At 61.2% G+C, this 51,282-nt stretch carries 56 protein-coding genes; 30 read left to right on the forward strand and 26 right to left on the reverse strand.

Annotation, left to right across the window (positions count from 1 at the left end; genetic code table 11):
- Positions 1-56: 56 nt before the first annotated feature.
- A complete protein-coding gene (locus RDU24_RS11045) occupies positions 57-2,108 on the forward strand; it encodes a methyl-accepting chemotaxis protein (RefSeq protein WP_308735815.1) in 2,052 nt (683 codons plus the stop codon).
- Here the strand turns inward: RDU24_RS11045 and RDU24_RS11050 are convergent.
- Positions 2,105-3,187, reverse strand: coding sequence for an HD domain-containing phosphohydrolase (locus RDU24_RS11050; RefSeq protein ID WP_308735816.1), 1,083 nt, complete (start codon positions 3,185-3,187; stop codon positions 2,105-2,107). The genes RDU24_RS11045 and RDU24_RS11050 overlap by 4 nt on opposite strands.
- A 303-nt stretch (positions 3,188-3,490) precedes the next feature.
- Between RDU24_RS11050 and RDU24_RS11055 the strand changes: the two genes are divergently transcribed.
- Together RDU24_RS11055 and RDU24_RS11060 are read left to right on the forward strand one after the other, a co-directional pair.
- Complete coding sequence (locus tag RDU24_RS11055; protein WP_308735817.1) at positions 3,491-6,106, forward strand: bacteriohemerythrin; 2,616 nt, start codon at positions 3,491-3,493, stop codon at positions 6,104-6,106.
- Positions 6,107-6,479: 373 nt separating this feature from the next.
- Entirely contained in the window at positions 6,480-8,660 is a 2,181-nt protein-coding gene (locus RDU24_RS11060) for a glutamine synthetase III family protein (RefSeq protein WP_308735818.1), read from the forward strand.
- 80 nt (positions 8,661-8,740) lie between these two features.
- On the opposite strand, the gene RDU24_RS11065 is transcribed toward RDU24_RS11060, so the two are convergent.
- The 12 genes from RDU24_RS11065 to RDU24_RS11120 form a co-directional block, all read right to left on the reverse strand.
- Positions 8,741-9,400 carry a M15 family metallopeptidase gene (locus RDU24_RS11065; protein WP_308735819.1) on the reverse strand — a complete coding sequence of 220 codons (660 nt, stop codon included), beginning with the start codon at positions 9,398-9,400 and terminating at the stop codon, positions 8,741-8,743.
- A gap of 84 nt (positions 9,401-9,484) precedes the next feature.
- Positions 9,485-9,880 carry a MucR family transcriptional regulator gene (locus tag RDU24_RS11070; RefSeq protein WP_308735820.1) on the reverse strand — a complete coding sequence of 132 codons (396 nt, stop codon included), beginning with the start codon at positions 9,878-9,880 and terminating at the stop codon, positions 9,485-9,487.
- Positions 9,881-10,122: 242 nt separating this feature from the next.
- A complete protein-coding gene (ilvC, locus tag RDU24_RS11075) occupies positions 10,123-11,112 on the reverse strand; it encodes a ketol-acid reductoisomerase (protein WP_308735821.1) in 990 nt (329 codons plus the stop codon).
- A 48-nt stretch (positions 11,113-11,160) separates the two neighbouring features.
- Complete coding sequence (gene ilvN / locus RDU24_RS11080) at positions 11,161-11,643, reverse strand: acetolactate synthase small subunit (protein WP_308735822.1); 483 nt, start codon at positions 11,641-11,643, stop codon at positions 11,161-11,163.
- Positions 11,644-11,653: 10 nt separating this feature from the next.
- Positions 11,654-13,345 (reverse strand): biosynthetic-type acetolactate synthase large subunit, encoded by a 1,692-nt coding sequence (gene ilvB, locus RDU24_RS11085; protein ID WP_308735823.1) that lies wholly within the window; start codon positions 13,343-13,345, stop codon positions 11,654-11,656.
- Positions 13,346-13,349: 4 nt separating this feature from the next.
- Positions 13,350-13,580 (reverse strand): DUF465 domain-containing protein, encoded by a 231-nt coding sequence (locus RDU24_RS11090; RefSeq protein WP_308735824.1) that lies wholly within the window; start codon positions 13,578-13,580, stop codon positions 13,350-13,352.
- A 41-nt stretch (positions 13,581-13,621) separates the two neighbouring features.
- The gene (locus RDU24_RS11095; protein ID WP_308735825.1) at positions 13,622-13,924 is read right to left on the reverse strand and encodes a DUF167 domain-containing protein; all 303 of its coding nucleotides are present in this window, start codon (positions 13,922-13,924) and stop codon (positions 13,622-13,624) included.
- Between the two features lie 3 nt (positions 13,925-13,927).
- A complete protein-coding gene (locus tag RDU24_RS11100) occupies positions 13,928-14,431 on the reverse strand; it encodes a DivIVA domain-containing protein (protein WP_308735826.1) in 504 nt (167 codons plus the stop codon).
- Positions 14,432-14,474: 43 nt separating this feature from the next.
- Complete coding sequence (locus RDU24_RS11105) at positions 14,475-14,789, reverse strand: YggT family protein (RefSeq protein ID WP_308735827.1); 315 nt, start codon at positions 14,787-14,789, stop codon at positions 14,475-14,477.
- A gap of 96 nt (positions 14,790-14,885) precedes the next feature.
- Positions 14,886-15,560, reverse strand: coding sequence for an HAD family hydrolase (locus RDU24_RS11110; protein ID WP_308735828.1), 675 nt, complete (start codon positions 15,558-15,560; stop codon positions 14,886-14,888).
- Positions 15,561-15,563: 3 nt separating this feature from the next.
- Positions 15,564-16,403 (reverse strand): hypothetical protein, encoded by an 840-nt coding sequence (locus tag RDU24_RS11115; RefSeq protein ID WP_308735829.1) that lies wholly within the window; start codon positions 16,401-16,403, stop codon positions 15,564-15,566.
- 19 nt (positions 16,404-16,422) lie between these two features.
- The gene (locus tag RDU24_RS11120; RefSeq protein ID WP_308735830.1) at positions 16,423-16,809 is read right to left on the reverse strand and encodes a hypothetical protein; all 387 of its coding nucleotides are present in this window, start codon (positions 16,807-16,809) and stop codon (positions 16,423-16,425) included.
- Between the two features lie 126 nt (positions 16,810-16,935).
- Between RDU24_RS11120 and RDU24_RS11125 the strand changes: the two genes are divergently transcribed.
- Positions 16,936-17,133: a twin-arginine translocase TatA/TatE family subunit gene (locus RDU24_RS11125; RefSeq protein ID WP_308735831.1), complete on the forward strand. Its 198-nt coding sequence runs from the start codon at positions 16,936-16,938 to the stop codon at positions 17,131-17,133.
- A 10-nt stretch (positions 17,134-17,143) separates the two neighbouring features.
- On the opposite strand, the gene RDU24_RS11130 is transcribed toward RDU24_RS11125, so the two are convergent.
- Together RDU24_RS11130 and RDU24_RS11135 are read right to left on the reverse strand one after the other, a co-directional pair.
- Positions 17,144-17,728: a CDP-alcohol phosphatidyltransferase family protein gene (locus tag RDU24_RS11130; protein WP_308735832.1), complete on the reverse strand. Its 585-nt coding sequence runs from the start codon at positions 17,726-17,728 to the stop codon at positions 17,144-17,146.
- Between the two features lie 20 nt (positions 17,729-17,748).
- A complete protein-coding gene (locus RDU24_RS11135; RefSeq protein WP_308735833.1) occupies positions 17,749-18,693 on the reverse strand; it encodes a hypothetical protein in 945 nt (314 codons plus the stop codon).
- 256 nt (positions 18,694-18,949) lie between these two features.
- Here RDU24_RS11135 and RDU24_RS11140 point away from each other — a divergent pair, with 256 nt between their 5' ends.
- A complete protein-coding gene (locus tag RDU24_RS11140; RefSeq protein ID WP_308735834.1) occupies positions 18,950-19,441 on the forward strand; it encodes a hypothetical protein in 492 nt (163 codons plus the stop codon).
- A gap of 11 nt (positions 19,442-19,452) precedes the next feature.
- On the opposite strand, the gene RDU24_RS11145 is transcribed toward RDU24_RS11140, so the two are convergent.
- On the reverse strand, positions 19,453-20,676 hold the full coding sequence (locus RDU24_RS11145; protein WP_308735835.1) for a M24 family metallopeptidase: 1,224 nt from the start codon (positions 20,674-20,676) through the stop codon (positions 19,453-19,455).
- A 148-nt stretch (positions 20,677-20,824) separates the two neighbouring features.
- On the opposite strand from RDU24_RS11145, the gene RDU24_RS11150 reads away from it, so the two are divergent.
- The 10 genes from RDU24_RS11150 to bioA all read left to right on the forward strand — a co-directional run bounded on the left by RDU24_RS11150 (position 20,825) and on the right by bioA (position 28,687).
- A complete protein-coding gene (locus RDU24_RS11150; RefSeq protein ID WP_308735836.1) occupies positions 20,825-21,256 on the forward strand; it encodes a CoA-binding protein in 432 nt (143 codons plus the stop codon).
- Positions 21,249-21,716 (forward strand): YkgJ family cysteine cluster protein, encoded by a 468-nt coding sequence (locus tag RDU24_RS11155; protein WP_308735837.1) that lies wholly within the window; start codon positions 21,249-21,251, stop codon positions 21,714-21,716. Before RDU24_RS11150 ends, RDU24_RS11155 begins: the two co-directional genes overlap by 8 nt.
- On the forward strand, positions 21,713-22,582 hold the full coding sequence (locus tag RDU24_RS11160; RefSeq protein ID WP_308735838.1) for a J domain-containing protein: 870 nt from the start codon (positions 21,713-21,715) through the stop codon (positions 22,580-22,582). The genes RDU24_RS11155 and RDU24_RS11160 overlap by 4 nt, the downstream gene beginning before the upstream one ends.
- Before the next feature lie 86 nt (positions 22,583-22,668).
- On the forward strand, positions 22,669-23,310 hold the full coding sequence (hisH, locus tag RDU24_RS11165; protein WP_308735839.1) for an imidazole glycerol phosphate synthase subunit HisH: 642 nt from the start codon (positions 22,669-22,671) through the stop codon (positions 23,308-23,310).
- Positions 23,300-24,079 (forward strand): imidazole glycerol phosphate synthase subunit HisF, encoded by a 780-nt coding sequence (gene hisF / locus RDU24_RS11170; protein ID WP_308735840.1) that lies wholly within the window; start codon positions 23,300-23,302, stop codon positions 24,077-24,079. The genes hisH and hisF overlap by 11 nt, the downstream gene beginning before the upstream one ends.
- 71 nt (positions 24,080-24,150) lie before the next feature.
- A complete protein-coding gene (locus tag RDU24_RS11175) occupies positions 24,151-25,296 on the forward strand; it encodes an aminotransferase class I/II-fold pyridoxal phosphate-dependent enzyme (protein ID WP_308735841.1) in 1,146 nt (381 codons plus the stop codon).
- Positions 25,293-25,943 (forward strand): alpha/beta fold hydrolase, encoded by a 651-nt coding sequence (locus tag RDU24_RS11180; protein ID WP_308735842.1) that lies wholly within the window; start codon positions 25,293-25,295, stop codon positions 25,941-25,943. The genes RDU24_RS11175 and RDU24_RS11180 overlap by 4 nt, the downstream gene beginning before the upstream one ends.
- Positions 25,930-26,718, forward strand: coding sequence for a methyltransferase domain-containing protein (locus RDU24_RS11185; RefSeq protein WP_308735843.1), 789 nt, complete (start codon positions 25,930-25,932; stop codon positions 26,716-26,718). The genes RDU24_RS11180 and RDU24_RS11185 overlap by 14 nt, the downstream gene beginning before the upstream one ends.
- A complete protein-coding gene (gene bioD / locus RDU24_RS11190) occupies positions 26,715-27,335 on the forward strand; it encodes a dethiobiotin synthase (protein ID WP_308735844.1) in 621 nt (206 codons plus the stop codon). The genes RDU24_RS11185 and bioD overlap by 4 nt, the downstream gene beginning before the upstream one ends.
- Positions 27,332-28,687, forward strand: coding sequence for an adenosylmethionine--8-amino-7-oxononanoate transaminase (gene bioA, locus RDU24_RS11195; protein ID WP_308735845.1), 1,356 nt, complete (start codon positions 27,332-27,334; stop codon positions 28,685-28,687). The genes bioD and bioA overlap by 4 nt, the downstream gene beginning before the upstream one ends.
- A gap of 97 nt (positions 28,688-28,784) precedes the next feature.
- On the opposite strand, the gene moaC is transcribed toward bioA, so the two are convergent.
- The 4 genes from moaC to RDU24_RS11215 are packed head-to-tail and all read right to left on the reverse strand — an operon-like array spanning position 28,785 to position 31,990.
- Positions 28,785-29,264 carry a cyclic pyranopterin monophosphate synthase MoaC gene (moaC, locus tag RDU24_RS11200; protein ID WP_308735846.1) on the reverse strand — a complete coding sequence of 160 codons (480 nt, stop codon included), beginning with the start codon at positions 29,262-29,264 and terminating at the stop codon, positions 28,785-28,787.
- 9 nt (positions 29,265-29,273) lie between these two features.
- Positions 29,274-30,389 carry a molecular chaperone DnaJ gene (gene dnaJ, locus RDU24_RS11205; protein WP_308735847.1) on the reverse strand — a complete coding sequence of 372 codons (1,116 nt, stop codon included), beginning with the start codon at positions 30,387-30,389 and terminating at the stop codon, positions 29,274-29,276.
- Positions 30,390-30,397: 8 nt separating this feature from the next.
- Positions 30,398-30,622 carry a DNA-directed RNA polymerase subunit omega gene (gene rpoZ, locus RDU24_RS11210; RefSeq protein WP_308735848.1) on the reverse strand — a complete coding sequence of 75 codons (225 nt, stop codon included), beginning with the start codon at positions 30,620-30,622 and terminating at the stop codon, positions 30,398-30,400.
- Between the two features lie 51 nt (positions 30,623-30,673).
- Positions 30,674-31,990 carry a DUF4340 domain-containing protein gene (locus tag RDU24_RS11215; protein ID WP_308735849.1) on the reverse strand — a complete coding sequence of 439 codons (1,317 nt, stop codon included), beginning with the start codon at positions 31,988-31,990 and terminating at the stop codon, positions 30,674-30,676.
- Positions 31,991-32,237: 247 nt separating this feature from the next.
- Between RDU24_RS11215 and RDU24_RS11220 the strand changes: the two genes are divergently transcribed.
- The 14 genes from RDU24_RS11220 (at position 32,238) to RDU24_RS11285 (ending at position 44,734) form a co-directional block, all read left to right on the forward strand.
- The gene (locus tag RDU24_RS11220) at positions 32,238-32,996 is read left to right on the forward strand and encodes a tRNA lysidine(34) synthetase (protein WP_308735850.1); all 759 of its coding nucleotides are present in this window, start codon (positions 32,238-32,240) and stop codon (positions 32,994-32,996) included.
- A 70-nt stretch (positions 32,997-33,066) separates the two neighbouring features.
- Positions 33,067-33,969: a M23 family metallopeptidase gene (locus RDU24_RS11225; protein ID WP_308735851.1), complete on the forward strand. Its 903-nt coding sequence runs from the start codon at positions 33,067-33,069 to the stop codon at positions 33,967-33,969.
- A gap of 134 nt (positions 33,970-34,103) precedes the next feature.
- Entirely contained in the window at positions 34,104-34,889 is a 786-nt protein-coding gene (gene fliR, locus RDU24_RS11230; RefSeq protein WP_308735852.1) for a flagellar biosynthetic protein FliR, read from the forward strand.
- A 23-nt stretch (positions 34,890-34,912) separates the two neighbouring features.
- The gene (gene flhB / locus RDU24_RS11235; protein ID WP_308735853.1) at positions 34,913-35,977 is read left to right on the forward strand and encodes a flagellar type III secretion system protein FlhB; all 1,065 of its coding nucleotides are present in this window, start codon (positions 34,913-34,915) and stop codon (positions 35,975-35,977) included.
- Between the two features lie 57 nt (positions 35,978-36,034).
- Positions 36,035-38,149: a flagellar biosynthesis protein FlhA gene (gene flhA, locus RDU24_RS11240; protein ID WP_308735854.1), complete on the forward strand. Its 2,115-nt coding sequence runs from the start codon at positions 36,035-36,037 to the stop codon at positions 38,147-38,149.
- A 4-nt stretch (positions 38,150-38,153) separates the two neighbouring features.
- A complete protein-coding gene (locus RDU24_RS11245) occupies positions 38,154-39,275 on the forward strand; it encodes a flagellar biosynthesis protein FlhF (protein WP_308735855.1) in 1,122 nt (373 codons plus the stop codon).
- A 15-nt stretch (positions 39,276-39,290) separates the two neighbouring features.
- Complete coding sequence (locus RDU24_RS11250) at positions 39,291-40,118, forward strand: MinD/ParA family protein (protein ID WP_308735856.1); 828 nt, start codon at positions 39,291-39,293, stop codon at positions 40,116-40,118.
- Entirely contained in the window at positions 40,060-40,851 is a 792-nt protein-coding gene (locus RDU24_RS11255; RefSeq protein WP_308735857.1) for a FliA/WhiG family RNA polymerase sigma factor, read from the forward strand. Before RDU24_RS11250 ends, RDU24_RS11255 begins: the two co-directional genes overlap by 59 nt.
- Positions 40,852-40,868: 17 nt before the next feature.
- Positions 40,869-41,252 carry a chemotaxis response regulator CheY gene (locus tag RDU24_RS11260; protein ID WP_308735858.1) on the forward strand — a complete coding sequence of 128 codons (384 nt, stop codon included), beginning with the start codon at positions 40,869-40,871 and terminating at the stop codon, positions 41,250-41,252.
- A 28-nt stretch (positions 41,253-41,280) separates the two neighbouring features.
- On the forward strand, positions 41,281-41,988 hold the full coding sequence (locus RDU24_RS11265; protein WP_308735859.1) for a flagellar basal body-associated FliL family protein: 708 nt from the start codon (positions 41,281-41,283) through the stop codon (positions 41,986-41,988).
- 1 nt (position 41,989) lies between these two features.
- Positions 41,990-42,322, forward strand: a complete 333-nt coding sequence (locus RDU24_RS11270) for a hypothetical protein (RefSeq protein ID WP_308735860.1) — start codon at positions 41,990-41,992, stop codon at positions 42,320-42,322.
- A gap of 397 nt (positions 42,323-42,719) precedes the next feature.
- Positions 42,720-43,280 carry a hypothetical protein gene (locus RDU24_RS11275; RefSeq protein ID WP_308735861.1) on the forward strand — a complete coding sequence of 187 codons (561 nt, stop codon included), beginning with the start codon at positions 42,720-42,722 and terminating at the stop codon, positions 43,278-43,280.
- Positions 43,281-43,432: 152 nt separating this feature from the next.
- A complete protein-coding gene (locus RDU24_RS11280; protein WP_308735862.1) occupies positions 43,433-43,849 on the forward strand; it encodes a hypothetical protein in 417 nt (138 codons plus the stop codon).
- 12 nt (positions 43,850-43,861) lie between these two features.
- Positions 43,862-44,734, forward strand: coding sequence for a hypothetical protein (locus RDU24_RS11285; protein WP_308735863.1), 873 nt, complete (start codon positions 43,862-43,864; stop codon positions 44,732-44,734).
- Between the two features lie 72 nt (positions 44,735-44,806).
- On the opposite strand, the gene lpxC is transcribed toward RDU24_RS11285, so the two are convergent.
- The 5 genes from lpxC to rpmE form a co-directional block, all read right to left on the reverse strand.
- Positions 44,807-45,742, reverse strand: coding sequence for a UDP-3-O-acyl-N-acetylglucosamine deacetylase (lpxC, locus tag RDU24_RS11290; RefSeq protein WP_308735864.1), 936 nt, complete (start codon positions 45,740-45,742; stop codon positions 44,807-44,809).
- Positions 45,743-45,905: 163 nt separating this feature from the next.
- The gene (gene prmC / locus RDU24_RS11295) at positions 45,906-46,787 is read right to left on the reverse strand and encodes a peptide chain release factor N(5)-glutamine methyltransferase (RefSeq protein ID WP_308735865.1); all 882 of its coding nucleotides are present in this window, start codon (positions 46,785-46,787) and stop codon (positions 45,906-45,908) included.
- A 4-nt stretch (positions 46,788-46,791) separates the two neighbouring features.
- A complete protein-coding gene (prfA, locus tag RDU24_RS11300; protein ID WP_308735866.1) occupies positions 46,792-47,865 on the reverse strand; it encodes a peptide chain release factor 1 in 1,074 nt (357 codons plus the stop codon).
- The gene (locus RDU24_RS11305) at positions 47,865-48,743 is read right to left on the reverse strand and encodes a DUF1385 domain-containing protein (protein ID WP_308735870.1); all 879 of its coding nucleotides are present in this window, start codon (positions 48,741-48,743) and stop codon (positions 47,865-47,867) included. The genes prfA and RDU24_RS11305 overlap by 1 nt, the downstream gene beginning before the upstream one ends.
- A 250-nt stretch (positions 48,744-48,993) precedes the next feature.
- Positions 48,994-49,212: a 50S ribosomal protein L31 gene (rpmE, locus tag RDU24_RS11310; protein WP_308735867.1), complete on the reverse strand. Its 219-nt coding sequence runs from the start codon at positions 49,210-49,212 to the stop codon at positions 48,994-48,996.
- A gap of 358 nt (positions 49,213-49,570) precedes the next feature.
- Between rpmE and thiC the strand changes: the two genes are divergently transcribed.
- Positions 49,571-50,848, forward strand: a complete 1,278-nt coding sequence (thiC, locus tag RDU24_RS11315) for a phosphomethylpyrimidine synthase ThiC (RefSeq protein WP_308735868.1) — start codon at positions 49,571-49,573, stop codon at positions 50,846-50,848.
- 77 nt (positions 50,849-50,925) lie between these two features.
- On the opposite strand, the gene RDU24_RS11320 is transcribed toward thiC, so the two are convergent.
- Positions 50,926-51,135 (reverse strand): TusE/DsrC/DsvC family sulfur relay protein, encoded by a 210-nt coding sequence (locus tag RDU24_RS11320; protein ID WP_308735869.1) that lies wholly within the window; start codon positions 51,133-51,135, stop codon positions 50,926-50,928.
- Positions 51,136-51,282 lie beyond the last annotated feature (147 nt).

Consider the following 51,282-nt stretch of genomic DNA (forward strand, 5'->3'; position numbering starts at 1 on the left):
AATAAGGTAATCAACTCACTTGAGCTCAATACCCGGATGCCTGGAGGAATACGCAGATGAAATCTGTTGGAATTAAGACAAAATTCCTTGTTCCCGCTGTGGCGTTGGTGATCATCGGCTTTGCGGTAGTCATCTGGCTGAACGCATCTCTGACACGCACAAGCATGCAGTCGATGTCGAAAGAAAGCATGACGCTCTTGTCAGAGGCAATTGCGAAAGATCTTGGTGGAGATATCGACATCTCCTACCAGATGCTCAGCTACTGGAGCAAGGAAAGCTTTGTCCGAGAGGTGTTCGCTAATGGCAATGCAAACCAGGCTGGCGCGCATTTCTCTGAAATTCTGAAAGAGATGGAAGGATCAACACTTGAGTACATCAATATATTTGACCTGAAAGGTGATTTACTAGCGTCCACGGCGAATACAGCCCCAGGGAAAAAGGTCAACGTCGCTGACCGAGACTATTTCAAGGGAATTGTCGAAGCCGGCAACACCCGTTCCATCGGCAAGCCTATCCAAAGCCGCACCACAGGCAAGAAGGTTGTCATCCTCGCCCAGAAGATCACTGATGTCGAAGGTGCCATTGTTGGCGTCCTTAGCGCCGCGATCAACCTTGACGCGCTGACGGCTCAGGTCAACGCGATGAAGATCGGCAGCACAGGCTATGTCGCCATTCTTGGCCCTTCCGGCATGACGGTGGCACATCCCAACAAGGATCTGTTATTGAAGGAAGACCTTGGCAAGACAGAATGGGGCAAGCGCGCTCTTGCAGTTGAATCCACTGATTTTCTAGAATTTAATGACAACGGTAGCAAGGCTGTTTCCGTTCGCAAGGACAAGACAACCGGGTGGACAATTCTCGTCTTCGCCCCTCTTGAAGACATCGAACAGGCCGCGGCCGCGGCGGCAAAGAAAGGAATGCTGCTGGGCGGCGGCATCGCCCTTGCTCTGGCGATGTTCATCATCTGGCTCGTCAACACAACCGTGGCCAAGCCGGTCTCGCTCTGCATGGCCTTTTCGTCTGCCGTTGCCGAGGGTGACCTGGACCGCAAGCTTGAGTTCACGAGCGGCGATGAGCTTGGTGTGTTGGCCAATGGTCTGCGGCACATGGTCATGAAGCTCAAAGAAGGAATGCAAAACGTTTGCGCCAAGGAAGGCGAAGCCCTCAAGATGGCTGAAAAGGCCGAGGAGGCGCTCAAGGAAGCGCGCATCGCCCAGGAACAGGCAAGCCTGGCGCGCACCCAGGGTCTGAAGGAAGCTGGAACCAAAATGCACGATGTGGCGCAAGGGGTTGAGGCCGTCTCGGGCGCGCTGGTGCAACAGGTCACGAACATCGAGGGTGGAGCGGACATCCAGAAGGCCCGCACAACGGAAACGGCCACAGCAATGGACGAGATGAACGCAACGATTCTTGAGATTTCGCGCAACGCCTCCACAGCCTCACTCGACGCGGATCGTGTGCGCGAAACGGCGCTGAAGGGCAAGGAAGTTGTGAATCATGCAGTGGAGGCCATCGGCGCGGTGCACAAACTCTCCACAAGCATGAGTGAACAGATGAATGAGCTTGGAGAGAGCGTCAAGGGCATCGACAACATCCTCAACGTCATCAACGACATTGCCGACCAGACCAACCTGCTGGCCTTGAACGCAGCCATTGAGGCGGCTCGCGCCGGTGATGCGGGTCGCGGCTTTGCCGTCGTCGCCGACGAGGTGCGCAAGCTGGCGGAAAAGACCATGGTCGCCACCAAGGAGGTCGGCCAGGCCATCACCTCCGTTCAGAACGGCTCCAGGCAAAGCATTCAGAATGTAGAGCGGTCAAACCTTGCGATTGAAGAAGCGAACCGGCTTGCCGGGGACTCCATCGCCTCGCTTGAGCAGGTCTTAAGTCTGGCCTCGTCCACCTCGGACCAGATTCGGGCCATTGCCACCGCTGCCGAAGAACAGTCCGGCGCCAGCGGCGAGATCGATCACGCCGTCAAGGACATCATGGCCATCGCAGGCACCACGCTGGACTCAGTAGAGGAATGCCGCAACACCATCAACAGCCTGACGCGACTCTCCGAAGAGCTGCGCCGCATCATGCAGGAGCTTGAAAACACGGGAGGCTAGTCGCGGCACTCGCGCTGGATGTCCTCAATGAGGGCGAAGTTGGCGATGAAAATGTCGTACAACGTCGGGTCGAAATGTGTCCCACGCCCCTGGGCCATTATCGATACCGCCTTTTCATTGCTGTAGGCATCCTTGTACGGTCGTTTGGTCGTCAGGGCGTCAAAGACATCCGCTATCGCCGCAATGCGCCCGAAAAGCGGTATGTTAACGCCGGAAAGGCGTTCAGGATAACCGGTTCCGTCCCATTTTTCGTGGTGCGTGGCTGCGATGAGTGCGCCGGCCTCCAAGTATTTGGAGCTGCTACCGCCCAGAATATTGGCCCCCATCACGGTATGCCGCCGCATGACCTCCCATTCCTGATCATCAAGCTTTCCCGGCTTGAGCAGGATGGCGTCGGGAATGCCCATCTTTCCGATGTCGTGCATGGGGCTGCTGTTCAATATCAGATCCACCGCGTCCTCATCGAGCCCGAACTGATCGGCGATGACCGCGCAATAGCGGCTCATGCGATGAATGTGGCTGGCAGTGTCCTCATCCTTGTATTCCGCCGCTGCAGAGAGCTTGTGAATCGTCTCCATGTGCGCCCGCACCGTTTCAAGCCGCGCGTGCTCCAGTTCGACCAATGTTGCCCGCAGCGCTTTGGTCTTCTCCGAGACCATCTGCTCCAAACGTTGCTGATAACGTTTCACTTCGTCACGGTAGCCCTTCATGCGCAAGAGCGAAGTCATGCGCACGCTGAGCTCGGTGGAGTCGATGGGCTTGGCGACAAAATCGTTGGCTCCGCATTCAACGGCCTTAAGGCGGTCCTCCTTTGCCGAAAGCGCCGTCACCATGACAATGGGAATGTCCGAGAGCTTCGGGATTTCGCGTATCGCCTTGGCAACCAAATACCCATCCATGCCAGGCATCATTATGTCCAGAAGGACGAGATCGATCGTTTCATCTATCAACGACAGCGCCATCTGGCCGGAGTCGGCCGTCACGCACTCCAGCCCACTGGCCTTAAGCAAACCTTCAAGAACCTTCCGGTTGATGAGTTCATCATCGACAATTAGAATTTTCGCTGGCTTTTCTTCCATGTACATCACTTCGCTGGTGCTGTTTTGATTTTATGATTCGTGGCCGGTATATATTTTAATAACCTACACCCAATAGCAACTCGAATTCAATACCGACATGCCATCAAAATCTTCTATAAATCAATTTCGTAGACAAATACCACTCACCAGGGTAAGGCCTTTGTGGACTTTAAAGCTGCATCGGAATAGATAAGAATTGAACTCTGACTTTCATGGTGACTGACAGCTCATGAAAGCCTGCTGACCATGGCGCCAGGCCCCTCCGCATGATGCGGCCTGCACGCCGAAGGCAATAGGGAGCGCATGGGTAAAATCTCCAAAATCAAGGTTGCTGAAGGGATTTTCTTCGTCAGCGTCCCGGATGCGGATGTCTATATTCTGTGCGGCTGCCCGGCGGACAGCGTCAAGCACCTCATGAAGCGAGGCTTGATCCAAAACGTCGAGGTGGATGGCGTTTCGTTTGAAACAGGCCCAAACGCCATCCTTCTCTCCGACGAGCTCATCCAGCATGGCCGTTTCGCCAACCTCTCAGAATTCCCCATCCTACAGATGTTCTACCGACAGGGCATGATTATTCCCGGCCACCCAAACAACACCGGGGTCAAGCCCGCTCTCATTGGCCTGCGCAAGCAGGTCGAAGCGCAGATGGAGTACATCTACCGCGGCAACTACGGCCTCATTTCTGAAGAAGAGATGCTTGAGGCAGGCGCTTCGAAGTCCGATGCCAAGGCCTGGATGCGCCTGAAGCTCAAGTTCGCCTTCGGCAAGATTCGCCGCATGGATGAATATGTTGATCTTGTGGTCGTAGAGAATGAGCCGCAGGAAATTCGCAACAAGGTTTTTGTGAAGCGCCTCAAGGTGAACCAGTTTGAGATCTCCTACGGCAAGGAATCCGTGCGGGTTGATCTGAACACCACAGAGCACTCCCTGTGCAAGCCTTCCTATGTTCTCGGCTTCCACCACATCAAGCGCGACTACTTCGCCGTTCTGCACTCGGGAGAGGGCGACGGCTGGGATCCCAACCGCCCGGCCATGGCGAGCATCATCATATTCCAGGGCAATGTCTACCTCCTCGACGCCGGACCCAACATCATGCACAGCCTGAATGCTCTTGGCATCAGCGTCAACGAGATTTCCGGCATCTTCCACACCCACGCCCACGACGATCATTTCTGCGGCCTGCCGGCTCTCATGCGCTCCGACCACCGCATCCCTTACTACGCCACCAAGCTCGTACGTGCGTCAGTCATGAAAAAGCTCGCGGCCCTGGCCATGACCAGCGAGGAAGAGTTCGACCATTACTTTGAATTTCACGACCTTGAGCTCGGCAAGTGGAACGACATCGACACGCTCGAGGTGAAGCCGGTGTTTTCTCCGCACCCGGTGGAGACCACGGTGATGCTCTTCCGCACCCTTGATCGCAACGGCTACCGGACCTATGCCCACTTTGCGGACATCGCCAGCCTGGGCCTGCTACGCAAGATGATCACCTCCGATCCTGATGCTCCGGGCCTTTCACAAGAATTGTATGACGAGGTCTACGCCAATTACCAAGAGCCGGTGGACCTTAAGAAACTCGACATAGGGGGCGGCATGATCCACGGCGATGCCGAGGATTTCGCCCACGACAAATCCGGAAAGATTCTGCTTGCGCACACGGCCCTTCCGCTTACCTACAGGCAGAAGGAGATCGGTTCCGGCGCGCCCTTCGGCATGGTCGATGTGCTCATCCCCGCACACCAGGATTACGTTCGATCTTACGCCTACCACTACCTCAACGCCTATTTCCCAACGGTTTCCAGCAGCAAGCTGCGGGTGTTGCTCAACTGTCCGGTGGTGAAGTTCAACCCCGAGACCCTTATCCTCAAGGCCGGCCGCAAGGCCGATTGCGTACACCTCATCCTCACCGGCCAGGTGGAGGTGATCCGCACCAAGAGCGGTGTCTACAGCACTTTGACCACTGGCGGCCTTTTGGGCGAATACACGGCGCTCACCAACAAGGGTTCCCTCGAGACATACCGCGCCGCCAATTTTGTCCAGGCGTTGCGCATCCCGCTGGACCTCTATGCCATGTTCGTGAAGAACAACGGCCTCTACGAGGAAATGGTTCGCCTCCAGGACATCCGCAGCTTCCTGTACACAAGCCGCCTCTTCGGCGACGGCCTGACCTGCACTCGCCAGAACGATATCGCCGTCACGATCGGTTCGCATATGGAAACAAGCGGCGAAGCCCTCAAACCCTGCACTCAGCCGACGCTTTGCCTTGTCAAATCCGGCAAGGTGGCTCTTTATGTTGGCCAACGCCTCATAGAGTCCCTCGGCCCTGGCGAGTTCTTCAACGAGAGCACCGTCCTTTTCGACACCCCTTGCCTCTTCAAGGCCAATGCCGCCAAGGGCACAGTCATCTACACCATACCCGGCCATGTTATCTCGGATATTCCCATTGTCCGCTGGAAGCTTCTGGAAACCTATGAAAAGCGTCTCGGCAAGACTGTAAGCCACGACTCGGGCGGGGATTATTTCCAGTGGCATGACGAATACGCGGTCAATGTCAAAGTCATTGATCAGCAGCACATGGAAATCTACGAGTCCGCAAAGGTGCTCTACTCCGCATTATTTGACGGGGACAGCACAGGCAATGCAGAAGAATTGTTCCCAAAACTCATTGCCCATACCAACCGGCATTTCAGTACCGAGAACAAACTCATGCAAGACACTGGTTACCCAGGTTTCGCCCAGCACCAGAGGAAGCATGAGCAGATACAACAAGCCTTGCAGGAATTCGCCTCGTATTATGCCTCCAAGCGCATGACCCCGAAGAAAGAGGTCGGCATTTTCCTCAAGGACTGGGTTATGACACACATACTCACAGAAGATCGGAGGCTTGGCACCTACCTGAATCGACAAGGTGTCAGCTAGCCTGACCTTGCGCCCCTTTCCAGCAGACAAATTTTCAATCGTGCCCAAATTGTTCCGCACAAAATTGTCACATACGCCAACGTGCATTGCTGTACATTTTACAAAATTGCAACAAAGCTCGCCCCCTCCCCCTGCATGTTTTAGCTATCCACTGAAATAACACGACTTCCTTCTTTGGCCCGATTCTTGATACCTTTCTTAAATAATGTTTTGGACAGGCGACAGAAACCGTCTGTTCGTAGCGGCCAGGGTTGATTCGGATAGGCCAGTTGAACTACAGTGCCAGCGCAAGCAAGAGCACAAAAGAATCAGGGCCACATTCCACAATACTGTCAAGGAACACCTAACGCCACACTTACAGGAGTCAGCCACCATGAGCGGAATCCAGGCACGTCTGAACGCCATCTCGGCAGTCATCAATTACAAACCGGCGCACGCCCCCCTCAACTACCACGACACCAAGCCCACCGACATTTTTGGCGCCAACGTCTTCAGCGACAAGGTGATGAAAGAGCGCCTGCCGAAGGCTGTCTACAAGTCCCTGCAGAAGACCATCGAACTTGGTGAGAAACTGGACGCCTCCATTGCTGACGTGGTCGCAAACACCATGAAGGACTGGGCCATTGAGAAAGGCGCGACGCACTTCACCCACGTGTTCTACCCGCTCACCGGCATGACCGCCGAAAAACACGACGCGTTCCTGGTGCCCGACGGCAAGGGCGGCGCCATCGCCGAATTCAGCGGCAAACTGCTGATCCAGGGCGAGCCCGACGCCTCCAGCTTCCCCTCCGGCGGCCTGCGCTCCACCTTCGAAGCCCGCGGCTACACCGCCTGGGACGTGACGAGCCCTGCCTACATCCTTGAGAACCCCAACGGCACCTTCCTGTGCATCCCCACCGCGTTCCTCTCCTGGACCGGCGAGGCGCTTGACAAGAAGACCCCGCTGCTGCGCTCCAACCAGGCCCTGAACAAGCAGGCCAAACGCGTCCTCAAGCTTTTCGGAGTCGAGTCCAAGCTGCCCATCACCTCCTTTGCCGGTCCTGAGCAGGAGTACTTCCTCATCGACCGCAACTTCGTGTTCTCCCGTCCCGACCTGCTTATCGCGGGCCGCTCCCTCTTCGGCGCCAAGTCCGCCAAGGGCCAGGAGTTCGAGGACCAGTACTTCGGCGTGGTTCCCCGCCGCGTGCTGTCTTTCATGATGGAAGTTGAGCGCGAGCTGTTCAAGCTTGGCGTGCCCGTCAAGACCCGCCACAACGAAGTCGCGCCGAGCCAGTTCGAGATCGCGCCCATCTACGAGGTCGGCAATCTGGCCACCGACCACAACCAGATGGTCATGACCACCCTGCGCAGCGTGGCCAAGCGCTACGGCATGATCTGCCTGCTGCACGAAAAGCCTTTCTCCGGCATCAACGGCTCCGGCAAACACCTCAACTACTCCATCGGCAACGCCGAGCTGGGCAGCCTGTACGATCCGGGCGACACCCCGCACGACAACGCCCAGTTCCTGGTCTTCTGCGCCGCCGCCATCCGCGCCCTGCACAAGTACGGCGCCATGCTTCGCGCCACCGTCGCCACCGCCTCCAATGATCACCGCCTGGGCGCCAACGAGGCTCCTCCGGCCATCATGTCCATGTACCTTGGCGAGCAGCTGGCCGACGTGTTCGACCAGATCAAGAAAGGCAAGCTCAAGGACTCCAAGAGCAAGGGTGTCATGAGCGTCGGTGTGGATACCCTGCCTCCGCTGCCCATGGATCCGGGCGACCGCAACCGCACCAGCCCCTTCGCCTTCACCGGAAACCGCTTCGAGTTCCGCGCCGTGGGCTCCTCCCAGTCCATCGCCGGCTCCCTGGTGGCCCTGAACACCATGATGGCCGAGTCCCTCGACTACATCGCCACCGAGCTTGAGAAGGCCACCAAGGGCGACAGCAAGAAGCTCAACGCCGCCGTGCAGTCCCTGCTCCAGAAGATCGTGAAGGAGCATGACGCCATCGTGTTCAACGGCGACGGCTACTCCGAGGCTTGGCACAAGGAAGCGGCCAAGCGCGGCCTGCCCAACCTGAAGACCACCCCCGAAGCTCTGCCCGTGCTGACCACCAAGCCCGTGGTTGAACTGTTCACCAAGTACGGCGTCCTCTCAGAGGCCGAGCTCAAGAGCCGCGAGGAAATCTACCTCGAGATGTACGCCAAGACCCTGAAGACCGAAGCCGCCCTGATGGTCCGCATGGCCACCACCATCATCTTCCCCGCCGCCATGCGCTACCAGAGCGAACTCGCCGCCGCCTGCGCCAACCTGAAGGCCATTGGCAAGGATTACAAGATGGGCGCCCTCGAAGAGGTTACCGCCAAGCTGCGCGCCCTGCAGACGGCCGTTGCCAAACTGGAGAAGCTCGCCGCGCATGAGGCCAAGAGCACCCATGCCGAGGCCAAGCACCTCTGCGACAAGGTTCTGCCCGCCATGAACGAAGTGCGCAGCTACGCCGACGCCCTTGAAACCATCGTGGCCGACGACCTGTGGTCGCTGCCCAGCTACCAGGAAATGCTGTTCATCCGCTAACCCCGGCCAGACAGCGCTGAAACGACAAGGCCGCCCCATCCGGGGCGGCCTTTTTGTTGCGTGAAACAGCTGGAATTGATTCAGCGATCGGCAGGAAGCGGCAGATCAAGAGGCTCGTAGCCCTGCCAACCGCTCCCGTCGAAATGCCACCACTCCGTCGGCAACGGCTCGAATCCCTGAGCCTGCATCGCCCTTTCGAGGGCCAGGCTGTTGCGCCGAGCCTCCGCGCTTGCAGCGGGCGAATCACGGTGCGCCTTGTCGGTGAAATCGTCATACCCCGTGGGCATGGGCAGTTCTGCACCATTCGCATCAACAAGTGTCACATCCACCGCTGCGCCGCGGTTGTGCCGCGAACTCTTGACGATAATGCCATCCTTGCGCTCAGGCTTTCCCACATAGCGCTCATCCGGCATGATGGCCCAAAAGGCCTCCTGCACAGAGAACGGCCTGTAGCAGTCATAGATCTTGAGACCCAAAGCTTGGCCGCGCAGGTTGGCCTGCACCGCCTCCAGCCGCCTGGCGACGTCAGAGCGAAGGAAGCAGCGGGCGGATGGATACACGCGTTTGCCGGTGAAATTGTTGGTTGTTGCGTAGCGGATGTCGAGCACAAAGCTCTTGTCAGCCTTGCTTGGTTCAACAAGCCCAGCCTTCTCCAGGTCCTGGGCTGGCTTTTCCAATGCAAACGCCTGAACGCACAAAAGCTGGAGCACAATTACCAAAAGCGCGGCACTACGAGGCATGACCATCTCCTTGCTCTGCAAAGAATAAGAAATAAAAACGGGGAGAGATGCGACCCTCCCCCCGTCTTGTGACATCAGGCATGCTTATTTGTTCTTGCCACGTTTCTTCCAGAGCTCCATTTCCTTCATCTTCTTGCGGCGGTCACGCTGCAAAGACTTGCAGACCAGAGGCATACCCTTCTTGTAGCCGAACTTCTCACGGTATTCGGAAGGAGTAAGGTCGTGGGTGGAAAGGTGCTTCTTGGTGATGATCTTAAAGGCCTTGCCGCAAACACAACATGTGATGGTCTTTTCGCGTACTGCCTTGGTCGAGTCAACGGAAGACTCTTCTTCCTCGACTTGCACTGGCGCCTCGCCAGCAATGGCCTGAATGCCGCGCACAAGCTTCTTGACCATGGAGGTGATCTCGTCCTCCGTCATGGTCCTTACGCTGGCCTGCGCTTTGACGATTTCAAGGGCTTCCTTCAAATAGTCATCCATATCCTTCTCCTTGTCGTTGGCGGAACATCTTCCGGTAAAGACGGTGCTGCATTCAATTGCATCAGTTTATGGACCGCTAACACTGTCAAACTGTTTCGTCAACAACATGGAGTGTATTTGGAACGCAAAGAAACTAATGCTTCACAAGGTGCCACTGCAACTGTTCTGCTGCTAGCAAATGTTTATTGAAAAAAAAGGGGCCGCCCTTTCGGACGGCCCCATACAGTAGCGCAGATAGCCAGTTATTTCTTGAGCCAGCTCATCATGCCGCGCAGCTTGTTGCCCACAACCTCGATGGGATGCTCGGCGGCGATGCGGCGGCTGGCATGCATGAACGGCTGCCCGGCCTGGTTCTCCAGAATAAACTCCTTGGCGAAGTTGCCGGTCTGGATTTCCTTCAGGATCTTCTTCATCTCTTTCTTGGTCTCTTCAGTCACGACGCGGGGGCCACGGGTGAAGTCGCCGTATTCGGCGGTGTCGCTGATGGAGTGGCGCATCTTGGCCATGCCGCCCTCGTAGAGCAGGTCCACGATGAGCTTCATCTCGTGCAGGCACTCGAAGTAGGCCATCTCGGGCTGATACCCGGCCTCGACCAGGGTCTCGAAACCGGCCTGGATGAGGGCGGTGCAACCGCCGCACAGAACCGCCTGCTCGCCGAAGAGGTCCGTCTCGGTCTCTTCGCGGAAGTTGGTCTCGATGACGCCGGAGCGGGTAGCGCCGATGCCCTTGGCGTAGGCCAGGGCCATGTTCAGCGCGTTGCCGGTGGCGTTCTGGTGCACGGCAACCAGGGCAGGCACGGCGCCGCCTTCGGTGTAGGTGCGGCGCACCATGTGGCCCGGGCCTTTGGGCGCGATCATGATAACGTCAACGTCGGCGGGCGGCTTGATCTGGCCGAAGTGGATGTTGAAGCCGTGGCCGAAGGCCAGGGCTTTGCCAGCGGAAAGGTGCTGCTTCACCTCGGTGTCGTAGATGAGCTTCTGCAGCTGATCCTGGGCCAGAATCATGATGACGTCGGCCTGTTTGGCGGCCTCGGCGGCGCTGACGGGCTCGAAGCCATGCTCCTTGGCCAGGGCGTAATTGGCGCCACCGGGGCGCTGGCCAACGATGACCTTGACGCCGGAGTCGCGCAGATTCTGGGCGTGGGCATGGCCCTGGCTGCCGTAGCCGATGATGGCCACGGTCTTGTTTTTCAGCAGTCCAAGGTCAGCGTCGCTTTCGTAGTAAACTTTCATGTCTTCTCCCTTTTGATTCGCCGGGCGCGTGCCTGACGTTGTTCGCTGTTAGTTCTGGATGGAGCGCTTCATGGCCACCATGCCAGAGCGCGAGATTTCCTTGATGCCGAAGCGGGTCAGAAGACCCACGATGGCGCTGATTTTTTCGTAATTGCCCGTGGCCTCGATGGTCAGCTCGTCGATGCTCACATCCACCACCTTGCAGCGGAAGATATCGACGGTGCGTAGGATTTCTGCACGGTTTGCGTCGTTGGCGTTGACCTTCAGAAGGACCATTTCGCGCAGCACGCTCTTCAGGTCGGTCAGGTCGACGACCTTGATTACCGTGATAAGCTTGCGCAATTGCTTGACGATCTGCTCGATGATCTGCTCATCGCCCTCGGTGGTGATGGTCATGACCGAGACGCCGGTGTCGAGCGTCGGGCCGACGTTCAAGGACTCGATGTTGAAGCCGCGGCCGCTGAACAGACCGGCCACACGGGACAGCACTCCAGGCTCGTTTTCCACGGTGACAGACAGGATATGTCGCATGATCCGCCTCCTACACAAGCAGCATGTCGGTGAGGGAGGCCCCAGCCGGGACCATGGGGTACACGTTCTCCTCGCGCTCTACGCGCACGTCCACGATGACCGTGCCAGGCGTATCCAGCGCCTGCCTCAGAACGCGATCCAAGTCCCCCGGGTCCGTAATGCGGAAACCTGCCGCACCGTATGCCTCGGCCAGCTTCACGAAGTCCGGCTGGGCATCCATGCAGGTTGAGCAGTAGTTCTTCTTGTAGAAGAGCTCCTGCCACTGCCGCACCATGCCCAGGTAGCCGTTGTTCAGGATGACGATCTTGACGCCAAGGTTGTTGCAGACGCTGGTGGCCATTTCCTGGATGTTCATCTGGATGGAGCCGTCGCCGGCGATGTCGATGACCATCTTGTCGGGACGGGCGAATTGCGCGCCTATGGCGGCAGGGAAGCCGTACCCCATGGTGCCGAGGCCGCCGGAGGACAGGAAGCAGTTGGGCTCGTTGAAGCGATAGAACTGCGCCGTCCACATCTGGTGCTGGCCGACTTCCGTGCAGATGACGGCCTCGCCCTTGGTGATCTCGTGGATCTTTTCCACCACGGACTGAGGCTTGATGGTGGTCTCGCTGGCCTGATAGTTGAGCGGATGCTCCTTGCCCCAGACGCCGACCTTGGTGACCCAGGGCATGTGCCCGGCCTCGAAGTCGTACTCGGCGAGCGAGGGAGCGAGCTCTTCCTTCAGGGCCTCCAGGGCCAGTCGACAGTCGGACACGAGCGGTACGTGAACGCTCACGTTTTTCTGGATGCTGGTGGGGTCGATGTCGATGTGCACAAGCTTGGCCATGGGCGCAAAGGTGCTGACCTTGCCCGTGACGCGGTCGTCGAAGCGCGCCCCGACGGCCAGCACGAGGTCGGCATTGTTGATGGCCATGTTGGCGGCATAAGTGCCGTGCATGCCAAGCATGCCAAGCCAGAGCTTGTCGTCGCCGGGGAAGCAGCCCAGCCCCATGAGGGTGGCTGTGACCGGGATGTGCAGGTTCTTGGCCAGCCAGGTCAAGGACTCGTGGGCCTTGCTGGTGATGACGCCACCGCCGGCGTAGATGATGGGGCGCTCGGCATCGCGGATGAGCTGGGCAACCTTTTTGATCTGACCGGAGTGCGGCTTGCAGTTCGGGTTGTAGCTGCGCATCTTGACGTCATCGGGCCAGACGAACTTGGTCTTGACCTGCATGACGTCCTTGGGCAGGTCGACCAGGACCGGGCCGGGCCGACCTGAACGCGCGAGGTAGAAGGCCTGGCGGATGACATGCGCCAACTCGCGCACGTCCTTCACCAGATAGTTGTGCTTGGTGCAGGGCCGGGTGATGCCGACGATGTCCACTTCCTGGAAGGCGTCGTTGCCGATGAGCGGTGTTGGCACCTGTCCGGTCAGAATGACCACCGGGATGGAGTCCATGTACGCGGTGGCGATGCCGGTGACGGTGTTCGTGGCGCCGGGACCGCTGGTGACGAGACAACAGCCGACCTTGCCCGACGCGCGGGCAAAGCCGTCTGCTGCATGAATCGCCGCCTGCTCATGCCTTACAAGCACATGCTTCAGCGAGGTGTTTGGCAGTTCGTTGTAGATGTCTATGACGGCTCCACCAGGGAAACCGAAGAGGACCTCCACTCCTTCACGTTTCAAACATTCAAGAAGAATCTGAGCTCCAGTGAGCTCCATAGGCTTACGCCTCCTGTTGACGATACTTATCGAGCAAGGCTTGCAGCTTCGTCTTTCCGGCAAGCTTCTTCTTCTTCAGTTCCTTGATCTCCTGTTCAACGACAGGGCTTAGGAAGGGCTTGCTTTCCAGCTTGACGATCATCTTTTCGTAGTCCTGATGCTGCAGCCATAGAGCGCGCAGTTCAGTGTCCTGGCCTTCGTACTTTTCAATTAGGGTGCGCTCGGAATTTTCCATTTTCGACTCCTTATTTTGGAGGTAGTTCGACAGATTGAATATCACACAAGCAAAGACCAGTCGGGTTCGACCTCTGCCTGGATCCGCAGGCTCTTGCTGCGGGAGGTCTGCCCGGAAACCAGGCTTACCTGGCTGCGCCGAAGGCCCAGCAGGCTCGCAATGAAATTCACCAAGGCTCCGTTGGCCTTGTTGTCCACAGCCGGGGCGCTGAGGCGGACCTTCAGGCTCTCCTGAAAGAGCCCTGCCAACTCATCGCGCTTGGCGCCAGGCTGAACATGCACCCGGATGCGCCATTCCCCGCTCCCCGCCTGGCGGATGAACACGGGAGGCACAACATTTTTCAAAGATCACTCGGCCTTGCGTAAATACTTGAGCTTGGACTCCAGGGACTCCAGCCTCGATACTGCCGGATCGTCAGAGTCCAGAACGCGCAAGTGCGTTTCCAGGAGCCCGCGCAACTGGATCTCGAACTGGCTGCGCTGGCGCTTCAGGTTTTCGATGTCCTCATAGAGCTGGGCCAGACGGTTGTGGCCCTGCTGGACCATGCCCTCGGCCTTGGCCCGCGCCTCGTCGAGGATGAGGTGCGCCTCGCGCTGGGCGCCACCCTTGATGTCGTCGACCATGCGCTGGGTGCTCATGAGGGTGTCGCGCAGGGTTTCATCGCGCTGGCGAAACTCCTCAACGCTGGCCTCCATGCGCTTGACCTTCTTGATGAGGCTCTTGCGCTCTTCGGCCACGGCGCCAAGCATCTCTGCCACCTCACCCATGAGCTGGTCGACTTCTTCGGGCGCATAGCCCCAGAGACGCTTGGAAAACTTGCGGTTGAGCAGATCGATCTTGGAAATGGTCAAGGCTTCACCCCGTCATGTAGAGGAACGCGCCAGTAGAGCGCCCCTATGCTCCAATCATCCTCATGGAGATGCTCATGTCGAAGACCAGCTTATCCAAGAGAGCGCCTAGGATCTGAACAGCCACGATGACCACCACGGGCGATAGATCCATGCCGCCGATGACGACAAAGGGCATCAGGCGACGGATGCGCGCGTATACAGGATCTGTGATGCCTCGCAGGAAGCGGACGATGGGGTTGTAGGGATCGGGGTTCACCCAGCTCAGCAGAGCCGAGATGATGACCACCCACATGTACAGATTGAGCAGCGTAGAAGCGAGCTGCACGAGTTTTACCAGGATGATCGTGAGATAGGACATCAAACCTCCGCACCAGGGCTGCCCGAAAATGCCAGGCGACCCTCCGTGTAGGCTTGTTGTGGCATACTGAAGGCCAAGAATCAAGTCCCTTGCGAATCAACCGCTTATTTCTGGCCAGGCGCGCCGCAGCGCAGACAAAAGCGTCCCGAAATCAGGAATGTGCAGGTCCGCGACGAGCTGCGGGTTCTTGTAGGCCCAGAATGGCACGCTGGAATTCCTGGCGGTGTGCTCGTCCACATCCGAGTCCCCGAGAAATACCACTTCGGTCCTGTCCATGCCCCAGGCCTCGAGGATGGAGAGCATTCCGGCCGGGTCCGGCTTGGGCTTCGGCGCGATGCCCGCGGTCATGACCGGGTCGAAGAAGCCGAGCAGGTCGACCGTCTCGAAGACCATGCCCGTGGTGTCGGTGCGGTTGGTGTTGACCCCAAGAGCGAAACGCCCGGCCTTGAGCCACGAGAGCAGCGTGCGCACGCCCGGCTCTCGGCGCAGATACGGCAGAATGCTGCGGTAATCCACCTGCTTGCGGTGTTCCATGGCAGCATCGTAATGCTCCGGCGGGATGATGCGCCTGAGAGAGTCGAAGACGTTCTGGGTGTGCGTGTACATCTCCTCCTCGGCGTTCATGGGCGACAGCCCGAAGCGCGTGCGGAAGAGATTGTAGTAAGCCGTATTGGCAAGATACGAGTCGATGAGGACGCCGTCACAGTCGAAGATGAAGCCTTTGACGCCGCGCAGAAACGAGACGTCGAGCTGGTCGGTGAGCAACGGCACGGGCTACGCGCCCCCTTTTGCCGGAGCCACGCAGGCCAGGCGGACCAGAACATCGAGCCAGGGCCGTGCCGAGGGGCAGCGATCCAGGCCGGAGAGCCTCCAGGCAGGCGCCTGGAACACGCCGTTGCTCTCGGGCACTCCCGCCTCACGCAGTGTCAGGGCGATTTCCGTCTCCGCCGTCACCAGGTCATGACCTGGCGCCAGAACGGCAAAGGCCTCCAGCATGCGCCTCCAGGGCAGCGACTCCTCGTCCGGCTCGGGCAGGCCCAACCCGGAAAGCATGGTGCCGACAGCCATGGCGTCGCCATCCGTCTCAACGGAGTCCTCGCCGTCTGCCGGGGCCGCGACGTGCTCGGCCTCCTCGGCCGGGGAAACGCTCTCGCCCAGGCGCGACCAGGAGTCGCGCAGCCCGGCGTCGATCTGGCGCAGGTCCAGCATGCGTTCCTCAAGGTTCCAGGCCAGCAGCAGCAGCGTCTGGGCCTGGCGGCGGGCCTCCAGCAGCGGGTCGGACTGAACGTCGGTCGTGGTGCCAACGCCAGCGAGGCTGCGCTCGACCTCGGCCTGCACGAGCCGTCCGCTTTCGGGAGCAAGGATCTGCGCCTGCTGGAGCAGCCCGTGCACGGCGATTTCACGCGGATTGGCCACGTCCTCGCCGAAGCGCATGGTGTCGGCCAGAACGGCCTTGGCAGTGCGGCGGTCAAATGGAGCGTTCTCCGGCAGTTGATGGACCGGGCTGTCGGAGGGGCCAAGGCCGGGATCGAGGAATCGCACGCCGTCAGGCAGGGCCTCGCGTTCGGAGTCAGCCAGCAGGGCCGGATGTAGATGCGGGAAATAGAACGTCATTGCGGACTCCAAGGGGCTTTCAGGTGTTCTCGCGCAGGCGGAAGCGTTCGCATTGCCCGGCGCAGACGGGCAGTCGCAGCAGGCAGATGTCCTCCTGCAAATACCGGCACTCGGGCATCGACTCTCCATCGCCAGCGCGAAGATCCTCGCAAGGCACGTCCTCATCCGCCAGTCGCTCGAAGCGCTTGTGCCAGAGGGCGCCCAGTTCGGACTCGGACAGGCCGAAATTCTCCGCCCTATCGATGAATTCGTCGTACACTGACTCCCAGCGTGCCAGCACAAGGCAGCGCCATTCGGTGTGCAGGCCGGGATTCAGGAGCTCTTCAAACAGGCAGCGCCCGGAATGGAAAAATCGGCAACCCACGGCCGGGAATCGGACCAGCGCGCCGCGCGTCGCATCACTCATGTGCTGCCTCCGGTGGCCTCTTTAAGCCGCTCCGGGGGCAGTTGTAAAGCTGAGGAAAGAGGACATCCGTCCAGATTGACCGTACTGTCCGGCGAGAGTATGAGGTCGCCAGAAGAGAGGTGCCACATGGGCGGAATCACAGGTATCCTGATCGTCGTCATCCTCGTGCTGATATTCACCGGCGCGAACAAGCTGCCGAAGCTGGGCGAGGGGCTGGGGCGAACCATCAGAAATTTCAAGCGTTCCTTGAACGAACCGGACGAGATCGACGTGACTCCCCGGAACCAGGGCAAGGACGACAAGGGCGAAACGCCCAGACAATAGCGGAGCTCGGCTAGTGGTTGTGCAGGCCGTTCTGCGGAATCATCTTGAAGCCGAGATGCACGTAGTACACGCCGGTAATGACGGTGAGCACCGCCACGAGCCCTTCGAGCACCAGTCTCAGCTCCGGATAGGCCACAACAAGGCTGTGCTCCACCATGATCAGCAGCACGAGCATGATCTGGACCAATGTGGCGCACTTGCTGAACCACACCGGCTTGATCCCCCGCTGCACATCCACCCCCGAATACTGCAGCAGAGCCAGACCGCCCACGATGAACACATCGCGGCTGACCACCAGCACGGCCAGCCAGGTCGGTATCCATCCCTGCACCGCAAGGCAGGTGAAGGACGTGTCCAGCAGGATCTTGTCCGCCAAGGGATCGAGCATGGCCCCGAAATTGGACCGCTGCTTCAGGATGCGCGCCAGGGCCCCATCCAGGGCGTCCGTCAGCCCGGCGACTGCGAAGAGCACCCAGGCGATGTCGAAGCGCCTGTCGGCAAAGGCCATGACGATGCCCGGAGTCAGCAAAATGCGCGAAACAGTGAGGACGTTTGGAATCGTCCAGTTGTTCTCGCGCAGTGAGGCAGACGTCATGACGTGTTTCCCGTGTCCTGCTAGCGTATAGCCGTCAGCTTGCGGCTGGGCAGATATTCCTTGAGCCGGGTTGCCAGGCGCTCCGGGTTGGTTACCCGCGCGCTCCAAATTGCCGTGCTGTTGCCCTGCCGGATGTCCACGGTTCCGAGCCGCACCTCACGCAGGCAGTCGTCCCAGCCCTGCAGCGTCTTCGTGAATTCCAGCACCGCGTCCACCTGGGTGAAGCCGGAGATCTCAAGAGGGCGCCCGCTTCCGCCTGGCTGCTGCTCATGCGCGGAAAAAAACCTGCCCCAGAGGTCAAGCCAGACCTGAGCCACGTCTTGCCCGTCCGCAACGTAGGTCTTGGCGTCCTGCCAGAGCACCGCCTTGAGATACCCCTGCGGCACGCGCTCAAGTGTCACGCGGAGGGGAGCCTGGGCCTGGCGCGCAACGCCCTGGAGCGCCCACACGTCGGCGAGCGGCTTCAGGTCGGCCTCTGACACGCCACGCCCCAGGCTCAGCATGAAGCCACCGGGGTGCTTGCCTCCGGACAACAGCCCCAGGCGCGTCAAAAGCTCACGCAAGGCAGTGCGGTCAACCTCGACAGTCAACTCAAGCGCCACGGTTGCCGCGGCAAGGTCAGAGGCGTGGGACGGAGCCTTGCCCGCTTGCGTCTTTTCCGAAAGGGCGGCAGCGCCGGGCTTGGCGGCGGCGGCCTCCTGAAAGCTGTGCACCAGCGGCGCGGCGCGTGAGGCCAGGAACTGGCGCAACAATTCGCTGCGGGGGGCGCTCAGCGGTGCGGGCAGAATATTTTGCGCGGTCTTGAAAACGGCTTCGACAAATGCGCGTTCCTGGGCCTGCTGGCGTCCCTGCACAGGGTCCATGCCCTTGTCGGACTGGGCGCTGACCCGGATCGGCTCGGCAGAAGCCGTGGAATGGAACGCCGGCGCGAGGACGATGAGCATGAGCAGGATAAGGCGCGGCAAGCGGCGAGACTGTTCCGCAATAGTCGAACACAATGCGCGCGGGCGCTCAAGTCCAATCACAATAGCCTCCGAATCAAGTCCCGCGCAGGGCATTGCAATGCCGAAACGGACAAAGATGAAAGATGTCGGTTGGAAACATGAGAACACCTTACCCTGCCCAACCTAAACTGGCAAGTGCGTCCAGCAACAGAGCTTGCAGGCTGTCGTCCCTTGCGCTAGGACTTACGAACTGTGCGAACCGAAGCTGGAGGAAGACATGAACCTTTACCTGATGCAACACGGCGCATGCCTGCCCCAGGAGGTCAACCCCCAGCAGGCGCTCAGCCCAGTCGGGCAAAGCCATGTCAACTGCGCGGCCCAGGCCATGCGCGTCATGGGGCTCTGGTTCGACGCCCTGCTCACCAACCCCCGCACCGCCTCGGTCCAGACGACGCGCATTGTGGCCGAGGGCCTGGGCTATGCGGCCTCCAGCGTCACCCCCTTCGCCGGACTTGATACCGGCGTGAGCATCAAGACCTGTCTGGAGGAGCTTCGCGTGTGCGAGCGCTACCAGTCGGTGTTCCTCTGTGGCGAGTTGCCGCTCTTGGGCGACCTCGCCTCGCACCTGCTCACCAGCGGCCCGAGGCTATCCCTGGCGCTGGAGGGCGGTGCGCTGCTGGCCATCGGCGTCAACAGCCTGAGCAGCCGCTCCGGTTCCCTGCGCTGGCTGTTGCAGGGGCCGCAACTTCAGATGATCGCGTCGTCGTAGCTCCTCGGCCCCTACTCCACGCAGACCATGTCGAAGCGGTCGCCGGTGATGCACACAGCGCCGGAGTCCGTGACCTCAAACGTGTTCTCCACGCCCACCATGCCGAGCCCGGCGATGCCGTGCTTCGGCTCAAGGGCAAAGACCTGTCCCTTCTCCACCGGCCTGTCGAAGCCCTTGGCGATGGCGGGCCAGCCGTCGATGGCCAAGCCGATGCCATGCCCAAGGAAGGGCACCTTGTTCTCCCCAAGACCCATGAAACCCTCGCTGAAGCCCGCCTTGTCAGCCCAGGCTGCGCAATGCGCATAAAGTTCGCTCACCAAGGCGCCGGGCCGCAGGTTCTCGGCCAGCCACGCCTGCACATCCACGCAGAAGCTGTGGGCCGAGGCCACCTCGGAAGGGATGCTCTCGACCTTGCCGGCCCAATACACCTGTGTCTTGTCCGTGTGGTAGCCCTCAAGCTGGAAGCCGATGTCCAGCCCCAGTGGTTCGCCCTTGCGCCACACCTGCCCGGCATAGCCCATGGCCGGCACGGCCGGGTGCTCGCCGCGCAGGCCGAGCGGACCGTTGAAACTGCTCGGATAATTGGCGGAATCACCAGCCGAGACATGGCCGAGGAAGCACTCCTCGCCGAAGGAGGACATGCGCAGGATGCCCTGGTGCCCGAGCTCGAAGAACACGCTCCAGGCCACGTGCGCGATCTCGCGCTCGTTCATGCCCGGCTTGATGACCTTCGGCAAAATGTCGTGGAGCGCCATGTGGTGCCGCTCACCGCACAGGCGCATGACATTGAGCTCCCACTCGCTCTTGAGCGATTCGGCGATGGCGAGGGCCAGGTCGCCCGAGACGAAGCGGTGCGCAGACAAACGCGAGGCCAGCATTTCGCCGAGTTGCCAGCTCAGTCCACTCTGATCCACGGCCACAACATCAGTGAACGGTACGCCCGCCTCGGCGGCCAGCCCAGGCAGGTCCTTGTAGGAGCGGTACGCAGCGCAGCGGACGGTCGGGGCCTCCAGTGCGGCGCGGGCGACGCCTTTGCGCAGCAGAAGCAGGGGCTCGCCGTCAAGCGGCAACCAGGCGCAACCCATGCCCAAGGTCCCGGTGAGGTAATAGACCTGGGGCCGCGAGAACACGAGGAGACCGCCAGCCTGCGGGGTCAGTTCGCGCAGCAGTCTGCGGCACTTCTCGTGGCGCAGGGAAAGTTCCTCGGCGGGGATGACGGCCAGGGCTTCAAACATGCGTGGACTCCTTGTCGTTATGGCAGCGGTCAGGTTCATCGCCCAGTCTGGGCTTCCGGTCCGGGGTCTATGCAGCGCCAACGGAATGCGTTACAACTTTCACCGTCGCCCCGGCCAAGCGCCGCAGTCCAGGCGGCCAGGGGAATACATGCTGCACAGCGCAAAAGAGCTAGCCGCACTGCTCGGCAAGGTCAAGACCATCGCCGTGATCGGGGCCAAGGACAAGCCCGGCCAACCCGTGGACAAGGTCGGCAGATACCTGCTCGAGGCAGGCTTCCGCGTCATCCCCGTGCACCCCAAGCGGGCCGAGGTCTGGGGCCTCAAGGCCTACCCCACCATTAACGACATCCCCGAGCCCGTAGACCTTGTGGACCTGTTCCGCGCGGCGGACTTCTGCCCGGCCCATGCCGAGGAATTCCTGCGCCTCTCCCCTTTGCCGAAATGCTTCTGGATGCAGTCCGGCATCGTGAGCCAGCAAGCGCGGGCCATCCTCTCCGGCCACCCGGTGCTCGTCGTCGAGGACCGCTGCCTCATGGTGGACCACAGGAATCTTGTTTCCTCGGGGACGACGAATGTCTGAGACGTCCTTCACCTGCCAGCGCTGCGGACACTGCTGCCAGGGCGAGGGCGGCATCGTCATGACCGGGCGCGACCGCAACCGACTTGCGCGGCACCTGGGCATGGACATCCCGGCCATGCTTGACCACTGCGCCGAGACAGTGAGCGGCAAGACCCGCCTGCGCGCCGGGGACGACGGCTACTGCATCTTCTTCAGGCACGGGCAAGGCTGCGGCGTGCACCAGGGCAGGCCCGACATCTGCCGCGCCTGGCCGTACTTCCGGGGCAACCTGCTGGACGCCTCCAGCTGGGAAATGATCCAGAGCGACTGTCCAGGCGTCAACGCCGAGGCCGGACACGCGTTGTTCGTCCGCGAGGGCGTTCAGTATCTACAGGAGCATGGCCTGCTGCACGAAGCCGGGCCGGAAGCGCCCCACGCCCTCGTCCTGTGCGAGTCCCTACTGCGCAGCAAAGACACATGAACGTCCAGGACTGCTACCGCATCCTCAAGGTGCCTCCAGGCGCCACACTGGAGGAGGTCAAGGGGGCCTTCCGGCAGCTGGCCTTCCGCCTGCACCCGGACCTGAACCCCTCGACCAAGGCCGCCGAGCAGTTCCGCCAGGTCAACGAAGCCTACATTCTGCTCACCCGCACCCTGAAGGACGACTCCGAAAGCCAAGCCAAAGCGCGCGCCAAAGCCCAAGCCGGCACTGGCACACAGCAGGGCCCGACGTCCAAGGCCGAGCAGGCCCGGGCCGAGAAGGCCTACGCCCAGAACCAGGCCAACGCCAAGCGGGACGCCCAGCGCAAGGCCGGAGGCAAAGGATTTCACCTCCGCGAGGAGGAGGTCCTGCGCGACCTCTTGTCCGACCCCTTTGCGCGTCAGGTTTTCGAGGACATCTACAGCCAGCTCAAGACCGGCCAGGCCGTACCGCGTCCGGGGCAGGGTCATGGTCACGCCCACGGTCACGGCCACGGGCACGCGCCCTTCAAGCCCCACGCCTCGCACCCTGGCCATGCCGAGCCGCCAACCCGCCGCAGCCTGAGCATTCAATGGGGCGATAAGTCCCTGAACCTTGACGTGAGCAAGGGCATTGTCGGCGGCGTAAAGTCCTGGTTCCGCAGCCAGCTCGATGACGAGCAGACGGTACATTTTCCGGCCCACAGCCTGGGGCCGGGAAAAACCCTGCGCATCACGGTGAGCGCGCGTTTCAGCGGCGAGCCAAAAACAGTTGAAATTACGCTCCCACCGGACTTCGTGGTGGGCCGCCCCATTCGCTTGAAAGGCCTGGGCCGCAAGCTCGGCCCTTTCACCGGCGACCTTTTCCTGCGCATTTTGGCGAAATAGACCCTGCCGCGCCAATCCTTCGGCACTTGTCATCCGCCCGGAAATTGACTAGGCCGCAGATAACGTTCGCCGACAAGGAGCCAGGAATGCTCGCCATCCTCGACTACAAAGCTGGCAACCAGACCAGCGTTCGCCGCGCTCTCGACCACCTGGGCATTGAGAACCAGATCACCTCGGACCCGGACCTGCTTGCCAGCGCAGACGGCATCATCTTTCCCGGTGTAGGCGCTGCGGGCCAGGCCATGGACGAGCTGTCCTCCGGCGGGCTGGACGAAGTGCTGAAAAGCCTCATCTGGCAGGAGAAGCCGCTTCTGGGCATCTGCGTTGGCTGCCAGATACTGCTCGACTACTGCGAGGAGAACGACACCCGCACCCTGGCCGTGATTCCCGGCGAATGCCGCCTGTTCAACCCGGCCTGGACCGAGGAGGACGGCACCCCCATCCGCGTGCCGCACATGGGCTGGAACCGCGTGACGCTCAAGAAGGATTGCGCGCTGTTCAATGACATCTCTCCCGCAGCGGAATTCTATTTCGTGCACAGCTACCACCCCGCGCCCAGGCCGGAGTTCATCATCGGCGAGACAATGTACGGCGAGAATTTTTGCTCTGTGCATGGCCGCACCGGGCTGTGGGCCGTGCAGTTCCACCCGGAAAAGAGCGGCGCGCCAGGCCTGAAGCTGCTTCAGAACTTCCACGCCTACTGCCTGGAGGCCAAGAATGCTCAGTAAGCGCATTATCCCCTGCCTTGACGTTCGTAACGGCAAGCTCACCAAGGGCGTGAAGTTCCAGGGCAATGTCGACATCGGCGACCCTGTGGAGACTGCCCGCATGTACTACGAGCAGGGCGCGGACGAGATCGTGTTCTACGACATCACCGCCTCTTCCGAAGGCCGCGGCATCTTTCTTGACGTGGTGGAACGCGTGGCCAGCCAGATATTCATCCCGTTCTCCGTGGGCGGCGGCATCAATTCCGTGTCCGACATGCGGGCGGTGCTCGTGGCCGGAGCCGAAAAAGTCTCCGTCAATTCCGGCGCGGTGAAGAACCCGGACATCATCAGCGAGGGCGCCGCGGCCTTTGGCTCGCAGTGCGTGGTGCTCGGCATGGATGTGAAGCGCGTGGAAAAATCCGCGCAAATCCCTTCCGGCTTCGAGGTGGTCATTCATGGCGGGCGCAAGTACACCGGCATGGACGCCATCGAATGGGCCAAGACCGGCGAGGCGCTGGGCGCGGGCGAGATCTGTCTCAACTCCATCGACGCCGACGGCACCAAGGACGGCTACGACCTTGAACTGACGCGCAAGGTGACCAAGAGCGTGCGCATTCCGGTCATCGCCTCGGGCGGCGCTGGCAACCCCCAGCACATGGCCGACGCCTTCACCCAGGGCAAGGCCTCCGCGGCGCTCATCGCCTCCATCGTGCACTACGGCGAGTATACCATCCGTCAGCTCAAGGAGCATATCGCCGGCCAGGGCGTGCCCATGCGCACCATCTGGTAGTCGGCGCATCCGCTTGCCCCCGGCGGCGACCGCCCCTTCAGGCTGTTCCGCCCCAACCCGGCACACAGGCCATGACAGATCTCTTGCGCCGCTACTCCGACATCCTTGCCGCGTCCGCGCGGGAAGGACTGTTGCGCGTCCTGCCGGTCACGGACACCCCGCCAGAGCTGCTGGACTTTTCCGGCAACGACTACATGGGGCTTGCGCGCAGGCCTGAACTCGTCGAGGCCGCGGCCGAGGCCGGACGACGCTTTGGAGCCGGGGCCACGGGCTCTCGCCTGCTCTCGGGCAACAGCGCCCTGCATGAAGCGCTGGAGGCCCGCATCGCCAGCGACAAGGGCACGGAGGCTGCGCTTGTTTTCACCTCCGGCTACCAGGCCAATGCCGCGTGCATCGCCGCCCTGCTCGACAAAGCCACGCTCGGTGCGGAACCGCTCGTCTTCGCCGACCGCCTGAACCACGCCAGCATGCACCTGGGCTGCGCCCTGGCCGGTGCCCGGCAGACACGCTACAGGCATCTGGATCTGGCGCACCTGAGCGCGTTGCTTGAAAAGCACGCAGACGACCCGAGGCCGAAGTTCATCCTGTCCGAGACCGTGTTCGGCATGGACGGCGACCTGGCCGACGTGGCCGCGCTGCAGTCCCTTGCGCTTCGTTTCGACGCGCTGCTGTACCTGGACGAGGCCCACGCCACAGGCGTCTTCGGCCAGAACGGCTTCGGCCTCGCCGAAACCATCGAGCTTGCGCCCACCACTGTGGTCATGGGAACCTTCAGCAAGGCCCTTGGCGTCAGCGGCGGCTATGTTGCCTGCTCCACTCTGCTGCGCGACTATCTCATCAACAGGGCCGGGGGCTTCATCTTCTCCACCGCGCCCTCGCCGCTGGTTCTAGGCGCCGCGCTCAGGGCCTGGGAACTCCTGCCCGGCCTCGGGGCAGAACGCGCCGGACTGCTCGCCCGAGCCGAAAGACTCCGCGTCGAGCTGCGCCAGATGGGCCTGGATACCGGCCCGTCCGTCAGCCAGATCGTGCCTGTAATACTGGGCGACCCGGTACGCACTGTCGCCGCGCGCGACGCCCTTGCCGCCAAGGGCATCCGCGTGTCCGCCGTGCGTCCGCCCACCGTGCCGCAAGGCACCTCCCGCCTTCGCCTTGGGCTCTCCGCCGCACACACGGACTCTGACCTGGAGCGTCTGGTCGAGGCGCTGCGCAGCTTATGATCGGCCTGATCTTCCTGCACGGCTGGGGCTACGGCCCTGGCACCTGGGACGGCGTTGCCAACGCCTTCGGCCCGGCTCCGGTCGTCTGCCTCGACGCTGGATACTTCGGCCCGCCCGCCCTTGAGCTTCCCGACAACACCGACGGCTGGCTCGGCGTGGGCCATTCCCTGGGCTTTGCGCGTCTGCTGCAATGGGACATCCCCTGGCGCGGACTTGTGGGCGTCGGCGGTTTTCTGCGCTTTTGCCAGAAACACGGCAAAGACAGCGGCACCCCCGCAGACATGCTCGACGCCATGATTGCCCGCCTGGACACGTCCCCGCAGGACGTGCTGGCGCGCTTCCACAAGCGTTGCGGCCACAGGCTCTCGCCCCTGCCGGACATGACCACCGAGGGGATGAAGCGCCTGCGCGCGGATCTGCTCTCCCTGCGCGACGTGGACCTCCCATCGCCGCAACGCGACGTTCCGATCCGTCTGCTCAGCGCCAAGGATGACCGCATCGTCCCGCTGGACCTCGCGCGCGAGGCCCAAGCGTTGCTCACCGGCTCACGCCTCCAGGAACTCGACAACGGCGGCCACGCCCTGCCCATGACACGTCCAGCGGACTGCCAGCGGCTCATTCAGGAGTTTCTGCGTGACCTCGGCTAGCGCACAGCCTGACCAGGCGTCGCGCGCCCTGGCAGTAGCCAGAAGCTTTGGCCGCCGCGCCAGGGACTACACCCGGCACGCGCACCTGCAACAGCACGCAGCCCACGGCCTTGCCGACTTCCTTCGCGAAAACGGCGGCCTGCCGGATGGTGCGGTGGTGGAGATCGGCTGCGGCACAGGCCTGCTGACAGAACTGCTGCACATCCAGGGACGGGACTACCTGGCGACGGACCTGTCGCCGGAGATGCTGGACCAGTGCCGCGCCCGGCTCGGCAGCCCATTGGATGACCGCCCGGGGCTGTCCTTTGCCGTTCTGGACGGCCAGACGGCATCCTTCGCCACGCCGCCCGCCGCCATCGTCACCAACCTGACCTGCCAGTGGTTCGTCGATCCTGTGGCGGGTATCGCCCGCCTTGCCCGGCAGACGCAGATGCTGGCCTTTTCCGTGCCGCTCCAGGGCAGTTTTCCGGAATGGGAGGCCGCCTTTGCCGAGCTGGGACGCAGCTCCGGTCTCTTGCCCCTGCCGGACGAGCAGCAAATCCTCAAGGCGCTCGAGACCCTGTCGCCCCAGCGCCTGACTCACAGGATCGAGGAACGTCAGCAACATTTCCCCAGCGCCAAGGCCTTTGCCGACAGCTTCCGGCTCATCGGCGCAGAACAGCCGCGCCAGGGGTACACACCCGCCCCCATCCGCCCCGTGCTCAAGCGGTTCGCCCACGGCCTGGACGCCACCGCGCGGATACTCTATGCCCTGGTCATGAGAGAACTGCCGTGAGGATCTTCGTCACCGGCACCGACACAGGGGTGGGCAAGACCGTGGCCAGCGCGTGGCTGTGCCTGCACTCCGGTGCGGACTACTGGAAGCCGATCCAGTCCGGGCACCCGCCGGATCGAGATGCGGAGGACGTTGCGAGGCTTTCCGGTGCGCGCATCCATCCTGAACGCCACCTGCTGCGCCTGGCGCGCTCGCCTTTCGAGGCCGCAACCGCCGAGGGGCTGCGCATCGGCCTGGACGACTTCGCCCTTCCGGCTACCGAGCGCCCGCTGGTGATGGAAGGCGCAGGCGGGGTGCTGGTGCCGCTCAACGAAGACCAGACCATGCTCGACCTCATGGTCAGCCTGGCCGCCCCGGTGGTGGTTGTCGCCCGGACGGGCCTTGGCACCATCAACCACACCTGCCTGACCCTCCAGGCTTTGCGCGCTCGCAACCTGTTCGTCACGGGCGTCATCCTCTGCGGCGAGGCCGACCAGCCCAATCGCGAAGCCATCGAGCGCTTCGGCAATGTCCGGGTGCTCGCGCACATCCCGCCGCTTGCGCCGCTGACGCGCGATGCTCTGCAACGTGTTGCGCCAAGCCGCGAGGCTTTGGACTGGGTACGGTGGAAGCCATGAGCGACAACAAAAGCATCGCCGGCATCGTCGAACTGGACCAGCGGCATGTCTGGCACCCCTTCGTTCAGGAGCAAACCGCCCCGCCCCCGTTGCCGGTGGCCAGGGCGGCAGGTGCTTCGCTCTTTCTTGAGGACGGCCGGGAAATCCTAGACCTCGCCTCAAGCTGGTGGGTCAATGTGCACGGCCATTGCCACCCGGCCATTGCGCAGGCCTTGGGAGATCAGGCCCGCACCCTTGAGCACGTGATCTTCGCCGGTTTCACCCACGCGCCCGCGGCGCGGCTGGCCGAGCAGCTCGTCAACTTCCTTCCCGCCCCGCTCTCCCGCGTCTTCTATTCCGACAACGGCAGCACCGCCGTGGAGGCCGCACTCAAGATGGCCTTCCAGTCCTGGCGCAACCAGGGCGAACGCCGCCGCACCCTGTTCCTGGCCTTTGAGGGCGCCTACCACGGCGACACCTTCGGAGCCATGTCCGTGGGCCGCAGCTCCAACTTCTACGCGCCGTTTGAAGACGTGCTGCTCAAGGTGCGCTTTACGCCCTTTGCCGAGACCTGGCTCAATGCCGATGGGGACGTCGATGCGGGTGTCGAGACGCGCGAGGCCGCAGCCCTAGCGGAACTGGACGCCATCCTTGAACGCGATGGCAAACGCGTCGCCGGGTTCATCGCTGAACCGCTGGTGCAGGGCGCCTCGGGCATGCGCATGTGCCGTCCGGAGTTCCTGCGCTCCGTGTGCGAGCGCGTGGCCGCGCAGGGCATCCCGGTGATTCTGGACGAGGTCATGACCGGTTTCGGCCGCACGGGAACGCTCTTCGCCATGGAGCAGGCTGGCGTCACGCCTGACCTTGTGTGCCTGTCCAAGGGGCTTACCGGCGGCTTCCTGCCCCTGGCCGCCACTGTCGCCTCGACCAAGGTCTACGAAAGCTTCCTCGGGTCGGACTTCGGCACGGCCTTTGCCCACGGGCATTCCTACACGGCGAATCCGCTGGGCTGCGCCGCTGCGCTGGCTTCCTTGAGCCTCTTTACAACCGAGGGAACGCTTGAGCGCATCGGCGCCATCCGCGAAGCCAACCTGCGCTGGCTGAAGGCAGCCGCCCGCCTCCCAGGCATCTGCCGCCCACGCGCCCTTGGTTCCATCGTTGCCGTAAACCTGGGCCTTGAGGCGGACTATCACTCGTCGCTGGGGCCGAAGCTCAAGGCGCGCTTCCTTGAGCTTGGCCTGCTGGTACGGCCCCTTGGCAACGTGGTCTATCTCATGCCTCCGGCCTGCATCACGCCCGAGGACCTTGCCCGCGCCCACCAGACCGTCCTCCAGGTCCTGCGCGAATCCGCGCCGCTTTACGCCCCCCGCTGATTCCACCGCAACTAAGAAAACGCCCGCTCCAGGAGTGCTGGAACGGGCGTCGATTTAGCGAAACCTGGGGCAGCGGCCCCAAAACCGACTGAAGGCTCTAGTCGGCCTGGAAGGTACCGCTTTTGCCGCCGCTCTTATACACGAGTCGGCAGTCGGTGATGCGGATGTCCTTCTGAACGGCCTTGCACATGTCGTAGATGGTGGCGGCGGCCATCTGTGCGGCCACAAGCGCTTCCATCTCCACGCCGGTCTTGGCGCTGGTGCGGGACTCGGCCTCGATGAGCACGCGCCCGCCGGGTTCGTCGATCTCGAAGGTGATGTCCGCAAAGTCGAGCGGCAGCGGATGGCACAGCGGAATGAGCTCCGCGGTGCGCTTGGCGGCCAGGATGCCCGCGATGCGCGCGGTGCCGAGCACCTCGCCCTTGGGCAGGGCCTTTTGCACCAGCAGACGCATGGTCTCCTGGTTGAGCAGCACCTCGATGCGCACCCGCGCAATGCGCATGGTCACGTCCTTGGTGGTGACGTCGACCATGCGGGCGCGGCCGTTGGCGTCAAGATGCGAGAACTCGTCTGACACGTGAACCTCCTAGTCGCCCATGACCTTTTCTTTGGCCTTCTTGAAGAAGTTCTTGGCCTTCTTGAGAGGCTTCTCTTCCTCTATCTTGGCGAACTCGCGCAGGAGTTCCTCCTGGCGGGCATTGAGCGACGTGGGGGTTTCGACCTTGATTTCAAGAAGCAGGTCGCCCTTGCGGCTGCTGCCCGGATGCGGCAGGCCAAGGCCGCGCAGCTGGAAGACCTCGCCGCCCTGGGTTCCCTTGGGGATGTCGACGGTGATGGGGTCGTCCAGGGTGGGCACCTCGATCTTGTCACCGAGTGCGGCCTGGACGAAGCTGATGCTGCGATGCAGCACCAGGTTCTGCCCCTGGCGATCAAAGGTCTTGTCCGGCTCAACGCTCATGACCACGTAGAGGTCGCCAGGAGGCCCGCCGTTCACGCCGGGTTCGCCCTCGCCGCGCAGCCGCAGCCGGGAGCCGTCGTCAACGCCGGCGGGGATGCGAACCTTGAGTTCGCGCACCTGGCTTGTCTGGCCGGCGCCACGGCATGTGGAGCAGTACTGGGTGATGAGCTTGCCACGGCCATGGCAGTTGGGGCACGTCACGGAGATGCGGAAGAAGCCCTGGGCCTGCTGAACGTGCCCGGTGCCGCGGCACTGGCCGCAATTCTTCATGTCGGTGCCGGGCTCTGCTCCGCTGCCTTTGCAGCTCTCGCACGGCACGTTCACCGGCAGCTTGAGCGCGACCTCGTCACCCTTGGCGGCCTGCCGAAAGGTGATGTTCAGGTTGTAGCGCAGGTCCATTCCGGCCTGGGCGCGACGACCGCCGGAGCGCGCGCCTCCGGCAAAGCCGAAAACCTCGCCGAAGATGTCGCTGAACGCCCCGAAGATGTCCTCGGAGGAGGTGAAGCCTCCGGCTCCGCCGTTCATGCCTTCATGGCCGAAGGTGTCATAGCGGCGGCGCTTTTCGGGATCGCGCAGGCAGTCATAGGCCTCTGCGGCCTCTTTGAACTTGGCCTCGGACTCGGCATCGCCCTGGTTGCGGTCAGGGTGGTGCTCAAGGGCAAGCTTTCGATAGGCGCGTTTGAGTTCATCTTCGGAGGCATTCTTCTGCACCCCGAGGATTTCATAGTAGTCGCGTTTGGACATGGCCTGAACTAGATCTCAGTTGATGCGTGGATACCGGCCTCGGGGATGGACTCGCCGGGCAGGACCTTACCTTGAGCGATCTCGCGCAGGGCGGTGACGGCTTCCTTGTTGTTCGACTCGATGAGGGCCGGGTTGCCTTCACGATACTGCTTCACGCGCTTGATGGCCATCTGCACGATGAGAAAGCGGTTGCCGACCTTGGCCAGACAATCTTCAACGGTAATTCTCGCCATGTATATCTCCTTGAGAAAACATCTTTGGGACAGATGCGCACCGCGTTCAGGTCATTCGCTTGAAGCCTTGACCGCGCGCGCAGGCAGGTAGCCTTGCAATTCCTCAATAATCTGGTGGCCTACTGGATAATACATCTCCTCGGCGCCTACCTTGAGCCAGCACTGGTCGGGCGGGAGCCTCGGATCTGAATAAAAAACAAAAGATGTCAAAGGCTTGGCGTCCTTCGCATACAGGTCAAGAGCCAACCGCTGCACAGCCGGGTAGGCTATGCGCGCGATGGGCTCCGCTTCGAACCTTAACTCTTTAAGTCTCCACAGCGACAAGTCAAGCCCGGTGAGCTTGCGGCCATGCTCACGATCCTCCCAGCCAGAGGCCGTCTTCTCTGCCACCAGGGTCTGGTTGCCCATGGCCGAGTAGATCCTGGCGCTCTGCACCCTTGCGGAATCGTAGGTGATGACGCCACGCCACTGCATGTCAAAAGCCAGGCGGAACAGGGACTTGGCCTTGCCGTGGTCCAGGAGGAAGCCTGAAGGATGGCGCGATGACCGGCCAAAGACCTGTTCGCTCTCACCCTCTTGCGGGAATATTTCCAGACGCAAAGGTTCCGTGGCCTTGGCCATGGTGATCTCCAAAGTGAACGAAGGGCGCCCGCCGGGCTGTTGGTCGTTCTTGGCGAGGATGTTGTCCGCCGTGATGGCCGTGAGATTGTGCAGGAAAAGGCGGACCTCGGAGGAGGAGATTGTGGACCCCTTTAAGGACTCTGGGAGCAGGAAAATGAAGGAGTCGTCCTTGCGCTCCATTTCCCACTGAACGCCTGAGTTCCCATACGCCGTCAGGTGCTGGGCCTCATCGGTGCGCAGGTCGAGCATGCGGAAGTCGAAGTAATGGTCAGCAGGCTTGTCGACCTGGTGCAGAAGGCTGGCGTCAAGCAAAAAGACAGAACCGGCAGCCAGGGAAGACTGCGCGTAGAGCGCAGCGCCGGTCGGCGTCTCGTTGCCGAAGGTCAGCAGCACCTCGGAGAGGCCCACGGTTGAAGGCTTGAGCAGGATACGGACCTTGGGTTCCGAGAAGCCATAGGCGGCCAGTTCGGCTGCGGGCACCTGGCCCAGTGTTTGGGTGGGCCGGTTATGCGCGATGGCAGCCAGCAAGGCTTCAATTCTGGACCTGTCCGCAGGAGTGGGTAGGGCGTCTGCCTCGGCCCCGTCGATGCGGACGACCCAACCCGAGGGTTCCTTGACGAGGACAAAGCGCTCCCCAGCAGTGGCGATCTCGATGGACTGCACTGAATCGATGGTGTAGCTTGGCCAGACGCCACCGCCCAGCCCGTGGTCCTGCGTCGCCAGGAACAGGCCGAGTGCGAGCGCCATGGCAAGCACCAGCAAAAGAAGCACCCCGGAGCGGGGCAGATGCATCGTCAAGGATGGCCTTCCAGGTTAGGCATCGGGCTGCGCCCTCTTCATGACTGTTGCCACTGAGCGGCCTGACAAACGGTAAAGCGGGGGAACCTTGGCACAGCGAACAAGAACAAAATTTACTATTCGAACTCGCCTTGCGTGTCAAGCGCAAATGAACTAGGTCAAGCCTTCGCGCCAAGGCGCACAGGAGGACCTTACAGTGGCCGGATTCGGCAAGCTTTCCTTTGCACAAAAAAAATGCGTCAGCAGCGTGGGCATGCTCATGCAAAAGACCGGCATGGCCGGACCGGGCGCGCGCATCGGCGTTGCAGTCTCGGGCGGGGTGGACAGCTTCGCCCTCATCAAGACCATGACCATACGCAAGGCCATCGTGCCGTTCCCCATGGAACTCATGGTGCTGCACGTCAACCCCGGCTTTGAGCCCGAGAGCCACCGCCCACTTGTCGATTGGGTCAAGGCAGAGGGCCTTTCGGCTCACATCGAACTGAGCGACTATGGTCCCAGGGCGCATACCAGCGAAAACCGCAAGAACTCACCCTGCTTCTACTGCAGCATGCTCCGCAGAAAGCGGCTCTTCGACCTCTGCCGCGAGTACGGCCTGACCCACCTGGCCTTCGGCCATAACGCGGACGACCTCGTGGTCACCTTCTTCATGAATGTTGTGCAAAATGGCCGCGTCGACGGGCTCTCGGCAAGCGAGGACTTCTTCGGCGGCAGGCTCAAGGTCATCCGCCCTGCCCTGTTCCTCGAAAAATCTTTCATGAAGACGGCCGCAAGGCAGTGGGAGCTTCCAATCTGGAAGAATAATTGCCCTTCCAGCGGAAACACGCGCAGAACCGAGATCCATGAATGGCTTAAGCTTGAGACCGGCAAGGACAAGCGCATCAGCCAAAACGTGTTCAACGCCTTGCGCCGCTATCAACTGGACCGCAATGGCATAGACTTGACCGGTTATTGATGATGGGCTAATGGAAGTGCACTCTGGACGCATATTCAGGCACGGATCAACCATCAAACTGGAATAATTAATGTTTTTCGGACGTTTCCATATTGTCATCTTCCGCGAGAAACGCGGAACGCCACGCAAGTTCCAGCTCAAGGGCTGGATGCTCATGACAATTGGCGCGCTACTAACCCTGTTGGTTGCTGGAAACGTCATACTTCTCAAGAACTTCGCCCTGAGCGGCAGCCTTGAAAAAAGTTTAAGCCTCACCGAAAAATCCGCCCACGAACAAAAATCACAGCTCCTGAACCTGAGCCAAAAGCTAGTGGCACTGCAAAAGGATGTCTCGCGCATACGAGACTTCGACTCCAAGCTTCGCGTCATGATCAACCTGGAGCAGGAAAACATCATGAGCGTTGCGCCCAGAGGTGGGCCAGCACAGGATGTCGCCAAGGGCTATCTGCCGCTCTACCGCCAGGAACTCCTTGCCAGGAAGATGAACGAGTTCCTGCGGCAGCTTTCGGTTGAAGCGCGCATGGAAGAAGTCCGCCAGCAGGAAATCATCCAGCGCCTGCGCGCCAACAAGGACGTGCTTGAGGCGACCCCCTCGGTCTGGCCTGCCAGCGGCTGGGTGACCTCAGGCTTCGGCTGGCGCGTCTCTCCCTTCACCGGCAAGCGTGAATTCCACAAGGGTCTCGACATCTCCGGCCCCATGGGCACCCCGATCTACGCTCCCTCTCGCGGCGTCGTGGCCTTCATCGAGCGCGACCCCGCCTACGGCCTCATAGTGAACGTGACGCACGGCTCCGGCCTGGTCACCAGCTATGCTCACCTTTCCCGCGTCGGCGTGAAGGTCGGCCAGGTGGTCCAGCGCGGCGAGGTGGTCGCCTACATCGGCGACAGCGGGCGCAGCACCGGACCGCACCTGCATTACGAAGTGCGCATCAGCGGCGTTCCCGTGAACCCCATGCGCTATATCCTGAACTGATTTCCTTCGCGTAATCCAACAGGCCACGCCCTTTCCCTGGACGCCCGTCGCAAGCTGGGCTAATCTCTCGCGCATGCGCCCGGGCGGTCAGCGCAACCTGCGCGGTCAGTTCCGGCGCCATCAGGCGGACGTTCATGGACCTCTTCAACTTCGACCCGCGCATGATCATCAGCTTCTACCTGACGCTATTCCGCATCAGTGTGGTGCTTTTCATCATGCCGTTTTTCGGGGACAATATCCCGAACACCATCAAAGCGACCCTGCTCCTCGTGCTCACGCTTGCAGTGTGGCCCAAGCTCTCCTTTCCGGCGCAGTACTTCCCAGCGCATCCAGCCAATCTTATTCCCATGTTTGCCGGCGAAATACTCCTCGGCATGTCGCTTGGCATCATCGTTCGCATGATCATCGCCGCGGTGCAGATCGGTGGAGCCATCATCAACTTCCAGATGGGCTTCTCCATGGTCAATTCCATCGACCCCCTGACCGGCCAGTCAGAACCCATGACCACGCACTTCATCTACATGTGCACCATGCTCACCTTCCTGGCGCTGAACGGACACCTCCACCTCATCGGCGCGCTTGGGAACAGCTTTGAGCTTGTGCCTCCCGGGGGGCTGTTCATGACCCCACGGCTCATGTCTGAAGTCATGCTCTTTTCGAAGCAGATGTTCGTCCTGGGCGTCCGCATCGCGGCACCGGTCATTCTGGCTTTGTTCCTGGTGGACCTTGCGCTTGCGCTCATCTCGAAGATGGCACCGCAGATGAACGTCATGACCATGGGTTTTCCCTTGAAGATCATGGTCGGCTTCCTTTTCCTGACGTACATTATGGAACTCATGACGGACTATGTGACCAATTTCATCACGGCCATGGACGGTGTCTTCCTTCACATCATGAAAATCGGCGTCATACAGCCGTGAGTCAGCTACGTGGAGCTTGATGCATGTCCAGAGAAGATCCAAGTAGAACAGAAAAAGCCACGCCAAAACGCGTCAAAAAGGCACGCGACGAAGGCAGTGTGGCACGCTCCGGCGAGGTCAGCACGGTTTGCGTGCTTTTGACCGCTGTCATTTCGCTGCGCTTCATGGGCGAGTTCTACTTCAAGAACTTCAACGAAATATTCAACTGGTTCTTTGTTGAAGGCCTCACGCAGACGCTGAACCAGCAGACCGTCTACCGCATGTTCCTCTGGTCGCTTATGAAAATGGCGCTCTTGATCCTGCCGTTCATGATCTTGATCGCCATAGTCGCCTACACGAATATCCGTCTTCAGATCGGCAAGCTTTGGATCTTCAAGATCAAATGGGATCGGATCAACCTGAACATCCCTGCGGCCCTGAAAAAACTCATGATCAGCCCGGACGCCCTGGTTCGCCTTGGCCGCAGCGTGCTCCAGGCAGCCATCGTCGGCTTTGCGCCCTATCTCGTCATCAAGCAGGAACTGCCGAACCTTATCCCGCTGTTCCACCAGAATGTTCTGGGCATCTCGTCGTACATGCTCCTGGTGGCGTACAAAATGTTCTGCTACGCCCTGGTTCCGATGATCCTCATGGCCATCGCCGACCTGTGGTGGACCCGCTACCGCTACAACGACAACTTGATGATGACCAAGGAAGAGGTCAAGGACGAGCGCCGTCAGGCCGAAGGCGACCCTGAAGTGAAGGCCAAGCAGCAGCGCAAATTCTTCGAATTCATGTCGATGCGCCTCTCAAGCAGCGTCCCCAGGGCCGATGTTGTCATCACCAACCCCACGCACTACGCCATTGCCTTGCGCTACGACATCACCGAAGCTCCGGCGCCCATGGTCCTGGCCAAAGGCGCGGACCGCATCGCCAAAAGAATTCGCGATCTGGCCATCGAAAACGACATCCCCATCCACGAAAATCCTCCTCTGGCACAGGCTTTGTATAAGCAGGTAGAAATTGGCGAGACCATCCCCGAGGAGATGTACCAGGCCGTGGCCGCGATTCTGGCCCGACTGGCGAAATTCAAGAGCCGCAAAGGCTAAGCCCTCCTCCAAGGTGATGCTCTCGTCGGGTTACAAACCGCAGGGAGCGTCAAGATTATGGCCACCGCCAACAAAGCCAAGTTCGCCAGCATAGACATCGACTACGCGCAGTTCGCCAAGCAGGGCGACATTCTCCTCGCCGTCGGCGTTGTCGTCGTGCTGCTGATCATGCTGGTGCCAACGCCGACCATCGTGATCGACTTCATGCTGACCTTCAGCATCGCCATAAGTCTGGTCATCCTGGTCACAAGCATGTTCCTTGAATCGCCAATGGAATTCTCCATCTTCCCCTCCCTGCTCCTTGTGACGACCCTCATGCGACTGGCGCTGAACGTTGCCTCCACCCGCCTCATCCTGATGCACGGCGATGAAGGCACGGCGGCAGCGGGCAACGTCATCCAGAGCTTCGCCGAGTTCGTCGTGGGCGGCAACTACGCCATCGGCATCGTCATCTACTGGATTCTGTTCACCATCAACAAGACCGTCGTTGTCGGCGGTATGTCACGCATCGCAGAAGTCGCCGCACGCTTCACCTTGGACTCCATGCCCGGCAAGCAGATGGCGGTTGAAGCCGACCTGAACGCGGGCCTCATCGACGAGCCCGAAGCCACCCGCCGCCGCGAGAAGATCCGCAAGGAGTCGGACTTCTACGGCGCCATGGACGGCGCGGGCAAGTTCGTCTCCGGTGACGTGAAGGCCGGCGCCATCATGCTGGTCATCAACCTGGTGGGCGGCTTCTTCATCGGCGTGTTCCAGAAGGACATGAGCTGGCTTGACGCCGCCAAGACCTTCACCATGCTGACCATCGGCGACGGTCTCGTGGCAACCATCCCATCGCTCATCACAGCGACGGCCACCGGCATCATCGTGTCCCGCGCTGCCGCGGAGGCCAAGATGGGCGAGGAATTCCTCGGCCAGCTGACCTTCCATCACCGCGCGCTGAAGCTGGTGTCCGGCATCCTGCTGGTCTTCGGCCTGATCCCGGGCCTGCCCACCCTGCCCTTCATCTTCTTCTCCGGCCTCGTGTACTGGATCGCCCGCATGTCCGAGCGCACCCGCCCCGAGCACGAAGCCAAGACCAAGGCTGCGAAGGACAAGGCTTCGGGCGCCAGCTCGCAGCTGGATACCCCGGAAGAGGTGCAGGCGCTGCTGCCTCTGGATCAGCTGGAGCTGGAGGTCGGCTACGGTCTCATTCCGCTGGTGGACGAGGAACAGAACGGCAACCTGCTCTCGCGCATCCGCTCCATCCGCCGCCAGTTCGCCCTGGACATGGGCGTGGTCATCCCCTCGCTGCACCTGCGCGACAACCTGCAGCTCAAGCCTGGCGAGTACCGCGTGCTGGTGAAGGGCAACGCCATCGCCTCCGCCGAGATCCTGATCGACCACTTCCTGGCCATGGACCCCGGCGACGCCAAGCACCGCATCGAGGGCGTGGAGACCGTGGAACCCGCCTTCAACCTGCCCGCCGTCTGGATTCCCGACGTGCAGCGCGAGGCCGCCATGCTCGCAGGCTACACCGTGGTCGATCCCTCGACAGTGGTTGCCACGCACCTGACCGAGGTGTTCCGCCGCAACCTGCAGGACTTCCTTGGCCGCCAGGAGGTTCAGGAGCTGCTGAACAACCTGTCCAAGCGCGCCCCCAAGGCCGTGGACAACCTGGTCCCGAACATGCTGCCGCTCGGCACCGTGCAGAAGGTCCTGCAGAACCTCGTCCGCGAGGGCGTCAGCATCCGCGACATGCTGACCATTACCGAAGCCTTGTGCGACTATGGCCCGTCCATCCAGGACGCCGGGATGCTGACGGAATATGTCCGCGCCCGTATGGGCCGCACCATCGTCAAGAACTACATGGCGAGCGACGGCAGCCTGCCCATCGTCACCTTGTCCGGCGAGATCGACGAACTCTTGACGACCAGCCTGCGCAGCAGCGACCAGGGCGGCTATCTGGCCCTGGAGCCGGGCAAGGCGCAGCAGGTCATCAAGGCCATCTCAAGCGCCCAGGACAACGCTGCTGGCACCGATGGACAGCCTGTTCTGCTCACCGCTCCGCAAATTCGCCCACATCTGGCCCAATTGTTGCTTCGCTTCCTGCCAACCATGCCTGTGGTTTCACAGGCAGAAATACCGGCAGATATCCGTATCCAATCCCTGGCCACTGTGAAACTGAGCTAGAGCCATGCAAATAAAAACATTCAAGGGATCAGACACACAGGCTGCGCTGGCGCGGGTCAAGGCTGAGCTGGGCGATGACGCCATCATCCTGAACACCAAGAGCGTGCGCGCCGCGGGCGGAATGACCTGCGAGATCACCGCGGCCATCGACCCCAGGGCAAGCGCCCCAGGCGTCCGCAATGGCAACGGGAACGGCGGCGGCAACGGCTCAAAGCCCACCCAGCGCGACCCCGGAGGTTTCATGCCCATGCATGACACGAACCCGGCCGACTGGAACTGCGAGTGGCGGCAGATCAAGGATCATCTGATGGCGCTGGTGAAGCCCCAGATGAACATGGACGATCTGGCGCCCAGGCAGCGCGTGGCACTCAAGTACCTGGAGCGGGAAGAAGTGGACACCCAGGTCATGCTCAAGGTCTTCCTCGACCTGAAGGCCGATCCGGAGCGTCCCATCCTGCCTGTTCTGGAGTCCGTGGCGCCCTGCTACGGGTTCGGGTCAAAAAAATGGCTCCAGAAGATTCACGTGTTCGCCGGACCCCATGGCGCGGGCAAGACCTCCTGCCTGGTGCGCCTGGCCCTGCGCGAAAAGCAGCTCAAGCCCAAGCAGCGCATCTGCGTGGTTGCGTCGGATGAGGGCCAGGGCAAAGGCCGTCTGGTGCTCCGCCACTACGCCGATCTCTCCGGCCTGGCCTTCCGCGAGGCCTGCAACGAGGAAGAGATGGAAGCCCTGCTCAAGGAAGCCCACAAGTTCGACATGATCCTCATCGACCTGCCGGGACTGTCCGGCAAGGCCACCCTCGCCGAGCGCCTGGAAGATCTTGGCCTTTCCGACTGCCGGGACATGGCGGCGCACTTGGTTCTGGCACCCTACTTCAGCGCCAGCCAGTACGCGGAGATCGCCCGGCGCTACTGCTGCCCGCAGTTGCAAAGTCTCATCTGGACGAAACTGGACGAAGCCTGTACGTTTGGCGCACTGCTCAACATGGCGCGGTTGACCGAGCTTCCGGTTTCGGCCCTGTCCTATGGCCCGGGGCTCAAGAACACCATCACCCCCGCCGTCGGCGAAATGTTGTGGCGGCTCATCTTCAAGCATACCCTGCCCGGCGCGCAAGCCGAGCGGAATTGATAGGCGAGGCAGGCAATGACAAGCTCTCTCCCCCTGGTCTTCTCGGTCACCTCCGGCAAAGGCGGGGTCGGCAAAACCAACATCTCCGTAAACCTCGCGCTCGCGCTCACCAAAATGGGCAAGCGCGTGGTCATCCTCGACGCCGACCTTGGCTTGGCCAACGTGGACGTGATTCTGGGCCTGGCGCCCAAGCTGAATCTGTTCCACCTGTTTGCCGAAGGCATGACGCTTGAGAAGATCCTCTGCGACACGCCCTACGGCTTCCGCATTCTTCCGGCGGCCTCCGGCGTCAGCGACATGGTCAACCTGAACACCGGCCAGAAGCTCGATCTTCTGGAGGCCATGGACTACCTTGAAGGCGGCATCGATCACCTCATCGTGGACACCGGCGCAGGCATCAACGACAACGTCCTGTATTTCAACATCGCGGCCAGCGAACGGTTGGTGGTGCTCACCACTGAGCCCACATCGCTCACCGACGCCTACGCGCTGATCAAGGTGCTCAAGCTCAAGCATGGTGTGGACCGTTTCCGCGTGCTGGTGAACATGGCGCGTGATGAAAAAGGCGCCAAGGAGATCTTCACCAAGCTCTACAAGGCCTGCGACCACTTCCTGAGCGGCGTATCCCTTGATTTTGTGGGCTTTATCCCGCAAGATGCAGCAGTTCGAAAAGCCGTCATCGCCCAGACCCCGTTCACGCACTTAACACCTGATTGTCCCGCCAGCCTGGCCATCGGCAGGGCGGCAACCAAGATAACCGGCTGGAAAGTCACGGCAAAAGCAGATGGAAACATTAAGTTTTTCTGGAAAAAGCTCCTCTTTCAGGAGCAGTCCGTGGCGTGAACTTGAGACTGGCGAAGTCGCCTGGACGCGGTTTCCACCGCGAGAACAGGAGCTTATCGTCCGTCACTACGCCCCGAAGATCCGAATCCTCGCGCTCAGAATGAAGAACAAGCTTCCGCAAAGCGTGGAGCTTGGCGAACTCATCAGCGCCGGGAGCATCGGTCTGCTCGATGCTTTGGGAAAGTACCGGCCAGAGCTTGGCATCAAGTTCGACACGTATTCCGAGAACCGCATCAAAGGAGCCATGTTGGATGAGCTCCGGCGCATGGACTGGTTCTCTCGCGGCATGCGCCAGAAAGTCAAAATGCTCGACGAGGCCATGCGCCAGATCGAGCATGAGACGGGCGGAGCCGCGACGCAAGAGCAGCTGAGCACCAAGACCGGCCTCTCCTCCCGAGAGGTGCAGCAGGGACTTGAAGCCTTGCAGAACCAGCTGTGCATCAGCCTAGACGCCTTTCAAGAGAATTTTGTCGGCACACGTGAATCTCTGTCTGAAAACGAACCTTACCAATCCACTGCATTTCAGGAAATGGTTGACAAGATTGCGAGCCTCATAGAAGAATTGACACCTAGAGAGAAGCTTGTCATATCACTTTACTACGGTGAAGAATTAAACATGAAAGAGACCGCCCAGGTCATGGACATAACAGAAGGGCGAGTCTCACAGCTCCACTCACAGGCTCTGGCCAAGCTCCGGGACAATTTCCGGCGGCGCTACGAAAACGAAGGTTGATCCAGGAGGAACCCAACATGCCTGCTGACAAGAATATGCGCATCCTTATTGTTGACGACTTTTCCACCATGCGCAAAATTATCAAGAACATCCTCCGCCAGCTCGGTTTCAACAACGTCACCGAGGCAGACGATGGAACCACCGGCTGGGAGACCCTCAACCGCGACAACATCGACTTCATCATCTCCGACTGGAACATGCCGCAGATGACCGGCATTGAGCTGCTGCGCAAGGTCCGCTCCAGCGAGGAGTACGCCAACACCCCGTTCCTCATGGTCACCGCTGAAGCCCAGCAGGAAAACATCATCGAGGCCGTGCAGGCCAAGGTCTCCAACTACATCGTCAAGCCCTTCACCCCGGAGACCCTGGGCCAGAAGATCGACAAAATCTTTGCTGGTTAAGGCCTAACCCGTAAGGGGAGGCAGCATCATGGTTCCAGACCCAACTGAGGAGGCAAACCCAAGCGGCGCGGGCAGACCTGACAACAACGATGTCATGCTCGACACCAGCGAACCTTCGCGCGCAACGCAGAAGGTCGACCTCGATCTGGACGACGCCCCTTTCCTCGAAGAAGAGGAAGAGGTAAAGCCGGAACCGCAAACTCCGAAGGAGGCAGTCAGCCTCACCGAGGCAGAGGCTGAAAAACCGGCTCCCAGGGACCGGAAGAAGCTCATCATCATTGGCGCTGCAGCCCTTGTCCTAGTGCTTGCGCTCGGTGTTGCCGCAAAATTCCTCTTTTTCAAGGCCAAGCCAGCAACGGTAGCCGAACCTTCGGCACACACAGCCCCCCAGGACAATGCCACCCAGGCCGAAGCAGCGCCGCCAGAGCTTCCCGAGATTCAACTTCGCCTTGAACCGTTCTGGGTCGAGCAAAAGGGCGAGGGTGACGAGGTCCGCTTCCTGATTGCGCGAATACTGCTCGGAACGCACGAGCCGGCAGTGGCCAAAGACTTTGAATCGAGAATGATGCAGGGCCGGAACGCCATCTACTACTACTTGAAGAATAAAGATGTACAGTTTTTGGCCGATGAGAAGAACGCGGAGAAGTTGAAGTCAGAACTGCTGTTGGTGGTCAACCAGTACGTCAGCGACGGCAAGTTCGAAACGCTCCTGTTCGAGGAATATGTGGTGAAATGACATGGCAACGACGCCCCTTGACCTTCCCATCCTGATCTCGCAACTGCCGAACATGCAGCAGATTGCGGGCTCGCACATCATTCCTCAGGATGCGCAGCAGGCCCTTTTCGGCCAAATGGTGGCCGAGAACCAGCGCAAGGCTGACCAGACGGTCCAAAAGGTTGAGATGAAGGAAGGCACCGAAGCCATCAGCGACGAGGCCGGCGGCAAGAATTCCGCTCCCCGCTTTGCCCGCCAACGCCACAAGCCCCTACCGGAGGCCCTGACCGAGCCCGACACCCAGTCTTCCAACGCCTCGCCCTGGGCAGGCAACATCATCAACGTAAAGATTTAACCCCCCGCCATATACTCCTACTTGGGCTTATCCTTGTCATCTTTCCTGTCCCGAGACGGGTCTATCCCAAGAAACCAGTGGTCAATCCAGCGCTTACGCTGTCGACGCGATTGCTCGGACCCTGGCTTTTCCTTGCGCCTGTCCATGAAAATGGTGAATAAGAGTCCGAACCCGAATACAACGAGAGCGAACCACCAGTTGTTCATCCGCTTCCTCCGGGGCTTATATCAGCATGAGTTTCTCTTAATGTCCGTGTACGATGGCGTTATCGAAAACGCGAGAGATTTTACACGGCGGTTGCGATGGCATTGCCTCTGACGCCGGTAATGTGCATAATGCTTCTGCAAACACGGCACATGGCCTGTTTTCCGCCACCACCAACACACAAGGAGGCAGAGTGCCCGTACCGAACGATTTCACCCTCTTCAGCGGCGGCGCCCAGGGCGCAGAGGCCGAGTTCGGCAGACTGGCCGAAAAGATCGGCGTTCAGGAGGTCAATTTCTCCTTCGAAGGACACAAGATCGAACGCTCGCGCGGCCTTCGCATGCTCACCACGGAAGAACTCATGCGCAAGGATGTCAGCCTGACGTACGTGTCCAAGCTGCTTGACCGAAACTTCAGCAACGCTCCCCACATTCGCATGGTGCTGCGCACCATCATGTACCAGGTCGACGCGGGCCTTGAAGTCTTTGTCATCGGCAACATCTTGGAAAACGGCACGGTCAACGGCGGCACCGGCTGGGGCGCGGAATTCGCCAAGATCTGCAACAAGCCGCTGTTCGTCTTTGACCAGCTGAAAAACGGCTGGTTCACTTACGCGCACGGCAAATGGGATTCCGTTGAAGCGCCGGTGATCACCAAAACCCATTTCACCGGCACAGGAACACGCTTTCTGGAAGACAACGGGCGCCAGGCCATCGCCGACCTGTACGCGCGTTCCTTCCGCGCCGAGGCCTAGCACCAGGCTGCTACTCACTGGGCGATCCCGCTCGTCATTCTTGATCGGGATCGCCCAACGCTGCGTTCAAGGCTCGCCTCGCCGCGGGCGGATCCCCGCAGCCAATGCCTGGGCCTTTCGCCCGGCTTCATCGACAACCCCACAGGTGCCCCATGCAGATCACCGCGTTGCTGCTTTTGGCCCTTACGGTCACCGAACTGGCCCTGCTCTTCGTGGTCATCGTCTTCTACCTGCGCCTGCGCAAGTCCGAAGCGCTCATCGCCCGCATGCAGACCAAGCAGGAGGAGTTCCTGAACAAGCTTCGCGCCAACGCCCAGTTGGAGCAGGAGCTTGTTGACAGCTTCGAGCGCAGGCAGGACGAGCTTGCCAAGCTCGACGGCCAGCTCACCGAGCGTGTTGTCATCCTGAACAAACTGCTCAAGCAGGCCGACGAGTACGCCCGCTCTCCCCAGTTCCTGCGCCAGGTCATCATTTCCGGCAACCGCCAGGGCAAGTCGCCCAAGGAGCTGGCCAAGACAACGGGCCTGTCCGTTGACGAGGTGGAGCTCATCATCGACCAAAACACCTAGGATTATGGCCGCATGCGAATCCGAGGTTACGGATCGGGCCAGCCGGGCCGCCAGGGCCTGTCCGGCCAGAATCGCGAACGCGCCGACGCCTTTCGCGGTCGTCACAGCATCGGCGAGCGCATCAAAGGCCGTGTCCTCCGACGCGACCCCTCGGGCCTGTATTGGGTGCAGGTCGGCGGCGAGGAACTTCTGGCACAGCTAGAAGTTCAAACGGAACCAGGCGATACCCTCATGTTCATTGTCCGCGCCCTGGTGCCGGAGATCCACCTCCAGGCCTTGCAGGGCGATGCGCCCCAGGATGACCTCCCAAGCCTCGTTCAACGTTTCCGCACCGCGCGCGAAGCCTTCGAATCTCATGCCGATCCTTTGCTGCAAGTGCTTGCCAACATCCCGCCCCTTATAGCACCACGCCAGGAAGCCTTCACCATCGCACTGGACGGCGACAGCGAAGCCGCCAGCCTCTACGCCGCCTCGCAAGAGCTCTTGGCGCGCATCAACTCTGAACAGGGGTGCCTGCCCGGTGCGACGGCCTTGTACGCTCCCTGGCTGCTTCCAGGCATGCGTCGGCAGGAGATTGTTCGCCGGAATACTGCCAGCGATTTCGTGGAGGCTGGAATGAGCGGGCGCTTTGCCGATTGCGGAAGGCTCGAGGTTCGGCTCATGTCGAGAGCAGACGAATGCAGCCTTCGGCTACTGGCTGAACAGCCTGAGAAATCCGGCCCCACGCAAGTGGAGCTTGCAGCCCTTGTGCGCGACGGCTTGGACTTGGAGGCGCATATCCTGGGTGTTACACGTCTGGCAGCGAATGCAGGGGCCGGCATGTTAGGTGAGCTGCTTGGAGACGCCCCGCTGTGGGCTTCCGGCGGGCTCAACACCCGCGTTTAGCGTCCCTGCCCCTCCGCAACAAAAAAACGCCCATTCGGGCGTTCATCCTTAAACGAATAGGGCCAGAGGCTATTAGGCGAGGGCTGGCTGGCCGCGCAGGTTGCCGCGCACTGGCGCGTTCTCGGAAACACTCTGCGGCGCGGATGCGGGCAGGTCGAGGATGCGCTCCTCAAGGTATTCGCTCGCGTTGTCCTCAAGGAAGCGCAGGAAGGCGTTGTTCAAAGCATGGCCCGAGGCAAAAATCTCGAAGCGGCCCTGCAAGGGCAGTCCCATGACGGCCATGTCGCCAACAAAGTCCAGCATCTTGTGGCGCACGAACTCATCCGGGTAGCGCAGCCCGTCGGTATTCAGCACACCAAACTCGTCAAGGACAACGGCGTTGTCCAGCGTGCCGCCCAGGGCGAGGCCGTTGGCGTGCAGGTACTCCACCTCGCGCAGGAACCCGAAGGTGCGCGCCTTGGCGATATCAGCGGCAAAGGCGTCCGGCGTCACTTCCATGCACAGGTTCTGGCGGCCGATGAGCGGGTGGGCGAACTGGATGGTGCAGTCAACCTCGAAGCCGTCGTGCGGGGTAGCCTTGATGTACTTGCCGTCTTTCTCAAAGGTCAGCGGTCGAGTGATTGCCAGGACCTTGCGGGCCTTACCCTGACGGCGAACGCCAGCCTGGTTAAGCAGATAAACAAAGGAGGCGGCGCTGCCGTCCATGATGGGCAGCTCGCGACCCTGCACCTCGATGCGGATGTTGTCGATGCCCATGCCGCGCACAGCCGCGAGCAGATGCTCCACTGTGGCGATGCTGTCGTGGCCGTTGCCAAGGCTTGTGGCCAGGCCGGTATCCACGACAAGGCGGGGCTTGGGGCTCAGGAAGGAGGTGCCCGATCCGCTGCGCAGGGCAAAAAGAATGCCCGTATCTTCGGGCGCGGGACGTAGCACAAGCTCAACCTTCCTGCCACCATGCAGGCCGATTCCCGTGCAGCGTACCGTATTGCGGATCGTGGTCTGATGCATGACTCCTCCGTCAGCAGCTCATATGCATATGAAGTGCCAACGGTCGGACGCTAGTCAACACACTGATTACATGACACAATTTCATGAATCCGCACCAGAAGGAGTGTGTTGATTCCCCCACTCTGTGCACAAATGCAACAACTTGGGCGCAACATTGTGGCATTCAGGCCGCAGAGCGTTCAGCGCGGAGCATCCTGTCCAGGCCTGAATAATCGCGCAAAATGACAGGGGCAGCAAAGCCCTGATCGGGGCTGCGGAAGAAATCGAGCACCGCCCTGCCCTGGCCGGAACCGAACTCGCACAACAGCGTCCCGCCAGGCTTGAGCGCTGTTTTCGCCACCCGCGCCAGGCCATGGATGTGCGCAAGCCCTTCGTCGGGACTCACCAGCGCGCTGGCCGGCTCGAAATCACGGACCTCGCGGCTCAGTTCGGCGTATTCCGTCTCCGTAACATAGGGCGGGTTGGCAACGATCATGTCAAGGGAAGCAGGCGCAAGCTCAATGCGGGTGAAGTCAGCGCAGCGAAATTCCAGTCGTTCCTCGACCTTGTGCCGCCGGGCGTTGCGTCGGGCAACCTCAAGCGCTTCAGCGCTCAAGTCGATGGCAATGCCGCGTGCGTTGGGGAACACATGCGCCAGGGCAACGGCCAGGGCTCCCGACCCAGTGCCGAAGTCGGCGAAGGACAGGACGCTGTCCGTGGGAAAGAGACGCTGCGCCTCGTCAATCATGAGTTCCGTTTCCGGGCGCGGAATAAGCACGTCCGGTGAAACGTGGAAGCTCAAGCCGTAGAATTCCTTTTCGCCCAGAAGGTAGGCCACGGGCTCGCCCTTGGCACGGCGCGCCACAAGAGCCCGAAACACATCGAAGGCCTCAGCCTCGAAAGGATCCTTGGCGTGGGTGACAAGCCCGAGGCGCGACATCCCCTGGGCCTTGGCGGCGAGGAGTTCCGCGGATGCGCGCGGAGCGTCCACGCCAAGTGCGGAGAGTTCGGCGGTGGCGGCGGCCAGGGCCGCGAAGATGGTCTGGTGCTGGTCGCGCCCGGACACGGGGCTACCCGCCAGAGGCCTGCTGCTTCAGTGACTCGGTCTGGTAGTGGCTGGTCAGGGCCTGGATGAGGTCGCCGCAATCTCCTTCCATGACCGCGTCAAGCTTGTACAAGGTCAGGTTGATGCGGTGGTCGGTCACGCGTCCCTGGGGGAAATTGTAGGTGCGGATGCGCTCGGAGCGGTCGCCGGAGCCCACCTGCGCGCGGCGGATGTCCGTCTCGGCGGCCTTGGCCTTCTCCTGTTCCTGCGACAGCAGGCGCGAGCGCAACACCTTCATGGCCGAGGCCTTGTTCTTGTGCTGCGACTTCTCATCCTGGCACTGCACCACAAGCCCCGAAGGGATGTGGGTGATGCGCACGGCGGACTCCGTCCTGTTAACGTGCTGGCCGCCGGCGCCGCTGGCGCGGAACACGTCGATGCGCAGGTCCTCGGTGCGGATGTTCACGTCCACTTCCTCTGCCTCGGGCATGATCGCCACGGTGACGGCGGAGGTGTGGATGCGGCCCTGGGCCTCGGTGGCGGGCACGCGCTGGACGCGGTGCACACCGGCTTCCCATTTGAGCTTGCTGTACACGCGCTCGCCGGAGATGGAGGCGATGACTTCCTTGTAGCCGCCGGTGTCGGTGGGGCTGGCGTCGAGAATCTCGACGCGCCATCCCAGGCGCTCGGCGAAGCGGGAGTACATGCGGAAGAGATCGGCGCAGAACAGGGCGGCTTCCTCGCCGCCGGTGCCCGCGCGAATTTCAAGGATGCTGTTCTTGTCGTCAAGCGGGTCCTTGGGCAGCAAGAGCAGCTTCAGCTCGGCGTCCAGCTCCTCCAGTCGGGCCTTGAGGCCTTCGCTCTCAGCCTCGGCCATCTCGCGCATCTCGGGATCGGCGTCCTTGAGCAGCTCGTGGTTGTCGGCCAGCTCCTGGCTCAGGCGCTTGTACTCCTGGAAAGCCTTGACGATGACGCCCAAGTCGGCGTGGCTCTTGGCGACCTTGCGGTAGCGTTCCTGGTCGGCCAGAACCTCAGGCGCGCCAAGTTCGCGCTCCAGGTCGTGGAAGCTGTGTTCAATCTCTTCGAGCTTGGCAAACATCAGGGGCACCCCTCCTCGCTCACGGCACATTTGAGGGCGGCCATGGCCACCTCGATCTGGCTGTCGTCCGGTTCCTTGGTGGTCATCATCTGAAGCACCAGTCCGGGCCAGCAGAGCATGCGACAGAGCACGTTGGAACTGAACTTTCCGGCCAGCCGGATGAGTTCGTAGGCAATGCAGCTGATGGGTATCATGAACAACAGCTTCACGGCCACGATGTACAAGTGCTTGAGCAGAAAGACTTCCGGCTTGTAGAACGTCAGCAGCCAGGGCACAAGCGCCGTGTACAGCAGGATGCTCACGGCCAGCACGAACAGCAGAAACGAGGTCCCGCAACGCGGATGCAGCCGACTGTTGCTGCGCGCGGCGGCTACCGTCACTTCCTTGCCGCTCTCAAAGGCCCAGATGACCTTGTGCTCGGCACCGTGGTACTGGAAGACACGCCGGATGTCCGGCACGAAAGAGATGGCTCCGATGTAGCCCACAAACATAAGCATTTTGAACGCGCCGTCCCAGGCGTTGAAACTCAGGGTCTCAACATCGCCGGACAGGCCCAGCCACTGCATGCCCACCGACAGGAAGTGCGGCAGCACGACGAACAGCCCAAGCGCCACGCCAAGGGCCACGATCATGGTCATCACGAGATGCCAGGGTGTCAGTTCCCCGCCACTCTCGTCCTCCTCCACGGCCTGCATGGCCGAGAAGTTCAGAGCCTTGATACCGTTGACCAGGGTCTCAAGCAGCACCGGAAAACCGCGAAGCATGGGCTTCCTGAGAATCGCCGCGTCGGTCAGGCTGAACCACGGGCGCAACTCCACGACGATCTCGCCATCGGGCTTGCGCACGGCGATGGCCAGACGATTCTTGGAGCGCATCATGACGCCTTCGATGACGGCCTGCCCACCCACGGTGGAGTTGGCGGCGAGGAAAGGGATCAGGGGGATTTTCAAGCGCTTACCTCATGGACATTGGGACATTCGGGCCTTGCGTCATGCTGCCAGGACATTCCCGGCGGCCCTACCCAGATAAGTCCAGGCGGTTCGAAGTAAAGGCCGGGCAGGCCGTGGGAAACAAGAATGCCTCCATTGGCGACCCAACAGAGGCATTCCGAATTGCGTGCGTCGGGCGCTACTTCTTGGCTTCGGCGAGGTTCCCGTACTTCTTGCGGAAGCGGTCGATGCGGCCTGCGGTATCCACAAAACGCTGCTTGCCGGTGTAGAACGGGTGGCAGTTCGAGCAGATTTCAACCGAGAGTTCCTTGCCCTTGGTGGTGAGCAGGGTGGCCTCGTAGCCGCAGTTGCAACGGATCAACGTTTCGTTGACGTTGGGATGAATTTCTTTTTTCATGACTGTCTCCAGGCTCGTTGTTCACGTGAAGCATCGACATATACGCCCGAAATTCTCGGAAAGCAAGAGGTCAGGGCCAAATATTTCCCGCCGGGCCAAACCAAGGCCACATGCGGCCCGGTTGACTTACGCGACACCGGCGAGTACCGCTCTTCAAGCGATCATTGCCAGCTTGCGCGCCATACGGGAGTCCGGGCCAACCGGACTGAGAGGGTCTCTAACCGCGAGGCCGACCGTTGAACCTGTCGGGTCATGCCGTCGGAGGAAATGGACACCATCCCTTCATGCATGCACTCCCGCCGACTCAAGCGCCCTGCCCGGCCAAACCCCAGGTCGTCGTTCACGACGAGGAGCATGCATGCCCATCATCAAGACCAACAAGGCCCTTGCCGACATCCTTGACCAGCACATCACGGCCCTATCCGCCTTGGAGCACATGTCCGAGGCCGACATCCGCCAGCGCATCAATCAGGGCTTGTTGACCCTTCTTGCCAACCCGGCCCACGTCGGCGTGCGTCCCACCCTTATCGGCCAGCCCGCCCGTGTCAAGGTGAATGCCAACATCGGCACCTCTCCGCTGACAAGCGACATGGCTGGCGAGACAGACAAGCTCAAGGTGGCGGAGAACGCCGGGGCCGACGCGGTCATGGACCTGTCCACCGCGGGCGACCTCGACGCCATCCGCGTGCGCATGCTGGCTGAGACGCCGCTGCCGCTTGGCACCGTGCCCATCTACGCCGTAGCCGGGGCCTGCGCCAAGGACGGCCGCGACCCCTCCGATTTCGAACCCGGCGAACTGCTGGTCGAGGTCGAGAAGCAGGCCCGGCAGGGCGTGGACTTCATGACCCTGCACTGCGGGCTCACCCGTCGCGGGGCCGAGCTTGCCATGGACGGTTCCCGTATGCTCGGCATCGTCTCGCGTGGCGGGGCCATCCTGGCGCGCTGGATGCGCCGCCGGGGCGAAGAGAACCCGCTCCTGACCCACTACGACGCCCTGCTCGACATCGCCCGCGCCCACAACGTCACCTTGAGCCTCGGTGACGGCCTGCGCCCCGGGGCTGGCTGCGATGCCGGCGACCCGGCCCAGTGGGAGGAGGTGCTGACCTTGGGCGTGCTCGCCAAACGGGCCTGGGCCGCTGGCGTGCAGGTGATGATCGAAGGTCCCGGACATGTGCCCCTGCATCTTGTGCAGGCGCAGATCCAGGGCATCAAGCGCGCCACCTTCGGCGCTCCGCTGTATGTGCTGGGACCGCTTGTCACAGACACCGCAGCCGGGCGCGACCACATCGCCGGGGCCATCGGCGGTGCGCTGGCCGCCCAGTACGGCGCGGACTTCCTGTGCTATCTGACTCCGGCCGAGCACCTCTGCCTGCCGGACGCCCGCGATGTGCACGAAGGCGTTCTCGCCTCGCGCATCGCCGCTCAGGCTGGCGAGGCCGCCCTCGGCCGCCCCTGGGCCGTGAAGCGCGAGCATGAGATGTCCGACGCGCGCATGAAGCTCGACTGGAAGCGCATGTCTGACACGGCCCTCGACCCCTGCCTGGTTCGCTCGCGCTCTGCAGGCACGGAACACGGCAAGGAATGCGGCATGTGCGGCAAGTTCTGCGCCATCCGCATGGCTGAGCCCGAAGCGTAGTACAGCCAGAGCCAGACGCAAAAAAAGAGGCGGGGGCTTTTTCAAGCTCCCGCCTCTTTAATTGACTGAAGTCGGAACTACACGCAGCCGGTGGGCTTGGGCAGGCCGGCCATTTTGCAGGCGCCCTTGCCGGGGCCGGACGGGAACAGCTCGTAGATTTCCTTGAGCTTGTAGCCGGTGACCTTGGACAGGATGCGCACCATGGGAGCGATGCCGTTCTTCTTGTAGTAATACGGAACATTCTGACAATGTACTAAATGACAGCCCCTTACGAGGGGCTGTCTCATTTCGGGATACCAGCTTGGGATACGGGGTTCTCAGCACAACAGCTTTTCCTGTAGACTCGCCGAATACTCAAGCTGGATTTAATACGACGACAGGAGGTCCATGACCTGCACCCAGAATATCGGTCCATTCAAAACGCAAGTCGTTTT

It is taken from the genome of Humidesulfovibrio sp., from assembly GCF_031082295.1.
In the GTDB taxonomy this organism is placed as follows: Bacteria; Desulfobacterota; Desulfovibrionia; order Desulfovibrionales; family Desulfovibrionaceae; genus Humidesulfovibrio.

Excerpts from the sequence above, each read along its gene's own strand:
- RDU24_RS11060 (WP_308735818.1), top strand. The coding sequence starts at position 6,480 with ATGAGCGGAATCCAGGCACGTCTGAACGCCATCTCGGCAGTCATCAAT.
- RDU24_RS11070 (WP_308735820.1), bottom strand. The coding sequence starts at position 9,880 with ATGGATGACTATTTGAAGGAAGCCCTTGAAATCGTCAAAGCGCAGGCC.
- RDU24_RS11285 (WP_308735863.1), top strand. The coding sequence starts at position 43,862 with ATGCGAATCCGAGGTTACGGATCGGGCCAGCCGGGCCGCCAGGGCCTG.
- RDU24_RS11140 (WP_308735834.1), top strand. The coding sequence starts at position 18,950 with ATGAACCTTTACCTGATGCAACACGGCGCATGCCTGCCCCAGGAGGTC.
- hisF (WP_308735840.1), top strand. The coding sequence starts at position 23,300 with ATGCTCAGTAAGCGCATTATCCCCTGCCTTGACGTTCGTAACGGCAAG.
- RDU24_RS11130 (WP_308735832.1), bottom strand. The coding sequence starts at position 17,728 with ATGACGTCTGCCTCACTGCGCGAGAACAACTGGACGATTCCAAACGTC.
- RDU24_RS11125 (WP_308735831.1), top strand. The coding sequence starts at position 16,936 with ATGGGCGGAATCACAGGTATCCTGATCGTCGTCATCCTCGTGCTGATA.
- RDU24_RS11270 (WP_308735860.1), top strand. The coding sequence starts at position 41,990 with ATGGCAACGACGCCCCTTGACCTTCCCATCCTGATCTCGCAACTGCCG.
- RDU24_RS11045 (WP_308735815.1), top strand. The coding sequence starts at position 57 with ATGAAATCTGTTGGAATTAAGACAAAATTCCTTGTTCCCGCTGTGGCG.
- RDU24_RS11090 (WP_308735824.1), bottom strand. The coding sequence starts at position 13,580 with ATGGAAAATTCCGAGCGCACCCTAATTGAAAAGTACGAAGGCCAGGAC.
- ilvN (WP_308735822.1), bottom strand. The coding sequence starts at position 11,643 with ATGCGACATATCCTGTCTGTCACCGTGGAAAACGAGCCTGGAGTGCTG.
- RDU24_RS11175 (WP_308735841.1), top strand. The coding sequence starts at position 24,151 with ATGACAGATCTCTTGCGCCGCTACTCCGACATCCTTGCCGCGTCCGCG.
- RDU24_RS11255 (WP_308735857.1), top strand. The coding sequence starts at position 40,060 with ATGGAAACATTAAGTTTTTCTGGAAAAAGCTCCTCTTTCAGGAGCAGT.
- RDU24_RS11120 (WP_308735830.1), bottom strand. The coding sequence starts at position 16,809 with ATGAGTGATGCGACGCGCGGCGCGCTGGTCCGATTCCCGGCCGTGGGT.
- hisH (WP_308735839.1), top strand. The coding sequence starts at position 22,669 with ATGCTCGCCATCCTCGACTACAAAGCTGGCAACCAGACCAGCGTTCGC.
- RDU24_RS11160 (WP_308735838.1), top strand. The coding sequence starts at position 21,713 with ATGAACGTCCAGGACTGCTACCGCATCCTCAAGGTGCCTCCAGGCGCC.
- rpoZ (WP_308735848.1), bottom strand. The coding sequence starts at position 30,622 with ATGGCGAGAATTACCGTTGAAGATTGTCTGGCCAAGGTCGGCAACCGC.
- RDU24_RS11225 (WP_308735851.1), top strand. The coding sequence starts at position 33,067 with ATGTTTTTCGGACGTTTCCATATTGTCATCTTCCGCGAGAAACGCGGA.
- bioA (WP_308735845.1), top strand. The coding sequence starts at position 27,332 with ATGAGCGACAACAAAAGCATCGCCGGCATCGTCGAACTGGACCAGCGG.
- prfA (WP_308735866.1), bottom strand. The coding sequence starts at position 47,865 with ATGTTTGCCAAGCTCGAAGAGATTGAACACAGCTTCCACGACCTGGAG.
- RDU24_RS11180 (WP_308735842.1), top strand. The coding sequence starts at position 25,293 with ATGATCGGCCTGATCTTCCTGCACGGCTGGGGCTACGGCCCTGGCACC.
- RDU24_RS11145 (WP_308735835.1), bottom strand. The coding sequence starts at position 20,676 with ATGTTTGAAGCCCTGGCCGTCATCCCCGCCGAGGAACTTTCCCTGCGC.
- RDU24_RS11250 (WP_308735856.1), top strand. The coding sequence starts at position 39,291 with ATGACAAGCTCTCTCCCCCTGGTCTTCTCGGTCACCTCCGGCAAAGGC.
- RDU24_RS11155 (WP_308735837.1), top strand. The coding sequence starts at position 21,249 with ATGTCTGAGACGTCCTTCACCTGCCAGCGCTGCGGACACTGCTGCCAG.
- RDU24_RS11280 (WP_308735862.1), top strand. The coding sequence starts at position 43,433 with ATGCAGATCACCGCGTTGCTGCTTTTGGCCCTTACGGTCACCGAACTG.
- ilvB (WP_308735823.1), bottom strand. The coding sequence starts at position 13,345 with ATGGAGCTCACTGGAGCTCAGATTCTTCTTGAATGTTTGAAACGTGAA.
- rpmE (WP_308735867.1), bottom strand. The coding sequence starts at position 49,212 with ATGAAAAAAGAAATTCATCCCAACGTCAACGAAACGTTGATCCGTTGC.
- RDU24_RS11260 (WP_308735858.1), top strand. The coding sequence starts at position 40,869 with ATGCCTGCTGACAAGAATATGCGCATCCTTATTGTTGACGACTTTTCC.
- ilvC (WP_308735821.1), bottom strand. The coding sequence starts at position 11,112 with ATGAAAGTTTACTACGAAAGCGACGCTGACCTTGGACTGCTGAAAAAC.
- RDU24_RS11150 (WP_308735836.1), top strand. The coding sequence starts at position 20,825 with ATGCTGCACAGCGCAAAAGAGCTAGCCGCACTGCTCGGCAAGGTCAAG.
- RDU24_RS11055 (WP_308735817.1), top strand. The coding sequence starts at position 3,491 with ATGGGTAAAATCTCCAAAATCAAGGTTGCTGAAGGGATTTTCTTCGTC.
- RDU24_RS11065 (WP_308735819.1), bottom strand. The coding sequence starts at position 9,400 with ATGCCTCGTAGTGCCGCGCTTTTGGTAATTGTGCTCCAGCTTTTGTGC.
- RDU24_RS11105 (WP_308735827.1), bottom strand. The coding sequence starts at position 14,789 with ATGTCCTATCTCACGATCATCCTGGTAAAACTCGTGCAGCTCGCTTCT.
- lpxC (WP_308735864.1), bottom strand. The coding sequence starts at position 45,742 with ATGCATCAGACCACGATCCGCAATACGGTACGCTGCACGGGAATCGGC.
- RDU24_RS11265 (WP_308735859.1), top strand. The coding sequence starts at position 41,281 with ATGGTTCCAGACCCAACTGAGGAGGCAAACCCAAGCGGCGCGGGCAGA.
- RDU24_RS11245 (WP_308735855.1), top strand. The coding sequence starts at position 38,154 with ATGCAAATAAAAACATTCAAGGGATCAGACACACAGGCTGCGCTGGCG.
- thiC (WP_308735868.1), top strand. The coding sequence starts at position 49,571 with ATGCCCATCATCAAGACCAACAAGGCCCTTGCCGACATCCTTGACCAG.
- dnaJ (WP_308735847.1), bottom strand. The coding sequence starts at position 30,389 with ATGTCCAAACGCGACTACTATGAAATCCTCGGGGTGCAGAAGAATGCC.
- RDU24_RS11320 (WP_308735869.1), bottom strand. The coding sequence starts at position 51,135 with ATGAGACAGCCCCTCGTAAGGGGCTGTCATTTAGTACATTGTCAGAAT.
- RDU24_RS11050 (WP_308735816.1), bottom strand. The coding sequence starts at position 3,187 with ATGGAAGAAAAGCCAGCGAAAATTCTAATTGTCGATGATGAACTCATC.
- RDU24_RS11115 (WP_308735829.1), bottom strand. The coding sequence starts at position 16,403 with ATGACGTTCTATTTCCCGCATCTACATCCGGCCCTGCTGGCTGACTCC.
- RDU24_RS11215 (WP_308735849.1), bottom strand. The coding sequence starts at position 31,990 with ATGGCGCTCGCACTCGGCCTGTTCCTGGCGACGCAGGACCACGGGCTG.
- flhB (WP_308735853.1), top strand. The coding sequence starts at position 34,913 with ATGTCCAGAGAAGATCCAAGTAGAACAGAAAAAGCCACGCCAAAACGC.
- fliR (WP_308735852.1), top strand. The coding sequence starts at position 34,104 with ATGGACCTCTTCAACTTCGACCCGCGCATGATCATCAGCTTCTACCTG.
- flhA (WP_308735854.1), top strand. The coding sequence starts at position 36,035 with ATGGCCACCGCCAACAAAGCCAAGTTCGCCAGCATAGACATCGACTAC.
- RDU24_RS11305 (WP_308735870.1), bottom strand. The coding sequence starts at position 48,743 with ATGATGCGCTCCAAGAATCGTCTGGCCATCGCCGTGCGCAAGCCCGAT.